This window comes from Thalassospira sp. CH_XMU1420-2 (assembly GCF_037029325.1).
GTDB lineage: Bacteria > Pseudomonadota > Alphaproteobacteria > Rhodospirillales > Thalassospiraceae > Thalassospira > Thalassospira povalilytica.
This window is the reverse complement of record NZ_JAYMEG010000007.1, coordinates 1-57671: the sequence shown is the minus strand read 5'-3', so window position 1 is coordinate 57671 and position 57671 is coordinate 1. Positions and strand designations below refer to the sequence as shown.

At 53.2% G+C, this 57671-nt stretch carries 51 protein-coding genes, 1 tRNA gene, 1 pseudogene and 1 riboswitch (1 of these 54 running past the window's edge); of the genes and pseudogenes, 21 read left to right on the top strand and 32 right to left on the bottom strand.

Features of this window, described 5'->3' with window-relative positions:
• A protein-coding gene (locus WA429_RS18560; protein ID WP_287466648.1) for a sigma-54-dependent Fis family transcriptional regulator crosses the window boundary here: on the bottom strand, positions 1-1085 show its 5' portion. The gene continues 817 nt to the left of window position 1, outside the view; 1085 of the gene's 1902 nt are visible here — the first part of the coding sequence; its start codon is at positions 1083-1085; the stop codon falls past the left edge of the window.
• A 364-nt stretch (positions 1086-1449) separates the two neighbouring features.
• On the opposite strand from WA429_RS18560, the gene adh reads away from it, so the two are divergent.
• Entirely contained in the window at positions 1450-2970 is a 1521-nt protein-coding gene (gene adh, locus WA429_RS18555; RefSeq protein WP_101247754.1) for an aldehyde dehydrogenase, read from the top strand.
• A 74-nt stretch (positions 2971-3044) separates the two neighbouring features.
• Complete coding sequence (locus WA429_RS18550) at positions 3045-3452, top strand: DUF779 domain-containing protein (protein ID WP_068518686.1); 408 nt, start codon at positions 3045-3047, stop codon at positions 3450-3452.
• Between the two features lie 181 nt (positions 3453-3633).
• On the opposite strand, the gene WA429_RS18545 is transcribed toward WA429_RS18550, so the two are convergent.
• Complete coding sequence (locus WA429_RS18545) at positions 3634-4644, bottom strand: YeiH family protein (RefSeq protein WP_287466647.1); 1011 nt, start codon at positions 4642-4644, stop codon at positions 3634-3636.
• Positions 4645-4857: 213 nt separating this feature from the next.
• On the opposite strand from WA429_RS18545, the gene WA429_RS18540 reads away from it, so the two are divergent.
• The 4 genes from WA429_RS18540 to WA429_RS18525 all read left to right on the top strand — a co-directional run bounded on the left by WA429_RS18540 (position 4858) and on the right by WA429_RS18525 (position 8480).
• Entirely contained in the window at positions 4858-5769 is a 912-nt protein-coding gene (locus WA429_RS18540; protein WP_336107733.1) for a LysR substrate-binding domain-containing protein, read from the top strand.
• Between the two features lie 208 nt (positions 5770-5977).
• Positions 5978-7363, top strand: a complete 1386-nt coding sequence (locus WA429_RS18535; protein ID WP_287466646.1) for a cytochrome ubiquinol oxidase subunit I — start codon at positions 5978-5980, stop codon at positions 7361-7363.
• A gap of 2 nt (positions 7364-7365) precedes the next feature.
• Positions 7366-8358, top strand: a complete 993-nt coding sequence (gene cydB / locus WA429_RS18530; protein ID WP_443082687.1) for a cytochrome d ubiquinol oxidase subunit II — start codon at positions 7366-7368, stop codon at positions 8356-8358.
• Positions 8358-8480, top strand: coding sequence for a DUF2474 domain-containing protein (locus WA429_RS18525; RefSeq protein WP_287466644.1), 123 nt, complete (start codon positions 8358-8360; stop codon positions 8478-8480). The genes cydB and WA429_RS18525 overlap by 1 nt, the downstream gene beginning before the upstream one ends.
• A gap of 97 nt (positions 8481-8577) precedes the next feature.
• Here the strand turns inward: WA429_RS18525 and WA429_RS18520 are convergent, their stop codons facing one another.
• The 5 genes from WA429_RS18520 to WA429_RS18500 form a co-directional block, all read right to left on the bottom strand.
• Positions 8578-9795: an aminotransferase-like domain-containing protein gene (locus WA429_RS18520; RefSeq protein ID WP_287466643.1), complete on the bottom strand. Its 1218-nt coding sequence runs from the start codon at positions 9793-9795 to the stop codon at positions 8578-8580.
• Positions 9796-9951: 156 nt separating this feature from the next.
• A complete protein-coding gene (locus WA429_RS18515; RefSeq protein ID WP_287466642.1) occupies positions 9952-10770 on the bottom strand; it encodes a hypothetical protein in 819 nt (272 codons plus the stop codon).
• A gap of 116 nt (positions 10771-10886) precedes the next feature.
• Positions 10887-11720 (bottom strand): hypothetical protein, encoded by an 834-nt coding sequence (locus WA429_RS18510; protein WP_287466641.1) that lies wholly within the window; start codon positions 11718-11720, stop codon positions 10887-10889.
• A gap of 23 nt (positions 11721-11743) precedes the next feature.
• Positions 11744-12583, bottom strand: coding sequence for a hypothetical protein (locus WA429_RS18505; protein ID WP_287466640.1), 840 nt, complete (start codon positions 12581-12583; stop codon positions 11744-11746).
• Between the two features lies 1 nt (position 12584).
• The gene (locus WA429_RS18500) at positions 12585-13394 is read right to left on the bottom strand and encodes a hypothetical protein (protein WP_287466639.1); all 810 of its coding nucleotides are present in this window, start codon (positions 13392-13394) and stop codon (positions 12585-12587) included.
• Between the two features lie 376 nt (positions 13395-13770).
• On the opposite strand from WA429_RS18500, the gene cysD reads away from it, so the two are divergent.
• From cysD to WA429_RS18470, 6 genes are all read left to right on the top strand, one after another.
• Positions 13771-14664 carry a sulfate adenylyltransferase subunit CysD gene (gene cysD, locus WA429_RS18495; RefSeq protein WP_242513048.1) on the top strand — a complete coding sequence of 298 codons (894 nt, stop codon included), beginning with the start codon at positions 13771-13773 and terminating at the stop codon, positions 14662-14664.
• Positions 14664-16583, top strand: coding sequence for a sulfate adenylyltransferase subunit CysN (gene cysN, locus WA429_RS18490; RefSeq protein WP_287466638.1), 1920 nt, complete (start codon positions 14664-14666; stop codon positions 16581-16583). Before cysD ends, cysN begins: the two co-directional genes overlap by 1 nt.
• A gap of 187 nt (positions 16584-16770) precedes the next feature.
• Positions 16771-17457 carry a hypothetical protein gene (locus tag WA429_RS18485; RefSeq protein ID WP_287466637.1) on the top strand — a complete coding sequence of 229 codons (687 nt, stop codon included), beginning with the start codon at positions 16771-16773 and terminating at the stop codon, positions 17455-17457.
• Positions 17458-17561: 104 nt separating this feature from the next.
• Positions 17562-18272: a GNAT family N-acetyltransferase gene (locus WA429_RS18480; RefSeq protein WP_287466636.1), complete on the top strand. Its 711-nt coding sequence runs from the start codon at positions 17562-17564 to the stop codon at positions 18270-18272.
• Between the two features lie 105 nt (positions 18273-18377).
• The gene (locus WA429_RS18475) at positions 18378-19037 is read left to right on the top strand and encodes a CDP-alcohol phosphatidyltransferase family protein (protein WP_287466635.1); all 660 of its coding nucleotides are present in this window, start codon (positions 18378-18380) and stop codon (positions 19035-19037) included.
• 221 nt (positions 19038-19258) lie between these two features.
• Entirely contained in the window at positions 19259-20335 is a 1077-nt protein-coding gene (locus WA429_RS18470) for an ABC transporter substrate-binding protein (RefSeq protein ID WP_242513032.1), read from the top strand.
• Between the two features lie 84 nt (positions 20336-20419).
• On the opposite strand, the gene WA429_RS18465 is transcribed toward WA429_RS18470, so the two are convergent.
• From WA429_RS18465 to WA429_RS18440, 6 genes are all read right to left on the bottom strand, one after another.
• A complete protein-coding gene (locus WA429_RS18465; protein WP_068518701.1) occupies positions 20420-20767 on the bottom strand; it encodes a hypothetical protein in 348 nt (115 codons plus the stop codon).
• Positions 20768-20947: 180 nt separating this feature from the next.
• Entirely contained in the window at positions 20948-21223 is a 276-nt protein-coding gene (locus WA429_RS18460; protein ID WP_068518702.1) for a GIY-YIG nuclease family protein, read from the bottom strand.
• Between the two features lie 158 nt (positions 21224-21381).
• The gene (locus WA429_RS18455; protein ID WP_068518703.1) at positions 21382-22161 is read right to left on the bottom strand and encodes an SDR family oxidoreductase; all 780 of its coding nucleotides are present in this window, start codon (positions 22159-22161) and stop codon (positions 21382-21384) included.
• Between the two features lie 129 nt (positions 22162-22290).
• Positions 22291-22947, bottom strand: a complete 657-nt coding sequence (locus tag WA429_RS18450) for a 2-dehydro-3-deoxy-6-phosphogalactonate aldolase (RefSeq protein WP_287466634.1) — start codon at positions 22945-22947, stop codon at positions 22291-22293.
• Between the two features lie 4 nt (positions 22948-22951).
• The gene (locus WA429_RS18445) at positions 22952-23947 is read right to left on the bottom strand and encodes a 2-dehydro-3-deoxygalactonokinase (RefSeq protein ID WP_287466633.1); all 996 of its coding nucleotides are present in this window, start codon (positions 23945-23947) and stop codon (positions 22952-22954) included.
• Positions 23948-24107: 160 nt separating this feature from the next.
• Positions 24108-25097, bottom strand: coding sequence for a cation diffusion facilitator family transporter (locus WA429_RS18440; protein ID WP_287466632.1), 990 nt, complete (start codon positions 25095-25097; stop codon positions 24108-24110).
• Between the two features lie 502 nt (positions 25098-25599).
• Between WA429_RS18440 and katG the strand changes: the two genes are divergently transcribed.
• Entirely contained in the window at positions 25600-27783 is a 2184-nt protein-coding gene (katG, locus tag WA429_RS18435; RefSeq protein ID WP_101247773.1) for a catalase/peroxidase HPI, read from the top strand.
• A 238-nt stretch (positions 27784-28021) separates the two neighbouring features.
• On the opposite strand, the gene WA429_RS18430 is transcribed toward katG, so the two are convergent.
• Positions 28022-28318, bottom strand: a complete 297-nt coding sequence (locus WA429_RS18430; protein ID WP_336107727.1) for a hypothetical protein — start codon at positions 28316-28318, stop codon at positions 28022-28024.
• Between WA429_RS18430 and WA429_RS18425 the strand changes: the two genes are divergently transcribed.
• The 4 genes from WA429_RS18425 to traI all read left to right on the top strand — a co-directional run bounded on the left by WA429_RS18425 (position 28289) and on the right by traI (position 32241).
• On the top strand, positions 28289-30211 hold the full coding sequence (locus tag WA429_RS18425; RefSeq protein WP_336107726.1) for a zincin-like metallopeptidase domain-containing protein: 1923 nt from the start codon (positions 28289-28291) through the stop codon (positions 30209-30211). The two genes, WA429_RS18430 and WA429_RS18425, sit on opposite strands and share 30 nt — an antisense overlap.
• 21 nt (positions 30212-30232) lie before the next feature.
• A complete protein-coding gene (locus tag WA429_RS18420; RefSeq protein ID WP_287466629.1) occupies positions 30233-30676 on the top strand; it encodes a toprim domain-containing protein in 444 nt (147 codons plus the stop codon).
• Between the two features lie 75 nt (positions 30677-30751).
• On the top strand, positions 30752-31126 hold the full coding sequence (locus tag WA429_RS18415; RefSeq protein WP_287466628.1) for a plasmid mobilization protein: 375 nt from the start codon (positions 30752-30754) through the stop codon (positions 31124-31126).
• Positions 31123-32241: a TraI/MobA(P) family conjugative relaxase gene (gene traI, locus WA429_RS18410; RefSeq protein ID WP_287466627.1), complete on the top strand. Its 1119-nt coding sequence runs from the start codon at positions 31123-31125 to the stop codon at positions 32239-32241. Before WA429_RS18415 ends, traI begins: the two co-directional genes overlap by 4 nt.
• A 98-nt stretch (positions 32242-32339) precedes the next feature.
• Here traI and WA429_RS18405 read toward each other — a convergent pair whose 3' ends face one another.
• Genes WA429_RS18405 through WA429_RS18395 form a run of 3 tightly spaced genes read right to left on the bottom strand, consistent with a single transcriptional unit; the run spans position 32340 to position 36177 of the window.
• A complete protein-coding gene (locus WA429_RS18405; protein WP_287466626.1) occupies positions 32340-32912 on the bottom strand; it encodes an RES family NAD+ phosphorylase in 573 nt (190 codons plus the stop codon).
• An 8-nt stretch (positions 32913-32920) separates the two neighbouring features.
• The gene (locus WA429_RS18400) at positions 32921-35728 is read right to left on the bottom strand and encodes an N-6 DNA methylase (RefSeq protein ID WP_287466625.1); all 2808 of its coding nucleotides are present in this window, start codon (positions 35726-35728) and stop codon (positions 32921-32923) included.
• Positions 35725-36177: a hypothetical protein gene (locus WA429_RS18395; protein ID WP_287466624.1), complete on the bottom strand. Its 453-nt coding sequence runs from the start codon at positions 36175-36177 to the stop codon at positions 35725-35727. Before WA429_RS18395 ends, WA429_RS18400 begins: the two co-directional genes overlap by 4 nt.
• Positions 36178-36709: 532 nt before the next feature.
• Here WA429_RS18395 and WA429_RS18390 point away from each other — a divergent pair.
• Positions 36710-38329, top strand: coding sequence for a recombinase family protein (locus tag WA429_RS18390; RefSeq protein WP_287466623.1), 1620 nt, complete (start codon positions 36710-36712; stop codon positions 38327-38329).
• Here the strand turns inward: WA429_RS18390 and WA429_RS18385 are convergent.
• Positions 38307-39305, bottom strand: coding sequence for a sensor histidine kinase KdpD (locus WA429_RS18385; RefSeq protein ID WP_336107724.1), 999 nt, complete (start codon positions 39303-39305; stop codon positions 38307-38309). The genes WA429_RS18390 and WA429_RS18385 overlap by 23 nt on opposite strands.
• A gap of 707 nt (positions 39306-40012) precedes the next feature.
• Positions 40013-40128, top strand: a riboswitch (TPP riboswitch).
• A 127-nt stretch (positions 40129-40255) separates the two neighbouring features.
• Between WA429_RS18385 and thiC the strand changes: the two genes are divergently transcribed.
• Positions 40256-42067 (top strand): phosphomethylpyrimidine synthase ThiC, encoded by a 1812-nt coding sequence (gene thiC / locus WA429_RS18380; RefSeq protein ID WP_287466622.1) that lies wholly within the window; start codon positions 40256-40258, stop codon positions 42065-42067.
• A 72-nt stretch (positions 42068-42139) separates the two neighbouring features.
• On the opposite strand, the pseudogene WA429_RS18375 reads toward thiC, so the two are convergent.
• The 8 genes and pseudogenes from WA429_RS18375 to WA429_RS18340 form a co-directional block, all read right to left on the bottom strand.
• Positions 42140-42489, bottom strand: a pseudogene (locus WA429_RS18375) (PhoH family protein); the annotation flags it as partial.
• 3 nt (positions 42490-42492) lie between these two features.
• Complete coding sequence (locus WA429_RS18370; RefSeq protein WP_287466621.1) at positions 42493-42867, bottom strand: hypothetical protein; 375 nt, start codon at positions 42865-42867, stop codon at positions 42493-42495.
• 268 nt (positions 42868-43135) lie between these two features.
• Complete coding sequence (locus WA429_RS18365; protein ID WP_287466620.1) at positions 43136-44209, bottom strand: AbrB family transcriptional regulator; 1074 nt, start codon at positions 44207-44209, stop codon at positions 43136-43138.
• 90 nt (positions 44210-44299) lie between these two features.
• Positions 44300-45250, bottom strand: a complete 951-nt coding sequence (locus WA429_RS18360; protein WP_287466619.1) for a PDR/VanB family oxidoreductase — start codon at positions 45248-45250, stop codon at positions 44300-44302.
• 29 nt (positions 45251-45279) lie between these two features.
• Positions 45280-45981, bottom strand: a complete 702-nt coding sequence (locus tag WA429_RS18355) for a class II aldolase/adducin family protein (RefSeq protein WP_062959144.1) — start codon at positions 45979-45981, stop codon at positions 45280-45282.
• Between the two features lie 59 nt (positions 45982-46040).
• Entirely contained in the window at positions 46041-46463 is a 423-nt protein-coding gene (locus WA429_RS18350; protein ID WP_114095214.1) for a hypothetical protein, read from the bottom strand.
• A gap of 33 nt (positions 46464-46496) precedes the next feature.
• Positions 46497-47627, bottom strand: coding sequence for a Gfo/Idh/MocA family protein (locus WA429_RS18345; protein WP_114095213.1), 1131 nt, complete (start codon positions 47625-47627; stop codon positions 46497-46499).
• Positions 47628-47704: 77 nt separating this feature from the next.
• The gene (locus tag WA429_RS18340) at positions 47705-48979 is read right to left on the bottom strand and encodes an aromatic ring-hydroxylating dioxygenase subunit alpha (protein WP_287466618.1); all 1275 of its coding nucleotides are present in this window, start codon (positions 48977-48979) and stop codon (positions 47705-47707) included.
• A 277-nt stretch (positions 48980-49256) separates the two neighbouring features.
• On the opposite strand from WA429_RS18340, the gene WA429_RS18335 reads away from it, so the two are divergent.
• Positions 49257-49661, top strand: a complete 405-nt coding sequence (locus WA429_RS18335; protein ID WP_287466617.1) for a MarR family winged helix-turn-helix transcriptional regulator — start codon at positions 49257-49259, stop codon at positions 49659-49661.
• A gap of 69 nt (positions 49662-49730) precedes the next feature.
• Here the strand turns inward: WA429_RS18335 and WA429_RS18330 are convergent, their stop codons facing one another.
• From WA429_RS18330 to WA429_RS18315, 4 genes are all read right to left on the bottom strand, one after another.
• Positions 49731-51773 (bottom strand): tripartite tricarboxylate transporter permease, encoded by a 2043-nt coding sequence (locus WA429_RS18330; protein ID WP_287466616.1) that lies wholly within the window; start codon positions 51771-51773, stop codon positions 49731-49733.
• Between the two features lie 100 nt (positions 51774-51873).
• Positions 51874-52713 (bottom strand): universal stress protein, encoded by an 840-nt coding sequence (locus tag WA429_RS18325; RefSeq protein WP_287466615.1) that lies wholly within the window; start codon positions 52711-52713, stop codon positions 51874-51876.
• 79 nt (positions 52714-52792) lie between these two features.
• Positions 52793-53884 carry a Bug family tripartite tricarboxylate transporter substrate binding protein gene (locus tag WA429_RS18320; RefSeq protein WP_287466614.1) on the bottom strand — a complete coding sequence of 364 codons (1092 nt, stop codon included), beginning with the start codon at positions 53882-53884 and terminating at the stop codon, positions 52793-52795.
• A 12-nt stretch (positions 53885-53896) separates the two neighbouring features.
• Positions 53897-54844, bottom strand: a complete 948-nt coding sequence (locus WA429_RS18315) for an ABC transporter substrate-binding protein (RefSeq protein WP_287466613.1) — start codon at positions 54842-54844, stop codon at positions 53897-53899.
• 206 nt (positions 54845-55050) lie between these two features.
• Between WA429_RS18315 and WA429_RS18310 the strand changes: the two genes are divergently transcribed.
• Entirely contained in the window at positions 55051-55968 is a 918-nt protein-coding gene (locus WA429_RS18310; RefSeq protein ID WP_287466612.1) for a LysR family transcriptional regulator, read from the top strand.
• 344 nt (positions 55969-56312) lie between these two features.
• On the opposite strand, the gene WA429_RS18305 is transcribed toward WA429_RS18310, so the two are convergent.
• Positions 56313-57317: a helix-turn-helix domain-containing protein gene (locus WA429_RS18305; RefSeq protein ID WP_287466611.1), complete on the bottom strand. Its 1005-nt coding sequence runs from the start codon at positions 57315-57317 to the stop codon at positions 56313-56315.
• A gap of 277 nt (positions 57318-57594) precedes the next feature.
• Positions 57595-57671, bottom strand: a tRNA-Met gene (locus WA429_RS18300).

Here is a 57671-nt window from a genome sequence, read left to right as displayed (position 1 = left end):
CCGGTTTCGCCCGACATCAGGATATTGATATCGCGCGCATGAAGGCGCACACCGATATCGTAAATCCGGCGCAGGGCAGGATCGCGATCGGCAATTTGTGCGGCCGGTTTTGCTGCCTTTGGCGCCCTTGTCGTGATCGGGGTCGATCGCCCGACATAGCGACGGCGCATCCGTTCGGGCATGGTGACAGACCCGAACAAAACCCCGCCCCCGGAAATATTCAACGCGGTCGCCGGGGCCGCCCCCTGATCCTGATTGGCAAATTTCGACAACAGGTCATCCACATCCATTTCAAACATCTGCGCAATGTCTGTGGAATTGTTTGCTGCCGCCAGAATACGGCGTGCGGTTGATGTCGCACCGCTGATCGTGCCATCGGGTGCGATCGATATCATCGCGTCACGGGTTGATCCGACATGGCGTGCTTCTGGATGAAGATGCAGGATCACGTCACCTGCCCGTTCATCAAAAAACAGGATACGTTCAAGCGCATCGGCATAATCGGCCACCATGCCGCGCACGCGCAGGCAATCGGTGCGTTTGATATCATCGCGTACTGCCGACACATCAAGAACCGAACAGACCTTGCCATCCGGGTCAAAAACCGGGGCAGCCGTGCAGGTCAGCACCGAATGCTGGGACAGGAAATGCTCGTCCTTGTGGATGGTGATCGGGCGGCCTTCGACGATACAGGTGCCGATACCGTTCGTGCCTTCGCGTTCCTCGCTCCAGACTGCACCGGGCAAAAGCCCGTTGGTCCGAAAGGACGGCAACAGCGAATGGGCGGCAACACTGTCAAGGATCACGCCGCTATTATCGGTCAAAAATACCGCATAGCCCGACGCATCGATCTTGCGATACAGCGTGCGCACCAGATCATGGGCATGATGATAAAGCCGCCCGTTGCGATCACGCAGTTGCCGGGTCTGGCTTTCGGATATGACTTCGGGACGGCGCAAGGTGTCATGAGCCAGCCCGAACCGTTGTTCACACCGTTGCCAGCTTTCAAGCACCGCACGATTTTGCGCACCACCGCTGAGTTGCAGTGCCGCTTCTATCCGTCCGCCGGGAATGTTTCCTGACATAGACGCTATCTCCCTTGTGTCGGTGTTTTGTCCGGAATTTTCCGGTCGCGCAGCTTTTGCTGCATCCGATCACAGGGGCAATCCTACCATATGGCGGGGCCCCTACGCCAAACAGTTTCGCTGGAAAAATCCCCCGCAATCAGCAGTGTTCCATTTTTGGAACACTTTGCGCCACCTGTTCACGACTGTTCCGCGATCCCGCAGCCGTGCATCCCGCCCCCGGATACAGACAACCAACTGAAATAAAGCACTTTCCACAAAGTCCTGGCTGTTCGGATCAAAGTGGCACGACCTTTGCGGATAAGGCGGCGTCACAATCAAAAAGCGGGCGAAAAAATCGCCTGTCGATCTCGGAGGAACCAAAATGATCTACAAGAATCCAAATGACGCCGGCAGTCCGGTCAGCTTCAAGGGCCGTTATGAGAACTTCATTGGCGGCGAATGGGTCGCCCCGGCCAAGGGCCAGTATTTTGAAAATGTGTCGCCGGTGAATGGCAAACCGTTCTGCGAGGTCGCCCGTTCCAGCGCCGACGATATCGAAAAGGCGCTTGATGCCGCCCATGCCGCTTTCCCGGCCTGGGGCAAAACATCGGTGACCGAACGCGCCAACATGCTCAACAAAATCGCCGACCGCATGGAAGCCAATCTGGAAATGCTGGCAGTCGCCGAAACCTGGGACAATGGCAAGGCCGTGCGTGAAACGCTGGCTGCTGACATCCCGCTTGCGATTGACCATTTCCGCTATTTCGCCGGTGCCATCCGCGCACAGGAAGGATCGCTGGGCGAGATTGACGACAATACGGTCGCCTATCACTTCCACGAACCCCTTGGTGTGGTTGGTCAGATCATTCCATGGAACTTCCCGATCCTGATGGCGGTCTGGAAACTGGCCCCGGCATTGGCGGCTGGCAACTGCGTTGTCCTGAAACCCGCAGAACAGACCCCGGCATCAATCTGCGTTCTTTTGGAACTGATTTCCGATCTGATCCCGGCGGGCGTGGTCAACGTCGTTCAGGGCTTTGGTGTTGAAGCCGGCAAGCCGCTTGCGCAAAGCAACCGCGTTGCCAAGGTCGCCTTTACCGGTGAAACCACCACGGGCCGCCTGATCATGCAATATGCATCGGAAAACATCATTCCGGTGACCCTGGAGCTGGGTGGCAAATCGCCAAACATCTTCTTTGAAGACGTCATGGCCGCCGATGATGATTTCCGTCAGAAAGCCGCCGAAGGCATGGCGATGTTTGCCCTGAACCAGGGGGAAGTTTGCACCTGTCCGTCGCGCGCCATCATTCAGGAAAGCATCTATGACAAGTTCATGGATAACGTGCTTTCGCGCGTTGCCAGTATCAAACAGGGCAACCCGCTTGATACCGATACCATGATCGGTGCGCAGGCCTCGACCGAGCAGATGGAAAAGATCATGTCCTATCTCGACATCGGCAAGCAGGAAGGCGCACAGGTTCTGTGTGGTGGCGACAAGGCCGATCTTGGCGGCGATCTTGCCGGTGGTTTCTATATCCAGCCGACCATCTTCAAAGGTCATAACCGCATGCGGATTTTCCAGGAGGAAATCTTTGGCCCGGTTGTATCCGCCACCACGTTCAAGGACGAAGCCGAAGCCCTTCACATCGCCAATGACACGCTTTATGGCCTGGGTGCCGGTGTCTGGACGCGCGATGCAAACCGTTCCTACCGCTTTGGCCGGGAAATCAAGGCCGGTCGTGTCTGGACCAACTGCTATCACCTGTATCCGGCCCATGCGGCCTTTGGCGGTTACAAGCAGTCGGGCATCGGCCGTGAAAACCACAAGATGATGCTGAACCATTATCAGCAGACCAAGAACCTGCTGGTTTCGTATGATCCGAAACCGATGGGCTTCTTCTGATCGCGCAATGATCGCGGCCGGGCGCATGGCCTCCCCTGTGCGTCCGGTCATTTTTCGCGACCAAGGAGATCCCCATGACCGGATCAGAAACCATCCCCGACCGGGTTACCGCAACCGATGCGGCGATTGAACTGATCAGGAAGCTTAAATCCATCCATGGCCCGGTGATGTTTCATCAGTCGGGCGGTTGTTGTGACGGCAGTGCCCCGATGTGCTTCCCGGACGGGGAATTCAAAACCGGCGATCAGGATGTGCTTTTGGGCAAGATCGAAGACAGCCCGTTCTATATCGGACGTGCCCAGTTCGAATATTGGCAACATACCCAACTGATCATTGATGTGGTGGACGGGCGTGGCGGGATGTTTTCGCTTGAGGGGCCCGAAGGCAAACGCTTCCTGACCCGATCCAGAATATTCAGCGACGACGAATGGAAGGCCCTTAAAAAGGCCGAGGAGCAAAACCCGCTGATCTCTGAAACCTGATTTCTGTGTGTTACCCGTGGCGTTTCGCATCCGGTGTCATCCCCCATGATGCCCACTCCCCGAAACGCCGGAAGATGCTGACGGTTTTCCTACCCTTTCCGTGGCTTCTTCTTCCTTGCCCGCTGCCTTTACCCATTCAGGCAGCGGGTATTTTTTTATCCGGACGGTGGGTGGGTAAATTCTACGCCGTGCCAAGCAGCACGATCACAAAACCGCTTAGCATGCAAAGCACTGCAAGCGACATCAGGGCCGCCACCACAACCCGCCCGCCGACATGCATGACATTGCGGATATCAACACTTAATCCCAATGCCGCCATGGCAAGAATGGTCAGGAACGAAGACACGGTTTTCATGCCGCCCAGGGCAAATTCCGGTAACAGCCCGAACGAACGGGCCGTCATCATGACGATAAAGCCGATAATGAACCATGGCACGACCTGCGCAATCGGAAGACGGGTTTCACGTGCCCGCCCGCCAATCAGCGCCAGGCTGAAAATCACCGGCCCCAGCATCAAAACCCGGATCAGCTTGACCAATGTGCCGACCTGCACCGCCAAGGCCCCAGCCGGTGCGGTTGCGGCCAGAACCTGTGGCACTGCATAAACCGTCAGGCCCGAAAAAACACCATATTGGGTGGCGGATAATCCAAGCCCGGCATGCAGCATCGGCAGGATGAAAACAAACAGAACGCCAAGTATCGCGGTAAAGGAAATCGATGCCGCCACATCGTCCGACCGTGCATCAATCACCGGTGCGGTTGCGGCAATCGCCGAATTACCGCAAATCGAATTGCCACATGCCACCAGCATCGCAAGATGCCGGGTCAGTCCAAGTGCACGCCCGATATGATAGCTGACAAACAGGCTGATACAGACAACGGCAATGATTGCCGCCACCAGCCCGCCCCCGGCCGATCCGATGGCCTGCGCACTGATTGACCCGCCCAGCAATACGATGGCAATTTCAAGCACCGTCTTGCCACAAAACCGCACCCCGGCGAAATAACGCGGCGCCAGACCAAACACGGATCGCACCACCACCCCGATCAGAATGGCAAAGACCAGACTTTCCACCCAGCCCCGCCCCAGCAAAACACGTTCGGCATGCTCGACAAGCTTGGCGGCAAGCGCGACCATAAGGGTCACGGCAAGTCCGGGCAGGATCGGTTTGATGCGGGTGTTAAAAAACATGATTTTCCTGTGTTTTGATCACAGTCGGAAAATCTCACGCCAAACCATTTACTTCCATCGAATAAAAATTCATATTTTATTCGATTAAATCGAATGATTAAGGCGAGCCCCCCATCACGCGGCCCCGCCATTGCAAACAGCCCAGTGCGCGGCGCCGGACTCTGCCCCGCGTTTAAAGTCCCCCGGCATGGGCGGGAAAGACGCCAGACCACAGTGGAAGATACCAACGCCATGATGACGCTTGAACAATTGCAGATCTTTGTTGCCGTCGCCGAACGCGAACATCTGACCCGCGCGGCCGAGGCCATTGGCCTAACCCCGTCTGCGGTCAGTTCGGCAATCAAGAACCTGGAAGGTTTTTATGGCGTGGCGCTGTTTAACCGGGTTGGTCGGCGGATTGAACTGACCCAGACCGGGCGACTGTTTTTGGATGAAGCCAAATCAACACTGGCCCGTGCGCGTGCCGCCGAACTGACACTGGCCGAACTGGGTGGCATGCAACGTGGTGATTTGAACGTTTATGCCAGCCAAACCATTGCCAGTTACTGGTTGCCGCCGTTCCTGATGAAGTTTCATGACCAGTATCCCGGCATTGAAATTCACCTGACAATCGGCAACACCAAAACCGTATCGGATGCCGTGCGTGGCGGGGCCGCCGATATCGGCTTTATCGAAGGCGACATTGATGAACCCGCCCTGGCCAAGCGCGAAGTTGCCGAAGATGCGCTGGTGATTGTGGTTGGCCCCAAGCATCCCTGGGCCGATGGCAGGCCGCTGACCGCACAGGCCCTGATCACCCAGACCAACTGGATCCTGCGCGAAACCGGATCAGGTACCAGATCGGAATTCGAAAGCGCGTTGCGTGATCTTGATATTGATCCGGCGCGCCTTAAAACCGCGCTGGTCCTGCCCAGTAACGAAGCAGTCATTACCGCGGTTGAAACCGGCACGGCTGCCACCGCTGTTTCACAATTCGCGGTCAGTTCCCTGATCGCGCAGGGTCGCCTGGCGCGCGCAAGCTTCCCCATCCCGCCACGCAAATTCATGGTCCTGCGTCACAAGGAACGCAAACAGACGCAAAGTTCACTGGCGCTGGAAAAGCTGTGTCTGGATCAGGGCGGTTGATCTTCCTGGCCCAGGAATTGGAAATTTTCCAAATGTAAATTGCGAATGCGCAATGCAGCATTTCTCGCAAACTTCTATCGATTTCCTTATACAGACCGGCTCCTGATTGATGGTTTAAGCTCGTCAGGTCAATCAATGAACGGTTTCGCATTGCAGTGAAATACGGGGTCGGACAGGAAGGCTTTGCCTGATAGAAGGACCAACGCCAATGCTTGATGCAGAAATATTGGCACGCATACAGTTTGCTTTTACCGTTTCATTCCACATCATTTTCCCGTCATTCACCATCGGGCTTGCGAGCTTTTTGTTCGTGCTTGAAGCGATGTGGTTGCGCACCCGTGATGACACCTATCTGGCACTTTACAAATTCTGGCTGAAAATCTTTGCGCTGGCCTTTGGTATGGGGGTCGTGTCCGGGATTGTGATGTCCTATCAGTTTGGTACGAACTGGGGACCGTTTTCGGAATTTACCGGCGGCGTGATCGGCCCGTTGATGGCGTATGAAGTTCTAAGCGCCTTCTTCCTTGAGGCCGGCTTCCTTGGCATCATGCTGTTTGGCTTAAACCGGGTCGGGCCAAAGCTTCATTTTCTTGCCACCACCATGGTTGCGGTTGGCACCCTGTTTTCGGCCTTCTGGATTTTGTCGGCCAATAGCTGGATGCAAACACCTGATGGCTATGTGATTGAAAATGGTCGTGCGGTTGTCACAAGCTGGATCGATGCGATTTTCAATCCAAGTTTCCCCTATCGTCTGGTTCATATGGTGCTGGCCGCCTATCTGACCACCGCCTTTGTCGTGGGTGCCGTCGGGGCGCTGCATTTGTTGCGCGATCGGGAAAACCGCGCGGCCCGCATCATGTTTTCCATGGCCATGTGGATGGCAGCCATTGTCGCCCCGATCCAGATCGTCGCAGGTGACATGCACGGGCTTAATACGCTTGAACATCAACCGGCCAAGGTTGCCGCGATGGAAGGCCATTTTGAAACCCGCGACGGCGCACCGCTGATCCTGTTTGGCCTGCCCGACATGAAGGCCGAGGAAACAAAATACGCGATAGAAATCCCCAAGCTGGGCTCGATGATCCTGACCCATGACTGGGATGGAAAGATCACGGGGCTTAAGGATTTCGCACCGGAAGACCGCCCCAATGCCCCGATCGTTTTCTGGACATTCCGGATCATGGTCGGCATCGGGGTCTTGATGGCCTTGCTTGGCATCGCAAGCCTGATCGCCCGGTTCCGGCACAAGCTTTATGACTGCAAGCATTTGCATCGCTTTGCACTGGTCATGGGACCAAGCGGCTTTGTCGCCATTCTGGCAGGCTGGTTCACCACCGAAGTCGGGCGGCAGCCATGGGTGGTTTATGGATTGATGCGCACATCCGAAGCCGGATCACCCGTAACCGCCACGGCAATTGCCGGATCACTAATCGCCTTTGTTGTCGTTTATTCCATCGTGTTCGGGGTTGGCACGGCCTATATCCTGCGCGCCATGAACCATGATCCGCGGAACTCCCATGTGCCGACTGGTGAATTCCTTCGTGCCGGGGGCCGTCAATTGGCCGCGCATAACAATCCGCAGGCAGGAGAATGATCATGGATTATCAACTGATCTGGGTTCTTTTGATCGCGGTTGCGGTTTTCGCCTATGTCACGCTCGACGGTTTTGATCTTGGGATCGGCATTCTGTTTCCGTTCATCAAGGACCCGGTCAAACGCGGTCGCATGATGAATACGGTCGCCCCGATCTGGGATGGCAATGAGACCTGGCTGGTGCTGGGGGGCGGCGGGCTTTATGCCGCCTTCCCCAAGGCCTATTCACTGCTGATGACGGCCTTTTACATTCCGGTGTTTGTCATGCTGCTTGCCCTTGTTTTTCGGGGTGTGGCGTTTGAATTCCGGTTCAAAAGCAAGAACCATCAGAAACATTGGGATATCGCCTTTTCGGCCGGGTCAATCATTGCAAGCGCCATGCAGGGTGCGATGCTGGGCGGCTTTATCGAGGGCATTGCCGTTGAAAATGGCCGCTTTGTCGGCGGGGCGTTTGACTGGCTCAGTCCGTTTTCGATCTTTTGCGCCACGGCGGTTGTTGTCGGCTATGCCCTGCTTGGTACCGGCTGGCTGATCATGAAGATGGAAGGCGATTTTCAGGGCAATCTGCGCCGTCTTGCCAAACCGGCCGTGATCTGGATGGCGGCAAACCTTGCTGTAGTGTCGCTGATGACCACTTACGTCAACCCGGCCTATGCCGAACGCTGGTTTGCAATGCCCAATCTGGCCTTTCTGGCCCCGATCCCATTGATCACGGCCGGGCTTTTAGTCTGGTTGTGGCGGGCGGTTTCGCATCGGGAAAAGACGGTCTTTGGCATTACGCTTGGCATCTTTTTCCTGTGCTATCTGGGTTTTGGCATCACGCTTTATCCCAATATCGTCCCGCCAATGATCACATTCCGAGACGCGGCGGCACCGCAAAACAGCCTTGCCTTCATGCTGGTCGGGGCCGTGATCCTGCTGCCGGTGATCTTTGCCTATACCGCTTATGCCTATTGGGTGTTCCGCGGAAAGGTCAGTGACGAGGGGTATCATTAATGCCGCACATCACTTCGGAAAGAACCAGACGTCTGCTTTGGTTTATCGGGCTTTATATCGGCGGGATCGTCGGGGTCGGGCTTGCGGCCTTGGTGCTTAAGGCCATGCTGGGTCAGGCATAAACATCCCCGAGTACATATGAAATTGCCTGTCATAATCCCCCGGACAGGCAGTCGCCCGGCAGCAAAATCCCCCACCCTGCTGCCGGGTTCTTTTTTTCTACTGGTTGTCCTTGCGCCGGATCAGATCGGCAAGGCGTTCGATCCCGGCGCGAATGCGTTCGGGCTTTTCGGTGGCGAAGCTGAACCGGGCAGTATTGCGCCCCGACTGGTCACAGAAAAAGGCCTGACCGGGGACAAAGGCGACCTTGGCGCCTTCCATTGCCTCGACCAGAAGGGCGCGGGCGTCAATATTGTCAGGCAATGTTAACCATACAAACATGCCGCCCTTGGGCCGGGAATAGCTGACATCATCTGGCATGAATTCATCCATCGCACCCAGCATCGCATCGCGCTTGGCGCGGTATGCATCACGCAGGGTTTCAATATGGGCCGGGAACAGCTTGCTTGAGGCACGAAGCGCAATTTCCTGATTGATGGTTGAAACATGCAGATCGCCCGCCTGCTTCATCAGAACCAGTTGGCGGATCACCGGGCGCGGTGCGGTTACCCAACCAATGCGCAAGGCCGGGGCCAGCGTTTTGGAAAACGTGCCCAGCTGAATGACGCAACCGGCATCCGGATTGCTGCCCGCTTCATCAAGTGCCAGAAGCGATGGCAGAGTTTCGCCTTCATAGGACAGCTTGCAATAGGCGGCATCCTCGATAATCACCGCGCCATATTTGCGCGCCGTTTCCAGAACCGCCATCCGGCGATCCAGGCTATAGGACCGACCGGTCGGGTTCTGGAAATCGGGTGCCAGATAGGCAATGCGTGCACCATTGGCAAAGGCCGCATCAAGTTCGGCAATGACCGGACCATCTTCATCCATATTGATGCCGACATAGCTTGGCCGACGCATCGAAAAGGCCTGCATGGCGCCAAGGTAACTTGGCTTTTCCAGTACAATCTCGCGGCCGGGCTCCAGCAATAGGCGCGCAATCATATCAAGTGCCTGCTGCGCCCCGCAGGTGATCAGGATATTGTCGATATTGCGGGTCGCCCCCGACTGGGCCAGATCATCGGCAATCCATTGGCGCAATCCCGGCAGACCTTCGCTGATCGAATATTGCAGACTGCGACGGCCGGCCGTCTCATCGCGGGTCAGGCCATCAAACATGTCATGAAAATCAGACAACGGGAAAAGATCCGGGTCCGGCACCCCACCGGCGAACGAGGTAATTTCCGGGCGCTCGGCAACCTTCAGCAAATCACGAATTTCCGACGCCCGCAAAGCACGGGCATCGGGCACAATCATCTCGTTCCATTGGATCGTCATGGCATCCTCATTAGGTCAGTCTTCTTGACGTTATTTGGCAAGCAACACTGACCTAAATCAAGTTTATTTTTATATGGGCGACAATTTTGAAATAAAATTACCTATTGAGCCGATAACACACCGATAGTTTGCAAATCCCGCATTAAAGGGATTCCGTCATGATTTCAAAGAGATGATAAAAGCGCGGGAAAAAATCACCGAAAGCAGCACAATGACAAAGCATGTCATTGCTCCGTTGAAAATTGCTGAAATCACCAGCAATCCGGTATCGGCGGGAATTCCGATTGCCTGCACAATCGCGACCACCTGCCCCGTCACAGGTACGAACAGAGCCGCGATTACCGGCAGAACAAGGAAGATGCCAACCATCCGCCAAAGAACGAACCGGAATGTTGTTTTTCCGCGGGACCATGTCGCGACTAATGATGGGTCAGCGCCACAAATCACGGCTCCACCCCATGTGGCTGCCATCGCAACCAGACACAGAAAAGCCATCACGACGACAGCACCAATCCCGAGCCCCTCGGTATTGGCTTCCACGTCATCATTACCCACTAACAACCGCAGAATATCGGGGACAAGAAACAGCTGATAGATCAGAATCATCACCGCCATCAGCAGTGCCAGTAAGATCATACCGGCAAAGAACATTCCGGTAGCCCTGCGGTCGACGATGCTAAACGCGGACCATCCGGCCGATCTGGTCAGCACGGAAACATGCGCACAGAATGCAACACTGACCACGGCCACCGCATTGATCAGAAAGCGGGCAACAAACCAGATCCCACCCCAAACAGAAATTGCCCCGTCCGGGCCAAGCACCCCCGAACGCGGCAATATCGCATCGAAAGCCGTAAACAGAACCATCCACAGCAACGCCGCAGCAATGACAGACCGGCATTGCCAGAACACGTCCCATGCGTCCTGAAGTATCCAGGCCTTAAAGTCGTTGTGCGCTACAATCTTGGCCCCCATCTCTCACCAGTCTTTTCCGTAAACAGACCGGTATATGGCGATTGCCGGTTTGACCTGGAAGCGCGGTCACGACATCACGCTGACCCGGCATTCTGGGTTCTGGCGAAGGTCTTGCGTTATCGGGCCGACAAACCTAGCCCGTCCTCGCCCGGTATGTGATCCTTGCGCAGCCGCTCTTCTCCGAGAATGAGGGTCCGGGATGCAACGGTGCCAAGCAGAACATTTACAATCAGCAACTTGCCTGCACCAAACAATGCCCCCAACACGAAAAGAAGAGGAAGCCGAGTAAGCCCACCACCCGTTTCAGCCAATAATCCGATCGAAAGGTCGCCCAGCAAGAGATACGTCACATCCACAATCAGTGAAAACAGAAACGGACCAATCAAAAGTCCCGTAAGACCAAAGGCCAGTGTTCTCCATCCTCGTTTGACAGCCCGCAACAACCCCTTGTCAAATTTCAATATGACAGCAGGCACCCAGGTCGCCACGAACAGAAACAAAATCAGGGCGAAGATCGTCCTGATCAGACCTCCGACAAGTATCATTGAATGTTCCAGAGACGTGCTGTCGCCTGCCAGATCCCTGATATCGCTTGTGGTTAAAATCAACGTCCCGTCAACAGTCAGAAAGTAAAGAATGGACGGCACAGAAACCAGCAGGCTTAAAAATAAGTAGCGCGGAACAAACCGCAGCAGGCTGCGCATTCCTAGCTTGGTGGTTCCAGTTATCAACCAGAAGCACGTGACATATAGAACGGCACATTCGAATGCGAATTCCAACCCGGCATTGATCAAATCGACCATACCCCCGCCGACATAGAGCAAAGAGTATCGGATCAAAGCGAATGCGCCACAAAGAAATGCCAAAGCACGCCAGTTTGCGCATATCACATCAAAGCTTTTTGCCCAGATGCCTGTAACATACGCCCTTGGCTTGGTTGGCTTAACCATTCCCGCCACCATGATGCACAATGTCATTCATGAGCAAGTGATGGATCTGAAGCGATATTTGCTTGCTCCGCCGTCAAACGCTTTTCGCCCAGTTGATAGGCACGCGATACGATCACAACAATCATGGCACCGATGACAATATATTGAAGGCTGCTTACCACCATTGTTATGACTGAGGTTGCGTTAAAGGCCAGCGCGCCATCGCTTGATATCAGCGGTTGCCCACCTGCTGTCTGAACCAGATTTACAATCATCGAGCCCAGAAAAAGCATCAACACAGGACCCAGCAAAACCCGTCCTGTAACGTACCATACAGTCTTCCGTCCTCTCGCAACCGCACGTCCCACGCCACTTCCATCGCCGATAAGGGCCGCGGGCAACAATGTTGCAAAGAAGACCAAAACGATCCAAAGAACCACGAAGGTTAAGATGCTGGAAATGCCTATGGCAGACAGGTTCTCGATCTTGGCCATGTCTTCCGGAGACAACATGAAATGGCCGGTCAGGACAAACAGCCCCAATGATGCGGGCAAGGTATCAAGAAGTTGCAGGACAATATAACGCCCTGAAAAAAGCCGGACACGCGACGCATCAAATTCCTTGAATGCCGCAATGCCTGCGTACCCATTTTGCAACCAAGCAAACAGCGACAGCGCAAAATATCCCCAGATGACAAGCCCAAGCACATAGATGACATAGACCTGGCCGGAAAAAGGTGCTGCGAACTGCCAGAAAGCCATTGCCAGCATCAGGATGGCCACAATTAGAGTGCTGGCCCAGCAGCGCAAAATCGCAACAAAACTGGTCTTACAGATACCTGGCTGTTTGGGGCTGGTTTGGACAGTCTCTTTATCTTGCGCCATTTCAGATCGCCTCTGCCTGTTTGAGTTCGGTTGCCGGTTGGCTTGCATCAGCCAGACGCGCCTCGCCAAGCTGATAGGCGCGTGACAGGACCACGGCGACAAGAACAACGCCGGTTGCCCATACCAGATAGGCCAGACCGCTCATGGCTATATCAAATGGCACAAATTGCAGTTCGCTTGCGTGAATGGTGTATGTGCGAACGGCTTCGGAAAACCGCCCGGGCAACAGGAACACGGTTATAAGGAACAATACGATATTGGCGCCCGGTCCGACGATCAGGCGTGACGTCACATAGCCGATTGTTTTGCGACCGCGTGCAAATGCCCGCCGGATCGACGAACCATCGGCCATGATTGCTGCTGGCAGCCAGGTCCCCACCAAACCAAGTGCGACCAGCATCGCTACCCCGTAAAAGGCAAGCACCGCAACCATCACCAGGAAAAACCGAACGTCTTCCGGCGCCGCCTTGATTTCGGGGATCGCCAAAATTGGAACCATCACGAAAAGTGCCGGAATAAGCGTCACCATGGCCACGGCAAAGCCGCGCATGAAGAACTTGAAGAAAGCGCGTTTTTCAAGCGCCCCCACCGCGGAAAACCCGCTGACATTGCGCAAAACCGTCATGTGACAGGCAATGGCAAGATACGCGCCGACAAAATAGGTCGGCAAATCCGGTGATTCCATATCAGGCCGCAAGGCATAAATCACGATATCCATGATCCACAATGCCGCAACCGCCGCAGTAAAAATCACGATGTTTTTGCGAATGACGTCTGTGGCCTCGCCCCAGATCGTGATGTCGAATTTCATGCCTGTCCCCCAAGCGCGTTTAACGTGAATTCCCTTCTGGCAATGCTACTTTTCCCGCATGGCGTTTCCTGTGACTTCTGTCACACCTATCCGCCTGTGACAGGCCCCCTCCTTATGAACAGTGCCTGCTGAGATTGCTTTGGCGTGCCTGACTTTTAGCTATTGGCAATTGCGGCAGCGGCCGATAAATTAAACACATGGGGAATGTTAAATATAATTGGACCACAAAAATTTGTGTAAAAATAGAAATCACACTTGCGTTGCGGCGCATTCCATATTACCCATCAAAGCCAAGTGAAATACAATTATAAACACAAAAAATTGTGTTGATTGCCACAGTTTTGATTGATCGGCAGGAAAGAGAATGCAGCCCAATCTGACCCATCTCCGCCAGCTTGAGGCAGAGAGTATCCATATCATCCGCGAGGTTGCGGCATCGTTTGAACGGCCGGTGATGCTTTATTCCATCGGCAAGGATTCATCGGTTCTGCTGCATCTGGCGCGCAAGGCGTTCTATCCCGCACCGCCGCCCTTCCCGCTGATGCATGTTGATACCACCTGGAAATTCCGCGAAATGATCGAATTTCGCGACCGGATGGCGGCCGAATATGGTTTTGATCTGATTGTTCACATCAATCAGGACGGTGTCGAACGCGGCATTGGTCCGTTCACCCATGGGTCAAGCCTGCATACCGATGTCATGAAAACGGAATCGCTTAAACAGGCGCTGAACAAATACAAGTTCGATGCGGCCTTTGGCGGGGCGCGGCGTGACGAGGAAAAGGCACGCGCCAAGGAACGTGTATTTTCCTTCCGGACCGAAACCCATCGCTGGGACCCGAAAAACCAGCGCCCGGAATTGTGGGATATCTATAACGCCCGGATCAACAAAGGCGAAAGCATCCGTGCTTTCCCGATCTCGAACTGGACCGAGCTTGATATCTGGCAATACATCTATCTCGAACAGATCCCGATCGTGCCACTGTATTATTCGGCAAAACGTCCGGTGGTCGAACGCGATGGCATGCTGATAATGGTTGATGACGACCGCATGCCGCTTAAACCGGGCGAAAAGCCGGAAATGAAGTCGGTACGTTTCAGAACGCTTGGTTGCTATCCGCTGACCGGTGCCGTTGAGTCCGAGGCAGCGACCCTGCCCGAAATTATCCAGGAAATGCTTCTGACCCGTTCAAGCGAACGTCAGGGCCGCATGATTGACCATGACCAGGCCGGGTCGATGGAGAAGAAGAAGCAGGAAGGTTACTTCTGATGGCGCATAAATCTGACCTTATTGCTGATGATATCCTTGGCTACCTCAAAGCCCAGGAAGAAAAAAGCCTTCTGCGTTTCATCACCTGCGGCAGTGTCGATGACGGAAAATCGACCCTGATCGGTCGTCTGCTTTGGGATTCCAAACTGATTTTCGAAGACCAGCTGGCGGCGCTGGAATCTGACAGCCGCAAGGTTGGCACCCAGGGCGGCGAGATTGATTTCGCCCTGCTGCTTGATGGTCTTCAGGCCGAACGCGAACAGGGCATCACCATTGATGTCGCCTATCGCTTCTTCTCGACCGACAAGCGCAAATTTATTGTCGCCGATACGCCGGGCCACGAACAATATACGCGGAACATGGCAACCGGTGCCTCGACTGCCGATGTTGCCGTGATCCTGATTGATGCGCGTAAAGGCATCCTGACCCAGACCCGTCGCCACAGCTTCATCACGTCCCTTCTGGGCATCAAGCACGTGGTTCTGGCCGTCAACAAGATGGACCTGATCGATTATGATCAGTCCAAATTTGACGAAATCGTCGCTGCCTATAACGAATTCGCAGCACAGCTGAATTACAGCTCGATCACCGCGATCCCGCTATCTGCCCTTCGTGGCGATAACATGATCGAAGCCAGCACCAATACACCCTGGTATTCCGGTCCGCCGCTTCTGGCTCATCTTGAGGACATTCAGGTCGAACAGGACGCGATCAACAAGCCGTTCCGTCTTCCGGTGCAGTGGGTCAACCGCCCGAACCTTGATTTCCGCGGCTTTTCCGGCACTGTTTCTTCGGGTCGGGTCAAACCGGGTGATGAAATTGTTGTCACCGCATCGGGGCAGACCAGCAAGGTCAAGGAAATCGTCACCTTTGACGGCAACCTTGATGAAGCCATCGCCGGTCAGGCCATCACCCTGACCCTTGAAGACGAGATTGATATTTCGCGCGGTGATGTTCTGGCGGCATCCGATGCCAAACCGGAATTCGCTGATCAGTTCGAAGCCCGCATCATCTGGATGCATGAAGATCATCTTCTGCCCGGTCGCCCCTATCTGATCAAGATGGGCGCACAGGTAACAAGCGCACAGATCAGCGACCTTAAATACAAGGTCAATGTCAATACGCTCGAACATGTGGCGGGCAAGACGCTTGAACTGAACGAAGTCGGGATTGCCAATATCTCCGCGGACAAGGCACTGGCCTTTGATCCCTATGACGAAAACCGTCATTCGGGCCGTTTCATCATCATTGACCGCTTCACCAATGCGACTGTTGGTGCGGGCATGGTCAACCATTCCCTTCGCCGTGCGACCAACATCAAATGGCAGGAAATGGACATCAACAAACAGGCACGTGCCTATCAGAAAGGCCAGAAATCGGTCGTTCTGTGGTTCACCGGCCTGTCGGGTGCGGGCAAATCAACCGTCGCCAACCTGGTGGAGAAAAAGCTCCATGCGCTTGGCAAGCACACCTACACCCTTGATGGTGACAATGTGCGTCATGGCCTGAACAAGGATCTTGGCTTTACCGATGCGGACCGTGTCGAAAACATCCGCCGCGTTGGTGAAACCGCCAAGCTGTTCGTTGATGCCGGTGTGATTACGCTGGTCTCCTTTATCTCGCCATTCAAAAGCGAACGCCAGCTTGCCCGCAGCCTTGTTGAAAAAGACGAATTTATCGAAGTCTTTATCGACACCCCGCTGGAAGTCTGTGAACAGCGCGATGTCAAAGGCCTTTATAAAAAGGCGCGCGCCGGCGAGATCGCCAATTTCACCGGGATTTCAAGCCCCTATGAGCGGCCCGAAAATGCCGAGATCGTGGTCAACACCGCCGATCAAAGCGCAGAAGAAGCCGCCGAACAGATTGTCGCCAAACTCGAAGAATTTGGCGTTCTCGGGGCCTGGTATCCCGACATCTGATGACCTGCCCGATTTGATCAACACAAAACCCGACAGTTCCGACTGTCGGGTTTTGTTTTATTCCGGGCTCCGAAATCTGGCATCGCCCCAATCATCACAAGACCAGCCCGATTACAGCCCCACCTGCGACCTTGTAAAATACCAGCCCGAAGGTAACATCAAAACAGGACCCGGAACGGAGGTGCCAATGCGGTTTTGCCCGCGTCTGGATGTCGATACATGGCTTTTGTCATTTGTGGCCATTGCACTGTACCTGTTTGTGCCAGATCCCCTTTTGGCAGAGGAAACAGGTTTTCGCATTGGCGCGCATGTATCGCTTAACAACCAGTGGGCCCGATATACCACACCGGCCAACCGCAATCTTGCCGCCGCCCTTCAGGCCAGAACGTCGTCGGGTTCGATCGAAACCCTTCCAAATGATCGGCTTTTCCATCTGTATCGTTCCGGTGAACTTGATTGCATTCTGACCGGTGGCTGGCCCCATGATGATCCGCAACTCGTTTCAAAACATGCACTAAGCTTCGAAGTCCGTCTGTTCACCCGCAAAGATGTTGACCTTGGCAGCAAGGATCAGGTTCTGGTTGGTCGCCTGAAACAATTTCCCCCGCCGCCATTACCCCTGCCCGATACGATGATTGACTGGGTGGCCCTGCAAAACCTTAAACAGGGCTTTGATCTTTTGCGGGCCGGGCGCATTGATGCGCTGCTTGCCGATCCGTCCCATGTGCAAAATGCCCCTGGCGCCCCGCATGACGGCATCGTTGCCGCCGACCTTCCGCCTGTTAGACGCTTTGACGTGCCGCTGCTCTGTCATGACAATGAACGCAATCGGCATTTCCTTGATATCCTTGATCAAACATCCCTGACCCAGTGACACGAGCCCGCCGATTGGCCCTACCGGTTTGATAAAACTGGCCCTTGTCGACGGGACCGATTTCAGCAAATCTGGCTTTCCACTGTTCGTTGTCAGGAAGAAACATGACCTCGCCCCACAAAGATGTTTTTGGAAAACCGGTTGGCCATCCCGTTGAAAACTGGACCGGATGCGCCATGCCGCCACGCAGCGACATGGTCGGCCAGCATGTGATCGTCAGCCCGCTTGACCTTGCCCGCGATGCCAGGCACCTGTTTGATGCCAACACCATGGCACAGGACGGGTCACGCTTTACCTATCTTTCGACCAATGCGTTCAACGATTTTGCCAGCTACAAGGCGTGGCTGGAAACCATGGCGGGTCAAAGTGACCCGATGCTTCATGCCATCATCGACAAAACCCGCAATTCGGCGGTTGGCGTTGCGGCCTTTATGCGCATTGATGCCGCGAATGGGTCGGTTGAAATCGGCAATATCAATTATTCCCCGGCATTGTCGCAAACCATTGGCGGGACCGAGGCGATGTATCTGATGATGCGGCGCGCCTTTGACGAACTTGGCTATCGCCGCTACGAATGGAAATGCGACGATCAGAACGCCCCGTCCCGCGCCGCCGCCGCCCGGTATGGCTTCACCTATGAAGGCACGTTCCGCAACCATATGGTCTATAAGGACCGCAATCGTGATACCGCGTGGTTTTCCATCACCGCCGAAGAATGGCCCGCTATTCGCAGCGGGTTCGAAGCATGGCTGTCACCGGACAATTTTGACGCCAATGGCAAACAGCGCCAGCGACTGGAAGACCTGCGCCCCTGACTTGCCGCGCGGCGGGCATATCCGGGGGACCGGGCATCAATATCTTACTGCTTACGAACTGGTGATTTTGATTTGTTCAACCTTGCCCCTATAGTCGGGCCAGGCTTGACCAACCAAAACGAGTTCCCGATGTTTGATGCCCGCCTGCGCCCGCTGATCGACATACCGCTTAATGCGGCTGCCCGTACCCTGTCGGGCACGGGGATCACCCCGAATGCCATCACCGGCATCGGCTTTTTGTTCGGGGTCCTTGGTGCCGTGTTTCTTGCCGTCCAGCTTGATTACGCGGCCCTTGTGATGATCTTGTTGTCGCGGATCATGGACGGGCTTGACGGTGCCGTTGCCCGTCATGCAGCCCCAAGATCACGCCATCCAGGCTCCAAAACACAGGAAAGCGACCTTGGCGGTTATTACGACATTGTTGCCGATTTCCTGTTTTATTCCGGCATCATTCTGGGATTTGCCATCGGGCGTCCGGAACATGCGCTTATGGCGGCATTTCTGATTTTCTGTTTTGTCGGCACTGGGTCGAGTTTTCTGGCCTATGCGATCATCGCAGCCAAGCAGAACCGCAACCATGACAAACAGGGCAAAAAAAGCTTCTATTTCCTGACCGGCATTACCGAAGGCAGCGAAACCATCCTTGTTTTGTGCCTGATTTGCGTCTTTCCCGGCTGGTTCCCCCAGATTGCTGCAATCTTCGGGGCCTTGTGCCTGATAACGACATTTGGCCGTGTCTTGCAAGCGCGTCGCGATTTCGGCTAACGGCCGGAAAAGACGCTGTAACTTCTTGAAGTCCCCGACCGTCACAACCATATCGGCAGTAGCACACAAGGTCGTCATACTACCGGTCGCCCCCAACGATGACCTGCAAAGAAACCTGTGTCAGCATCTGTTGACCTGATGGTCCAGCACCGTCAGATCAATACCGCCTGACCTTAAAAACCGACAGGAACATTATGCGGCCAGTCTCGAATGTTTTTGCTTTGATTTTCGCGTGCTTTCTCGTTGTTGCCTGTGACCAGTCAGGCCCGATCAAGATCGGTTTCATTGCCGGATTGTCCGGACCGGGTTCGGATACCGGAACCGATGCACTCAATGCGCTGAAGCTTGCCGCCCAGCAAGTCAATAACGATGGCGGCATCAATGGCCGGATGATTGAAATCCTGCCGCGGGATGATGAAAAATCACCCGAAGTCGCCCAACAGCATGTCCGCGAACTTTCCCAACTTGGTGTCGATGCCATTGTCGGTCCCATCATCAGTTCGATCGGCATGGCGATCCTGCCGGTTATCAACGAACTGGGCATCGTGACTGTATCACCAACAGTATCGGCCGCCGAATTTGCCGGTTTTCGCGACTATCTTTTCCGTATGAACACCACCACACGTGAAAATGCGCGCGCCTATGCAAAACGCAGCATCGAGCTTGACCGAAAACGCGTATCCTTCGCCCTTGATGGTCAAAACGAAGCATTCGCCGACAGCTGGTATCGTGAATTTCTTCTGGAATTCGAAGAACTTGACGGCCGGGTGATTTCCAAAAACTGGATCAACACCAGTCAGGCCAGCAATGCCGACATCGCCAGACAACTGGTTGATGATGCCCCCGATGCGATCATGTTGGTCGCCAACAGTTCCGACAGTGCCAATCTTGCCCTTGAAATCCGCAAACTGTCCAAGGACATCCCGATTTCTGCTGCGGAATGGGCCGGAACCGATTTGCTGATTGAAATCGGCGGAACTGCGGTCGAGGGCATGGAACTTGTCCAGGCCTATGACCGCTATGACACCAATCCGCGCTTCCAGCAATTCGTTGCCGATTACGAAGCCATGTTTGATCGCCATCCGGGGTACAGTGCGGTTCTGGCCTATGATGCGGCAACGGTTCTGTTTACCGCGCTCAAGACCAAACACCCCGATCAGAAGCTGGCCAATGCGATGACCGATCTGCCCCCGCAGATGGGTCTGCATCAGGAACTGAAATTCGATCAGTATGGGGATGGCAATCGCGACGTCTATTTCGTGACAATTCAGAACGGCAAATTCATCCGCGTGAAATAGCCCCGTATCGCCGCACTAAAAAAACAAAAGCCCTGCTTGTGCAGGGCTTTTTCTTGTCGGCATCGGGGATGAATTCCCGAAATCCTAGTGATCGCTTTCTTCAAGGAAATGGTCGCCAAGACCGGTATCGTATTCCATACCTTCCTTGGTCAGAACGATGCTGCCCGGATAACCTTCCTTGACCAGTCCCTTGCGGGTCAGTGCAACCCAGACTGCCGGGTTTTCAAAGCCGCTGGCGTCACGGGCCGCAACGGTGAATTTGCCGACATGCACATGGTCACCATGGGCATGGGGCACACGCAGAAGGGTTGCCTCACCGCTGGCTTCGTCGATCTTGCCCGAATTCGGGTCTTTGGCGATGACCTGTGCCAGGACAAGGGTGCGAAGCTGCAACTTGTTGAGTTTCAGCGGGTTTTTGCGAACGAATGCCATATCTGGTGTTACCCCGGTTTCAATGGATTGATTGCAAGAACATATCTGTTACTTGGCGCAATGATGCAAGCCCTGTTTTGGCCGGGCGCCTTGCAGCAATTGCATTGCTTGGCATCCGTTCCCTTGCCCGACATCAAAGTTTCCGCCGCACAACAGCCGGGTCAAGCCCGATAGACCGCGCTAGCCACCCGCCAGCATCTTGCGCAATTTGCGGTCCCGCTTAAGGTGCCATTCCCGGCTCATGGCCTGACCGAAGGTGCGGAACCGTTCAACATAAACCAGCTCCCACTGCCGCCCGCGCGTGGTCTTGGCCCCTTTGCCGCTATTATGCGTCACCAACCGCGCCTCAACATCGGTTGACCAGCCGACATAAGTCCTGGGCAGCTTGACCCGGACATTTGCCGCCGGATCAAACCCCAATTCACGCAGCACATAGACAAAGGTGAATGACGCCATTTCCGAAGCTGTTTCAATACGGTGTTAAATCAGGTGCGTTGTGGTTCGCGGCCTCGCATGACGAAAATGGCCGCTTTCGAGAACCGGCGCGCAGCGTACCAAAGTACATGAGCACGGGAAGCACAGAAAGCGACCATTTGCAGCCCATATGGGGCAAATTAAAGGGTGGAGTTAAACGCGCCACCGTCCAGCAGAATATTCTGCCCAACCATGAATTTCGCATGCTCGCTGCACATGAAGGCACAGGTCGCACCGAAATCAAGCGGATCACCAAAACGACCGGTCGGAAGGCCAGCCTGGGTTTTGGTGCGCGCTTCATCAAGGCTGATGCCTTCGGCCTTTGACTTGTTGGTCATCAGGGCGTTGATGCGGTCGGTGTCATGCTGCCCCGGAAGCAGGTTGTTCATGATCACGCCATCCTTGGCGACCTGGCGCGACGTTCCGGCAACAAAACCGGTCAGACCGGCGCGCGCCCCGTTCGAAAGACCAAGATGGGGGATCGGCGATTTGACCGAACCCGACGTGATATTGACGATACGGCCCCATTTGCGCGAAATCATGCCCGGCAGAACCGCGGTCGCAAGCAGGATCGGCGTCAGCATGTTTGACTGAACCGCGGCTTCCCATTCGGCCTGTCCCCAATCGGACCAGATGCCCGGGGGCGGACCACCGGCATTATTGACCAGAATGTCGGGCGCACCCTGGGCGGCAAGGACCTTGTTGCGGCCTTCCTCGGTCGTGATGTCACAGGCAACCGTCGTGACATTCACGCCATATGTATCACGGATATATTCCGCCGTTTCATTCAGCGGCCCTTCGGAACGTGCATTAAGCGTCAGATCAACACCGGCTTCTGCCAGTTTGATGGCGCAACCACGGCCAAGCCCCTTGGACGAGGCACATACAATAGCCTTGCGGCCTTTAATTCCCAGATCCAATGGATCCTCCCATCTTGGAGTTCGTCTAATGGCAGGAATTTAGACCGGGCATGGCCGTCGGGTCAAACACCGTTCCACGATCTGGAACGATTAATCCAGATCACCGGCATCTGCAAAATCACCGGTTGATCACGCCTCGAACACCGCATCATGTGCCGCGACATAGGCAAGGGCCGCCTTTGAAACATCGGCCACCGACATGCCGGGTTTGTAAATCCCCGACCCCAGACCAAACCCGTCACACCCGGCCTTGGCATAGGTTGCAAAATCATCCGGCCCGACACCCCCGACCGCATAAACCGGCATCTGTGCCGGAAGAACCGCGCGCATGGCCTTGATGCCATCAGCACCAATGATGCTGGCCGGAAAGATTTTAAGCCCGTCTGCCCCGGCCTTGATGGCGGCAAAGCATTCACTTGGCGTCAGCACACCGGGCCAGGACCCCATGCCAAGTTCCTTGGTTTTGGCGATCACCTCGATATCGCAATTGGGCGAAACGATAAACTCACCCGAAGCCTTTTTGACATTGGCCACGTCATCGGGCGTCAAAACGGTCCCTGCCCCGATCATCGCCGCATCCCCGACCGCTTCCTTCATCGCGCTGATGCTTTTAAGGGGTTCTGGCGAATTAAGCGGCACTTCAATCATGCTGATGCCGGCATCGACCAGCGCGCGCGCCATATCGGCCGCCTCATGGGGTTGAACCCCGCGCAGGATCGCAATCAGCCGGCGGTGTTTTTTGCCGCTGCGCGCATCGGTAATCTGTTCTGCAACATATGGTGCCATGGTCTTAAATCCTTTGTGATGCGTGCGATAAGGTCTGATAGGCTTGGCTTAATCCGGCAAGGGTGATGGCACCGCCATCCATCGCCAGCGTAGTTTGGCCATGCACGGCCAGTGCTGCCTGATAAAGGGATGCAAGCTTGCCTGCACCGACCAGTGCAATGGTTTCACCATCTTGCAACCGGTCCAGAATATCGGCAATTTCCAGACCGATCACACTGCCCGACAAAACCGCCGCCCCGGACGGGACGTCTGCGCTGTTCAAGGCAACAAGACCCGCGGCACGCACGGTAAACAGCTGATGCAAAAAGCTGCCGGGTTGCGTTTTTGCTGCCCGAACCGCCCCGGCAAAGGCCGCATCATCCCAATCATCGCCAACCGAATGGCGCAGGATTGATTGGCGGGACAAAAGCGCAAAGACCTCCCCACTCATATAGGTCCGAAAGGCGGTGATTTTCCCGTCCGCAACCCGCGCCCATTTCGAATGGGTTCCGGGCAGGCATACCCAACCGGCAAAATCCGGGTTTTGGTTCATAAAGCCGACAAGCTGGGTTTCCTCGCCGCGCATGACGTCGGCATCGCCCGATATTTCGCCAACGCCTTTGGGACGCTGACACAATCCGGGCAGGATCGAAACCGCCACCCTTGGGTCGGCCACCGTCGGGCTGACCGCCCCGGATGCCAGATCGCACGGTGCAACCGGCACCTCGCAATACGGGGCTTCAAGCCATCCCTGCCTCGCCCCGGCCATGCCGCAAATCACCACCGGCACATTGCGTATCGCCGGGTCAAGCCAACGGTCAATCAGCCCGATCAGAACCCCTTCGAAGCTCAGTTTATCGTCCCCGGCAATCGCATTCATGCCAAGCGGACTTTCCGCCATCGCCAGGATGTTAGCGCTATCATCCATTGCCCAGACGCGCAAATTCGATGTGCCCCAGTCAACCGCGATCCAGCTTGGTGCCTGGGCCGGGATGCCCGAATGATGTGATGAAGCCGTCAACGCCCTGCCCTCCAATGCTTGTCGGCACAGGTCCCGAACCGGGATCAATGCCGCCCGTTTGCATTCCTCATACTATTGGGCGGATGAATGGTCAATCCATCGCGCAGGAAATCGCCGCGCACGCTCTCAAATGCATAACGCCGCGGCGACCATCCCGATCTCAGACCTGCGGGGCCGGTACATCGGGATCAAGCAGGCTTTGATGCGATTTCCAGTTTTGGGCTTCGATAAATACCTTGGATACTTCGGGGATGGCAGCACGGATATCGATCTCAAGCCGCGACACGGCGGCTTCGACCTGTGGTGATCCGATCTTGTCATCAAAATCGACACTGACACAGACAATCACGCTTTGCGGTCCGTGATGCAGTGTGATGATTTCATTCACCCCCAAAATGCCCGGAATGCCCGCAACCATCCGCGCGATCTTTTCGCGGCTTTGCGCATTGGCACTTTCCCCGATCAGAAGCCCCTTGCACTCAACCGCCAGGAAAAACGCCGTGACTGCCAGAATAAGACCGATCATCACCGATGCCAGCCCGTCAAGCACCGGCATATCAAGCAAATAGGCCGCCGCAATCCCGACAAACGCCACCAGCAAACCAAGCAAGGCCGCTGAATCCTCAAACAGGATGACAAACACCGTCGGGTCCTTGCTGCTATGCACGGCCTTGATGATCGTCTTGTCGGGGTTCTGGGCCCGAAACGCCCGATAGGCCGTGCGAAACGCTGCCCCTTCCAGCACCATGGCAATGATCAGGATCGTAAACACGACGTGATATGTCCGGATATCAAACCCGCCAAACGATGCCACCACATGGATATCAAGCGCATGGGGATGAAGGATCTTGTCCACCCCTTCCCAGATCGAAACACCGGCCCCCAATCCGAAAATCATCACCGCAACCAGAAACGACCAGAAATAGGTCTCCTTGCCATAGCCCATCGGATGACGTTCATCAGGCTCCTGGGTCGAAAGCTTCAACCCCAAAAGCAAAAGCCCCTGATTGCCCGTATCGACCAGCGAATGGATGCCTTCGGACATCATCGCCGCAGAACCGGTAATCGCCGCCCCGGCAAACTTGGCCACAGCAATCAACAGATTGGCCGTCGCGGCCATGTAAATGGCCCCTTTTGAGGAATGAGACATATACGCGCTATCCATTCTGAATGATCGGTGATGTGTGCCTGAACCGGGCATCTGAAAAAAGCCCTTCAGGCAAATGACTTAGCCCAGTCTAACTGCTTTTGGCCGAATGTCACGGTCTGTCACGGCCTGTGCCACCGGTTTGGCCCCGCCGCCCAAAGAAATCGAAAAAAGCTATCAAAGATACATAAAATAACTATTTCACCTATTACGCATCAAATTGTTAGGCTCTTCAAAGCGATGGGGAAACCCATGGTTTCGGAATTTGTGACCACGTTCGTTGCGATCTCTGAGTTGAACATTATCTGCAACATGAAAGCTTCACGTAGAAATACTGGCGCACTCATACTGGTTTTGTTTAAATCACATCTCAGGGAACCCAACCATAAGGCGACATGAAACAGCAGATCAGGACTTGCTGTTTTGCCCCGGTCGCCTTTGGCGCAAAACGAAACGGGTCAAGGAGCTGTTTTAAAAACATCTCAGCCACTACGGAGAGAGAAAAATGGACGGAAAACATACCGCAGGGAAATGTCCGGTAATGCACGGCAGCATGACCGAGACCGGCACCACCAACACCGACTGGTGGCCCAAAACCCTTAATCTTGACATCCTGCATCAGCACGACACCAAATCCACGCCCTATGGCAAGGACTTCAACTATGCAGAAGAGTTCAAGAAACTTGATCTCAACGCCGTCAAAACCGACCTGAAAAACCTCATGACCGACAGCCAGGACTGGTGGCCGGCGGACTGGGGTCATTATGGTGGTCTGATGATCCGTCTGGCCTGGCACTCTGCCGGTTCCTACCGTCTGGCCGATGGCCGTGGCGGCGGCGGCACGGGCAATATCCGCTTTGCCCCGCTGAACTCCTGGCCTGATAACGCCAACCTTGACAAGGCACGCCGTCTTCTGTGGCCGATCAAAAAGAAATATGGCAACAAGATTTCCTGGGCTGACCTGATCATTCTGGCCGGCACCATGGCTTATGAATCGATGGGCCTCAAAGTCTTTGGCTTTGCCGGTGGTCGTGAAGATATCTGGCATCCGGAAAAAGACGTGTACTGGGGTGCGGAAAAGGAATGGCTGGCACCGTCTGATTCCCGTTATGACGATGTTACCAAACCCGAAACCATGGAAAACCCGCTTGCCGCCGTGCAGATGGGCCTGATCTATGTGAACCCGGAAGGTGTCAACGGGCAGCCTGACCCGATCAAGACCGCCGCCCAGGTGCGCGAAACCTTTGCCCGTATGGCAATGAATGACGAAGAAACCGCCGCTCTGACGGTTGGGGGGCATACCGTCGGTAAAACGCATGGCAATGGCGATGCCGCCCTTCTGGGCGAAGCTCCCGAAGGGGCTGACATCACCGAACAGGGTCTTGGCTGGAACAACCACACCACGCGCGGCATCGGCCGTGACAGCGTGACCTCGGGCATCGAAGGTGCCTGGACCACCCATCCGACCAAATGGGATAACGGTTATTGCAAGCTTCTTCTGGGCTATGAGTGGGAACTCAAGAAAAGCCCGGCCGGTGCCCATCAGTGGGAACCGATCAATATCAAGGAAGAAGACATGCCTGTTGACGTCGAAGATCCGTCAATCCGTTGCATGCCGATCATGACCGATGCCGATATGGCCATGAAAATGGACCCGACCTATCGTGCAATCATCGAGAAATTCGACAATGACTTCGAATATTTCTCCGATTGCTTTGCCCGTGCATGGTTCAAGCTGACCCACCGTGATCTCGGCCCGAAAGCCTGCTACCTCGGCCCGGACGTTCCGGCCGAAGACCTGATCTGGCAGGACCCGATCCCGTCGGTTGACTACACCCTCTCAGACGCCGAAATCGCCGATCTCAAGGCCAAGCTGCTGGCGTCCGGCCTGACCTCGGCCGAGCTGATCAACACCGCCTGGGATTCTGCCCGTACCTTCCGTGGTTCGGACAAGCGTGGTGGTGCCAATGGTGCCCGCATCCGTCTCGCCCCGCAGAAGGATTGGGAAGGCAACGAACCGGCCCGCCTTGCCAAGGTTCTTAGCACCCTCGAAGGCATCCAGGCCGGCCTTGCCAAGAAAGTCTCGATTGCCGATCTCATCGTTCTGGGTGGTACGGCTGCGGTTGAAAAGGCCGTCAAGGATGCCGGCTTCAACATCACCGTTCCGTTCGCACCGGGTCGTGGTGACGCCACCGACGAGATGACCGATGCCGAAAGCTTCGAGCCGCTCGAACCGCTGGCGGACGGTTTCCGCAACTGGGCGAAAAAGGACTATGTTGTTCAGCCCGAAGAAATGCTGCTTGACCGCGCACAGCTTCTTGGCCTGACCGCCCATGAAATGACGGTTCTGCTCGGTGGCATGCGTGTTCTTGGCACCAACTATGGTGGCACCAAACACGGCGTGTTTACCGACCGCGAAGGTGTTCTGACCAACGACTTCTTCGTCAATCTGACGGATATGGGCAACAGCTGGAAGCCGGCGGGCAAGAACCTCTATAACATCGTCGATCGCAAAACCGGCGACACCAAATTCACCGCCACCCGCGTTGATCTGGTGTTTGGTTCAAACTCGATCCTGCGGGCCTATGCAGAGCTCTATGCCCAGGACGACAACCAGGAGAAGTTCGTTAAAGACTTCGTGGCGGCCTGGACCAAGGTGATGAATGCTGATCGGTTTGATCTCGCTTGAGACGCTAAGACGCTAGTTTGATTTTGATTGGAGCTTTTGGGCTCTGAGAGAGGAACACCCCCGGCTTTGTGGCTGGGGGTGTTTTTTTTAACTCAACTATGTCAGCTCAGGAACCTCACTCTGTGCACAACCCTAACATCTTCCAACCGAGTTCCCGAACCAACTAGCGCCTTCCGCATCTAATTATAAAGCGATGCCACGCCATCCAAGTCCAAGGTGTTCACAGACAATAAAGCCCCTACAGCTGACGCGGTGAGCTCGAACCATAGATGATAAGAAAAGCTGTCTCGATCAGTTCATCTAAAAACTGCTTGGCCATATAGAAGAGGGCGATCCGATCACCGATGGATGAGATATCATCATAGTCGCGCCCCAAAACGCACAACTTCGAGAGGGCGAAAAAGGCACCATAATCGAATATTGGAAATAGTCCGAGCGCCAGAATGCGCTCGATGACGATGGCAAGCCGGTCCTCAACGGAAAGGGTGTTGCGAAAACCCGCGATGTGCGGTTGGACCGGCCACGGGTGTTTCATGCTGTCGTGTTTAATGCTGAACAGATCGACGGTCTTGCCCCCTACATCGCGCCCGAACCGACCTTCAGCCCGGTCGAACGAGCCGAACAAATTCTCAAGCAACGCAATGTGCCGATCTTTCATGATCAGAATGACCGGGCGTTTTATCGGTCCTCGACAGATGAGATCCACATACCCCATCAGGCGGCCTTCAAAGGCCAGTATGAATATTACGCCACCGCCCTGCATGAGCTGGGCCACGCCACGGGTCATGGATCGCGGATGGCCCGCGCGTTCGGGCCGTTTGGCTCGGAAGTTTACGCCAAGGAAGAACTGCGGGCCGAGATCGCAAGCTACATGCTGACCACCGAGCTTGGCCTTGGCCACTATCCGGAACGCCACGCCGCCTATGTCGGCTCCTGGATGAAAGCCATCAAGGAAGATCGCAATGTGCTGTTCACCGCTGCGCGGGATGCAGAAAACATTCGCACCTGGATCATGGAGCCCGAGATGCGCCAGTCCCTTACCCCGATCAAACAACAAAGTGCAGAGAAATCTCAGTCTGTGTCAAAGCAGCAATCCTTTATCGATAGCATGGCCGAAAAGCGTCAACGCGCCATCGAGAAGATGTTTGAGAACCATCCTGTCGCAAATCCAACACTTTGGGTCATGCGAATACAGGATTCATTGGTGCTGACCGGTTCGCGGCAAGACACCGAATTGTTGCCCGCCGATCAGTTCAAGGAGCGGTTGTTGTCCTCGGATCTGTCTACCGATCATTTGGTTCGTTTCCTTCGGCAATCTGCCGAGATGGCCAACTGGAACAATATGGCCTATTCGATTTTGGGACCGGACGGGGATCATAAAAACGTCGCCTCTTTGGCGGAGCGTTTTGGCAAAATTGATTGGTCCTTGGACATTAACAGTCCTTCCAATCCGCAGCAGACGGGTCTGCCTGGCAAGCACGCCGTTCTGACAGATCTCGCAACAAAGGCCGCGCGATCTCCGAAACATCAAGAACTGCTATCCGCCCTTTGGGATATTGATGGTCCACAAACGCAAGGATCAGGGCAAAAGCCTGATTGGTATATTCCTGCCCAGCAAAGAGCCTACGGACTGCTCAGACGCCTGACAGCGCCATTCGATCCGCATGCAAATCTCAAACTGGCGCAAGATCAACACTTGGCTCCCGATCAGAAGGAATCAACGCCAGTCCTTTCTCAAGGGACCGCCGCAAAACGCATCTATCTCAATGTGCCCTTCAGTGAAAAGGATGAGGCCAAGGCGCTCGGGGCAAAATGGGATCGTCGTGCCAAGGCATGGTATGCGCGGGACGATATGGAGCTTGAACCCTTCAAACGCTGGCAGGAAACCAAAGCCAAAACCCCAGAGCCCAAGATCAGCCCGGAACAGGAATTTGCCCAAGCGTTGAAGGAAAACGGCCTGATCCTCGATGGGCCACCGACCATGGATGGCAAATGGCATCGGGTTGCTGTAGAAGGAGACCACAAGGGCCAGAAAAGCGGTTCCTATCGCGGGTTCCTCGCAGGGCTTCCTGCAGGCAACATCACCAATTACAAATCCGGGCAAGATCCGGTCAAATGGGTGGCAACCGGAACCAAGGTCGATCCCAAGGAGCTGGAACAGGCGAGAGCCGAAACAGCGGCGCGCAAGGCGGCCCAAGAGCAGGAACTCCGTGCGCAATATCGCGCCGTGGCCAAACGCGCCTATGGGATTTTCCAGAATGCCGAACCAGCACCCGCCAATCACCCCTATTTGCAGAACAAACAGGTGCCTGCCGGGGATCTGCGCATTGATCAGTCGGGCAACCTTCTGATGCCGATGGCCAATGACAAAGGCTTCATTGAAAACATCCAAACCATCCATCCCGAAGGCACCAAGATGTATCTCTAGGACGGAAAAAAACGTGGCCTGATGCATATGATCGAGGGCGATCCCAAAGGCCCGATGATCGTCACCGAGGGTTATTCCACCGGACAAAGCCTGCATATGGCCAGCGGGCTGACGGTCGTCGTAGCCCTTGATTCCGGCAATCTGGCACCGGTGGCTGAGGCACTTCACAAAAAGCATCCGGATTGCGCCCTGGTAATTGCCGCCGATGACGATCACGCCAAACAGATCAATGCCGGGATCAAGGGTTCTGAACGCGCATCTGAACTGACCGGTGCGAGTATCCTGCGTCCGGATCTCAGTGATGAGGAAAAAGCCAAAGGTCTGACCGATTTTAACGACATCCATCGGGAACGCGGGATTGAGGCGTTGAAACGCTTTGTCACCGAACAGCTCGGCCTGACCAAACCGAAGTCCAGAACCATAACACGGGGGCGCGAGCAGCAGGCTGCCAGCTTGGCCATCTGATCCCGCTTCTCTACCCTTGGGCCGGTGGCGCTATGAACGCCACCGGCACCTTTTTATCGATACTGGAAACATGCCATGGCCACCGAACGCCACGTTATCAAAACCTATCTAAACGATGACGAGAAAGAGCGCATTGATCAGCTTGCCCGTCAGATGCGTCTGTCGCGCTCGGAACTGCTCAAACGGTTATTGATGAACACCAAGCTGCCCAGTGCAAGCGACTTTGCCGCATGGCAAGGCATTCGGGATTTGCTCAAGGTAAACGCTGACCAGGCAAGGCTCGGGAACCTTTTCAAGCTCGCACTTGATGAGCCCCTGTCAGCAGATCTCCTCAAAAAGTTCGATGATCTTATCCGCGAAATTGAAACAACCCAATCAGAGCTGAAGACCGTCATTGGAGAGATCCACGATCAGCTTCAGCCGGGCAAACGAAAACAGGCCAAGGCATGATCGCGACTAAGATTGGCAAAAAGTCAGGGGTGCCAGATAACTACACGCGACTGGGAGAATACATCGCCGCAGCCGAGGAAAAAGGCGAGAAACTCCATCAGTTCTGGATCCGCAATTGCGATGCCGGCACAAATATCGAGGATCTCGATCTGGCCCTTCTGGAGATTGAAGCAGTTCGTCGTCAAAAGCCCGATATTGCCGATAAGACCTATCACCTTGTTGTTTCGTTCCGGCCTGGTGATCAGGATAAACTAACCAAAGATGATCTGATGGCCATCGAGGCGGAATATGCCAAGGCACTTGGCTACGCAGATCATCAGCGGGTAGCCGGAACACACATCAACACCGAAAATTTCCACATGCATATAGCCTTTAACAAGGTGCATCCGGAAACGCTCAAGGTCATTACACCGCATCGGGATTTTATGATCCTCGCCAAGGTCTCGCGCGAGATGGAGAAGAAGTATGGCCTCACGATTGATCCCGGCATTACCGATGGCAAGCAGCGCGATCAGAACAAGCTCTCACCAGCAGCAAGGAACTACGAGGCCCACACATGGCAGGAATCATTCCAGCGGCATGTACTGAAACATCGCGAAGAGATATTGGAAGGTTTAAGCGCCGCTAAGAACTGGCAGGAAGCGCACGAGGTTCTCGCTGGGTACGACATAAGCATCAAGCTACGTGGAAACGGTATGGTCTTTATGAGCTCTGATGGTCAAGCGATGAAGGTTAGCCAGTTGGACCGAACGTGTAGTAAGAATAAGCTTGAAGAGCGATTTGGGCGATTTGAGGAACGACAAAGTAAACAAAACTACAAAGCGCCACAACACTACAAACCCCGACCGCTTGTCCGACATCGACATACCCCCGCCCTATGGCGACGTTATCTTGGCACTCGGAAAATTCTACCCCATCACCGTAGCCTAATGACTCGCGCCTTGCGGAGCTGGAAGATGTTTTTGTTGATGGAAGCTCATCAAGATCCCCTCGCCACTGTATTAATCATGGCACATATTGAGATGTTGGGAGCCGCAAAAATAGACCCGAGTAAGAACAAAAAACTAAATTACAATCCGACAGCAGATGACTTTCGCCGTCCTTATAGCTTTTAGAACCACATGTATTCGTTCGTTTAGGCTGGACTGAAACACGCTATCGCTCTCCTCGCAGACAGAGATCAATGTCTATAAAGGCAGGCCAATTAGGTTAACTAAGCAATTAATTTAATGTTGAGATTTTTAAGCGCGTCACCGATGTTTACGAGCGTGGTCAGTGGCGCGACCTTATTACTCGCGAGATGAGTGACGATTGCGCGATCAAAAACCGCGACACAGTTTTCATTCGTCAACCGAGATGCATACAGAATACCATCGATGGACTTTTCTGTGTAAACAATATCCGAGAATTGTTGTGCTTCATTGAAGCATTTTGCTCCTGCAATATCAGTCGATATACCAAGCCTTAGACACCCCCCGCTGCGCAGGTCTACAAGCCTCAACGGCTTTATCGTGCGCAGCTGCACCGCAGACCGGCCAGCAAGTTCGGTAGTAAAGAGGTGACGATCCTCTACACCTTCAAATCGATCACGCACAACTGTTTCCGCGAGAGCAGTGGCAAGGTTGCGAGCAGCATAGAGGGTCGAAAATTTTTTGCTCACTCCACCGAAACGTGAAACTCCTGCTGCGCATCCAAGTGGGCTCTTGTCATAAAGTGACGGAATAATTCGAACATAGTTCGAAAACTCAAAGAGCTTAATCTGACTTGCGAGCAGTTCTCCCCCCACTATCATTATCAGCCAAAATCACGCTTGACTAACTCAAGGACCTGATCAAGAGCTCCCGCCTTTAACAGCTCTAGTGGTTTTTTTTCATTGATCGCCGAACAAGGTGACCGCAACCAAAGCCATGCCACATTTGGCTTGCCCACACTCCTAACAACTAACCCCAAACCCGGCGTTGGTTTACCTTTCGTAAATTGCTCTTCGGGATAGACCGGCTGACCCGAGTTATCACTAAGTGCGATAACTTTACCATCAACCTCCAAGCGCTTTAGTTCTTCACTCGAAAGAACAAACCTATTTTCGATAGTCGAAGCGTCAAGTACCTGTCCCGCCCAATCACTGACAGGAATTGGTACGGTAACTTCTGCCAACACTCTCTCTCCCAAAGAATGAGAGACAATTGGCCCAAGACCATCCCCTTGGTCGTGTTCTACGGCATCGGATGTGAACAAGCTTGGCATATGATCTCTATCATCTCGCTTATGCTTGACCCATCGCCTACTCAATGCTCGATCTATCACCGGGCGGTCGTCACCCATTTTAGACAACAGTCCCTTCCGTTCTTCTTCCGTAAGCCCATATGCATCTAAAACCAGCGCGTCGATTGTCGAGAGTTTGCTCGCCAGTTTCTCTGGATCAGCACCACTTTTGGCTTCAACAGCATATGCGCGACTAAGATCCCCGAGTTCAGTAGGAAACTTTTCCGGTATCGGCGCCTCTGCCAACTTGTTGATCCGGAACCGCTTATCGAACGAATGCTCAGTCATGAACGCATTAATAACCGGACTGTTGATGACCGCTGCCAAAGCATCGAGATCGATTTCGACACCATGCTTAGGCCATAAGCCCATGAACTGTTGCGTCGCCCGGCGGCCCAAGCGATCTACTGCAGCCGCTAGTCGCCAATAACCTCGGCTTAGGCGCGTAGCGTTACACAAAATTTTGGGCTCGTCCCAAGCTAGGTTAGCTCCAGCAAAAATTTGGTTAGGTCGGACATCCATCCATCGCGCGTTTTCCAGTAAGTACTGATGAATACTTGAACTGTCCTGATAGCCGAGTTCTCTATCCGGACCAGGTTCGTCGCTGGTTCGCCCTCTTTGTCCTGAATGCCATCTAAGCCCCCAACTTCCTTTAATAAAAGCCCCAAGCTTTGGCAACTCTTGGAAGCGGTCCCATAAATCCTGAGAGGGATATATCCAAAGTTCGCCAGAAGGAGAGTCAGGCAGAGACCTGGAACGCTCTCGCTCCAAAGAAGGGAGGCCTGTCGCAGCGAATTCCTTCTTATCGCCGTCTAAGACAACCGTGGAACGGATTACTTGATCTCTTCTATTCGACGCCTTTCGCGCAATAACCAATGCGCTGTTTGCCTGCGACACGTTAAAGATGCCATCAGGCAACGAAACTAGTTCAATTTCGCGATATAAGCTTTCGAGCGCTATGCGCTGCTTATGGTACTTCTTATCGACCAGAACCGTGTTAGGTAGCACGAATCCCAACATATCGGGTTCTGCACGCAATGCCATCTCAAGAGCATAAACCGCCTTTGACCGGCTCACTTCAACGGCTTCGGGATAGGCTTCCGTCTCATCACTATTAAACGCTTCAAAAGGCGGATTGCAAAGCACCACACTTGCCCCATCTAGGCAATTTTGGAGCTTATCAGCTTTGAACAAATCGGCCTCGTCAATCACCCATCCGTTCGCATTAGGATAGTCAGCAAGAATAAGGGATAGCTTTGCCACCTCACACGCGAAGGGCTCAATCTCAGCCCCTCCAATATGCTTAACTAAAAGATCATGTCGCTTCTTGTCATCCCAATCGGCGGGAAGCGCATCGCGCATAAATCGAAGCGCCGAGCCGAGGAAGACACCCGCACCAGTAAACGGTTCAATGACTAGCGGGGGAGTTGTACAGAACTCCCATAATTTGAGGCGCCCAACAATGTAATCCGCGACGTGCCGAGGAGTACTGTGCGTTCCAAACTCCGCGCGAGCTCTGTCCGTTACAAGCGTGGATTCATAGACGTAGGCAAGGTCATCAGCAGAAATATTGGCAACGTTGAAGCCCGTGCAGAAGGTTCTCCATACGGGTTCGAGAGCAGCTATAGCCGACACTGACCAAGCTTGCGACACATTGCCTAGCTTGTAGAACTTGTCCATTGCATTGAGAACGGACCGCACGTCTCCAGCATTCCAGCTTTGAGCGCGATCATGTTCCCGATCCATCAAAATTTTTGCAGCAAGTAATCGGAATACACCACGGAATAGGATGCGGATGGCATCATCGCCGTTGAATTCGCGCGCGTCGGCCACTGCTTCACGGATCAATCGGTCAAGCTTTAGATGAATTTCTCCAGCGATTGCTGGCATCAGCCCCAAGTCAACAAAGTCTAGTTGCGCTTTGGGCTCGATACGCCCAATCGACTTGGCTCGATGTATGCGATCAGGTGCCCAGCTTTCACGTCTTTCAGCAAAGAAATTGGGAATCGCGTCAAGTCCGAATTCAGCGAATTTCTGCGGCGACTTATCAGCATATACTTGCCACGCGGAAATCTGCTTAGGCTCGATTGCCAAGAACACTGGAGCTCCGAGGGCCCGGTATCTCAGAATAGTCTCACCTGCAGGCTCCTCCAATGCCTCGATCACAGCAAAAGCTGCGGAACGGTAGGAAGGCGGTGTTTGCGTGAATGCGGCGAGCGGCACGGTGCAGGTCGTATTACCCTCACCCCAAACGTTACCAAACGAGTAATTACGTCTTAAAGTTTGGTCGTGATAACCAAGTTTGGCCGACTCATGTTCGATGATATCGAGTAAACTCATTGGCGCGACCTAGCAATCATTGGAGGAAAGGCGAGATCGCGCTGTGGATTAGGAATACCAGGAATCAGGCGTTCACGGAGTTCAAGGATATGTGGCTTCAACTCGATTAGCAAAGCAACAGAAGTTGTAGTTATACAGGTCTCCCGATCCACAAGCTCGACACTAGGACACTCAAAGTCAATCGCCAAATGAGACCGCTCAAGTTGTGGCCACGGGTGTTCAGCACATAGCTCAAACAGTGGCTCTGCGATAGGTGTGAAAACAGGCAATGGCACAGACAAAGATGCACTAACCTTGCGCACAACACTGGTGGCCAGTAAATCAGCTGCCGTGAAACAACCTGTTCGACCGTAGTCTTTTGCCAACGGCGATAACGCTTCACGATAACTACGCCATTGCTGCTTACTGAGACTGAATGTCGAACGGAGTTGCCCGGTCGTAAAAAGCATGATTACTAACACTCCATGATGTTGATTAGCAACATCATGGAGTGTTTAGCACAACTGCATCGCAAGAACAAATCAAGATTATTTCAGCATATTTAAGGTTACTTGATCAATACACCGAGGCAACTTTCAGCCTGACTTCGCAAACACCAAAGCCGTAGGTACTCGCATACCATGCCACGCAAGGCGGCAGAATACGTTCGAACCAAGGCTTCCAACAAATATTGGGCAGTAATTCGCTTTGACCACGTTGAGCACAGCGAATAAGCAGGAAGCCCGTTTGGGCTGTTTGGTGGGCCCACCAAACCTATCCTGCCCCCGTCACGACAGGTGAAAGTTGTGCCATCTCGTGCACCATCATGCAATCTTTTGCGTTTTCGTGCAATCTTCTGCACTCTTATGCAATCACATGCAGTGCATTGTATTTACAGTATTTTCTTAAATACCTACCCTTAAGAAAAATCGCTGTTTTACCCTTGCGCACCAGCAATCCCGAAAGGTAATCAATCTGATCCAACCTTCGAGGATACAATCAGTGCATGTAGCAATCTACGCCCGCCACTCAACGGACAAACAGGAAACCAGCACACAGGATCAGATCCGTCGCTGCCGAGAATATTGTAGCGTCAAAGGCTATCAAGTTGCCGACGTGTTTTTTGATGAGGGCATTTCAGGTTCTCACATTGCAAACCGCCCAGGCATCGGCGCCCTTCTTGTAGCGGCGCTAGACGGACGATTTGAAGGTGTCGTTTCCGAGGACTTGAGCCGCATTAGTCGAGACCAGGCTGACACTGCCAATTTCTTCAAAAAGATGATGTTCTTGGGTGTTCCTGTTGAGACCGTCACAGATGGAGTAATCAACGAGTTGCATATCGGTCTGAAAAGCACCATGAATGCGCTTTATCTCAAGGATCTATCTGACAAGACCCACCGTGGCGTGATCGCTGCTGTTCTGCGTGGCGGTGTGCCGGGCGGTCAACTCTACGGCTACGACCTTGTGCATGCCCTTGACGAATTTGGCGAACCGATCAGAGGGAAGCGCAAGATTAATGACGAGCAAGCTGCAATCATTCACGAGATATTTGAATATTACGCCGAAGGCAGGAAGTTAAAGCACATCTGTGACGACCTGAACCGGCGCGGGATTGACTCTCCCAAAGGCGGGAAATGGGCACCATCAAGCCTTGTTGGCTCGTTTGTTAGACAAACAGGAATGCTTCGCCAGACGCTCTACAACGGCATCGTTACCTTCAACAAAATGCAATACCGTAAACATCCAGAAAACGGCAAACGCCTATCAATCATGCGCCCGGAAAAGGAATGGATCACAGTCCCTATCCCCGAACTGACCATCATTGACGATCAGACTTTTGCAAAGGTCCAGAAGGCTCTTGATGAACGATCCAGCAAGCACCTTCAGCGCAAAATGATACCCACTGTGATGACAGAGGAGGAGAAGCGCGAGACATCCATTCGCCGTTCAAAGGAATGGCGTCGCAATCAAGCTGCCACGAAAAAGCGTGCCAATGCAGTGTTTGGCGGCAAACTCTATTGCGGGGAGCACAATCAGAAAATCACAGCGACCTATGCGAAGCATTATTCTTGCCCTGTCAAAGGCTGCGCGAACAGGAACCTTCACTATGACGAGATCATCAAGCTAGTATTGGATGCCGTGGCTGAACTGGATGAGGCAAAGATCATCGAGCATTTTGAGAGCGAGGAGATACAGCAAGTACGCGCTCATCACGCACGCGAGATTGAACGCCTGACTCAGCATCTCGAAGATCTTCGCGCCAGCATCAACAAGGTTATCGATGCCCTAGGCCCAGATGCACGTTCAACTGAAATACGCGCATTCTTCGACGACAAAGCAGAACAAATTCAACGTACTAAGCTCGACCTCACCAACCATAAACGAGCCCTCGCAAACAACGCGCCTCCCAAAAAACTACATGCCATTGTGGAGCGTCATCAAAACCTCTTGGCGAAACTTACCGTATGGTCTCGAGATCCTAGCGCAGTAAACCTGCTACGTCAGATCATTCTCAAACTTACAATCGCTACCAACAAAGCAGGAAACAATTCGGATCTCCGACGCACATGCAGTGCGGACTTTGACTTCCCTGCGATAGTTACCTCCCAAAAGAATGCATAGATAAACCGGCAAAATTCTGCCTATCAAAATGAATAGTCATTTTGGCGACAACACAGAATCCCATGCGTAAAAAGCCATCCTTTTCGGCATTCGACATCCGGTCGTCACGTGGTGTTTCCACATGCAAGGCGATCCAGGGAACGCGCTGGCGCTCTGCCATCCGCTTGGCCGTGCGGACCAGCTTTTTGGCAACCGGACTTTCATTCAGGCACACCATCAGGCGTTCTTGCGTCGGCCATGGGCCGCTGACCGCGTGGGTGCGCATATATTCCAGCATCTGCGCATCAATGCGTTCAGCAGCAATACGCATCGCCAGTTCGCGAAGGGCGGTCAGATTACCCTTGCTGAAGAAATGCCGGAGCGCGCGCCCCACCTGATCGATGACATAAACCTTGCCATCGCGCAGTCTTTGCAAAAGATCATCAGGCGGCAGATCGATCAGTTCAATTTCATTGGCTTTTTCAAGGAAACTGTCGGGCAAGGTTTCGCGTACGCGAACACGTGAAATCCGGGCGACAATATCGTTCAGGCTTTCAAGATGCTGGATGTTCAGCGTCGTATAGACATCAATCCCGGCATCAAGCAACTCATCGATATCCTGATAGCGCTTTTCATGACGACTGCCCGGCACATTGGTATGTGCCAGTTCGTCCACAAGGGCGATTTCCGGTTTGCGCCAGATGATCGCATCAATATCCATTTCCCCAAAGACACGGCCCCGATGCAAAAGCCTCTTGCGCGGCAATGCTTCAAGACCGCGCAAGAGGTTTTCGGTTTCCACGCGCCCGTGGGTTTCGACAATGCCGACAATAACGTCCCGCCCTTCCTTCTGCCGTTCCTGCGCGGCTTGAAGCATGGCATAGGTCTTTCCGACGCCCGGATAGGCGCCTAGAAAGATCTTGAGCTTGCCCCTCTCATCCTTGTGGGTCTGTTCCAGCAGAGCTTCGGGTGATGGACGGTCCTCTTCGTCGGTCATCTTGTGTCGATCAAAGTTTTTCGTATTTATGCTGTCATATCAGAACCATCGGCGGATCGCGCGGATAATTAGGCGGTAGACTGACAGCGCCCTGTTACGGAGCCAGACAGCACGCATCTCCTACGCCTGACGCATGATTGCTCTTTGCCGTGCACTGGACTGCCATCGGACAAACCAGTGCTCAATTTCATCCTGTTTCGTCATTGCCTCAAGACGATATTTCGTCCAAAGTCAGGGGTTATTCAGATAGCATTTCTCTACATGTCTGCAATGGAACTGCGCTTTGGATCGGGTTTGCACGTTGGCTTAGTGCGCCTTCGGAGCTGTCTCTCATTACCTTGACATGAACCAAACTGCCAAGAGCTTAAGTTCAGAACGATAAAAATTCCCGCAGGCTGGTAACGCAAAAAAAGCTTTTGGACCAATCGCCCGGGATGAAAGCGAGAAATGCTAGTTTTTGTCGATCGGGCAGATCTTTTCGCACAAACGAAGAAAGACAATCATAGAACGAAGAGCTTTGGAAAAAGATCTGGAGCTATAGCCTAGCGTTGACAGTACTGGCACTACAGATGCGGGACAAATCCGGATTTCTCGAGCCGTTCGGAGCCCTCCCCTTCTCTCTCTAAGTCCGCTCTTTCGGTACAATTCGCAAGGTAGCCGGGACGCTTACCGATTGACACCCCCCCTGCATAACTTGTAACCCTTCAATCAATCACCTGGGGAGCCCCGACAAGGGGCTGAGATACTGCTGGCGATGCAGCGCAGTGACCCATTGAACCTGATCCAGTTCATACTGGCGTAGGGATGGTGCAGAGGCTGGCATATTCACGTGTTCCTGATGGGCCTGATCCGTCTGGTACGGGTGAATTTTCACCATAATGTCAGCCCCCCTCATCACATGCCTTTCGCAGAACTGGGTCTCCATTGCTTTGACTGCAAAGGGACCTTTTATGTCTGTCAAAATTTCTACATCTGATGTCACCACCGGGCCATTGCCCGCATCGCGCAAGATCCATATTCCCGGCGATCTGCACCCCGAAATTCGCGTGCCGATGCGTGAAATCTCGGTCCATCCCACAGCCGGCGAGCCACCGTTAAAGGTGTATGACTCATCGGGTCCCTATACCGATCCAGATATTGAGATCGACATTGCCAAAGGCCTGCCGAGAATTCGGCGCAACTGGATTGCCGGACGCGGTGATACCGAACGATATGCCGGGCGCGCGATCAAACCCGAAGATAATGGCTTTGTCGAAAGCGGGAACCATGCTGTTCCGGTGTTCCCAAATCATCACGCGCCCTTACGCGCGACCGATGGTCAAGCGGTCACACAGCTTGCCTATGCCAGGGCGGGCATCATTACCGCAGAAATGGAATATGTCGCGATCCGCGAAAATATGGGACGTGCCGAATTGCGGGCTAATGCAAAGCGTGATGGCGAGGCTTTCGGGGCAGTCATCCCCGATAATGTCACACCGGAGTTCGTTCGTGATGAAGTAGCGCGTGGGCGTGCGGTGATCCCGGCCAATATCAACCATCCCGAAGCCGAACCCATGATCATTGGCCGTAATTTCCTGGTCAAGATCAACGCCAATATTGGTAATTCGGCAGTGACATCATCGATGGGGGAAGAGGTTGAAAAGATGGTCTGGGCAACCCGGTGGGGGGCCGATACCGTCATGGACCTATCGACCGGGCGCAATATCCACAATATCCGTGACTGGATCATTCGCAATTCCCCGGTGCCAATCGGGACCGTGCCGATCTATCAGGCGCTGGAAAAAGTTGGTGGCATTGCCGAAGACCTGACATGGGAGGTTTTCCGCGACACCCTGATCGAGCAGGCCGAACAGGGCGTTGATTACTTCACCATTCATGCCGGGTTGCGTTTGCACCACATCCCGTTGACCGTGGATCGGGTCACCGGGATTGTATCGCGCGGCGGATCGATCATGGCCAAGTGGTGCTTGCATCATCACCGTGAAAGTTTCCTCTATGAGCATTTCGCCGAGATTTGTGACATCTGTCGGATGTATGACGTGTCGTTCTCGCTGGGCGATGGATTGCGGCCCGGGTCAATTGCCGATGCCAATGATGCCGCCCAGTTTGCCGAACTTGAAACCCTTGGCGAACTGACCCAGATCGCCTGGGCCAAGGATTGTCAGGTCATGATCGAAGGGCCCGGTCATGTGCCGATGCACAAAATCCGCGAAAATATGGACAAGCAATTGGCGGTCTGCGGCGAAGCACCATTCTATACGCTTGGCCCTCTAACGACGGATATCGCACCGGGTTACGATCACATCACATCAGGTATTGGCGCTGCGATGATCGGATGGTTTGGTACCGCGATGCTGTGTTACGTCACCCCCAAAGAGCATCTTGGTCTGCCCGATCGTGATGATGTCAAAACCGGGGTGATTACCTATAAGATCGCCGCACACGCAGCCGATCTGGCCAAGGGGCATCCGGCAGCACAGGCGCGCGACGATGCGCTTTCACGTGCCCGGTTTGAATTCCGTTGGGAAGATCAGTTCAACCTGTCACTTGATCCGGAAACCGCGCGATCCTTCCACGATCAGACCTTGCCCAAAGAAGCCCACAAGGTAGCGCATTTCTGTTCGATGTGCGGGCCGAAATTCTGTTCGATGCGGATATCGCATGAAATTCGTGCCGATGTGCAAAAGGAAGGGATGGCTGCGATGGCTGATAAGTATCGCGATGGCGGTGATCTTTATATGCAGGTCGAGGCAAACGACTAAATACGAAAGGCGGGTCCCGAAAGACCCGCCTTTTTCTTCTTTGGTTTGCCGTGTCGGACCTGAAAGGTCGTGTCAGAGAACGGTCAGCATGCTTGCGACCAGCGGGTGACGGACGATGTCCTTGTCACGCAGCTGAACACAGGCGACGTCTTCGACATTTTCAAGGCGTTCGGACATTTCCGACAGTCCGGACATTTCCGGCAGAAGGTCGGTCTGGTCCGGGTCACCGGTCAGGATCATGGTTGAATTCCAGCCAAGACGGGTGACCTGCATCTTGAACTGCCATAGGTGCAGTTCTGCTCCTCGTCGATCACGACGAAGGCGTTGTTGAGCCTACCGCCACGCATATAGCCGATCGGCGCGATTTCCATCGTGCCGTCCGACAGATATTGCCGCAGGTGTTTAGCGCCTAGGCGGTCAGTGCATCATAAAGCGGGTGAAGGGTAGCTCGATATACCAGACAAATGTCCCAAGTAGTTGAGAGCGACCCTTTCACTCGATAACATCTCGATAGCATCGCCACTTACTGTTGCAACGACATCGCCTTTTCGAACCCGTTCACCATCGGTGAATATCTTTTCCCAACGAACGTTGCCCCCTGACAGCCGGAAAGCTGCTTCGGCATAGTCAACACCACACAAAAGACCATCCTCGCGCGCGACAATGCAGGCTTCAGCCGTCTGCCCGGTCGACAATGTATAGGATGAGGTTATGTCCCCGGAACGACCATAGTCTTCCAAAAGGGCCGCCATCACGGTTCGTTCGGTTATCAGTCTGGGTATTGCAGGAAGCTTCATCATTTTTGATAGCCTTCGGAGAAAAATTAACACTTTTGGACACAGCTTATATTGTTAATTGATTAACCATAAACAAATATCCCGTCAACCAAAGCGGCGCACAAAAAAACGGACTACTCTTTGAGTAGCCCGTCAAGTTTGCTGCATACTGAATTCTTGAACGCTGTCAAAACAGTGAACAAAGAGGATTGAAAAAACCAGACACCAAAGGAGGTTGCCGATGCCTTTCAGTTGCAGCGATCCATTAAATCAACGATTAGAAACCGAGATCCTATTTTTCGATCAGTTTTATAAAAATCAGCGGTGACAGAAATATCGTGGACATAATCCTGACCAAATGATGCGCAGCAACAAACACCGGATCCGCATCGAGAGAAATTGCCACCAAACTCATTTCTGCCAACCCGCCCGGAGCAAATGACAGGAACAGTATTTCCGTATTGGCCAAACCAGAATGCGCAAGCAGATATGCGATCAACCCAGCACACGGTATCGAGACACATAGCGCCATTATTGCCATAGGCGCCCCGCGAATGATTGCAGAACGATCCCTTGATCTGAAACGCGTTCCCAAAATGGTCCCGACAAAAAGTTGTGCAATGTGCAAAACGGGCTCGGGGACCGGCATCGTGATAATTTCCGTGCTATAAAGTATCACGCCAAGGGTTAAGGGACCGATCATCGCAGCCGCGGGCAACCGCAGTTTGAAGGCGATCAACGCACCGCCCACTGCCGCCGAAATCATCAGAAACACATCAGGAAAATAAACACCCCCCACGCTATTCAGCTCGGGAAGTTCTACCTGCCGGGGATGAACCGACAGGCTCGTCAAAAGCAGTACCATGAAAGGAACGATGCTAATTGCCAGAAATACGCGCGCCGAATGCTGAAAAGCGATGACAGATGCATTTCCGCCCTTCTCAGAGCCAAGCAGGATTGATTCTGTAACTCCACCGGTACAGGAAGAAAAATAGGCCGTTGCCCTGTCGTGCTTTCCCACTGTCAGGAAAATCCGATAAATTATAAATTGCAGGACAATATTGAATGGCACAACCAGCACCATACTTGGCCACCAGCTTGCAAAACTGGCAATAATCGCCGGTGTCACATTGGCACTGATCGCAATACCGATGATCGGGATGAAAAACTTGCTCGTCGATTTCGGCAGATTGCCATTTGCATCAAAATATCCAATCCCGGAGAGCTTGCAGGCCGCTGTAATGAACAATGGCCCGAGCATCCAGGGAAGCGGCATGTTTATCGCACCCGCGATAAGCATGCCAATCAAGGATATCACGATTGTGATTGTATAAGAGAGGAAGAGATTCCCCTGCATGAGAGTCATTGAAATCTCATAGTCAACAAACCGATTAAAATTTCCGAGACAGATTTTGCCCTGCGATTTCTGCCAACGCGGCGCTGCTTGAATCATATTTTAGTCGGGAAAATCGATCGTAATTTCCCCGCTCGCGGCACGCGAGCAACATATGATGATGTTGTCTTCCATCTCGTCATCAAACAGAACCAGATCCCGGTGGTCAGCCTCCCCGGCAATCAGCTTCATCCGGCATGTGCCGCATGTGCCGGCCTCACAGGAACTAGGCATGTCAAGTCCCACCTCCTGCAAGACCTTAAGGATCGATTTGTCACCCGGCACAAGATAGCGTTCATCATGCCCCTTGACCCGAACCCAGAATGCATCCTCGTCCTTTGCTTTTGTCGATGTCCCGAAATCTTCGAACCGCACACTTCCTTTGGGCCAGTGCGACGTTGCGGAACGGACCGCATGCAACAGGCCGGTGGGACCGCAACAGTAAATCACCGATTTGCTGTGATCCCCCGATAGCAGACTGACCAGATCCAGCGATCTGGAAGGGTCGCCATGATCATGATGTATCGTGACATCAGCATGCGATGTATTGCGGATTTCATCACCGTATGCCGTCAGCTTCTCGTCTCGTGTAAGATAAAATACCTTGCAGGGAACCTGTTTGGTTCTTTCAAGAACTTTTGCCATACACAAGATCGGTGTAATTCCGATCCCCCCGGCAATCAGAATAATTTCTTCGGCATCAAACTTCAGTTCGAAGTCATTGCACGGTACCGAAATTCCCACCAGGTCCCCGGCTTTTGTCTGCTCAACGAAACTTACAGAGCCGCCTTGACCGCTGTCTTCCCGTTTAATGGCGATCCTGTAAATGCTTCTGTCTGCCGGGTCATTGCACAACGAATATTGCCGCGTATCACCGGTCGGAACATTGACATGAATATGTGCGCCGGGCACAAATTCCGGCAGGTCCATTTTGTCCGGGTGCTCGAATACATACTCGAAAATATCGGTGGCCACCTCCCGCACAGAGGCAACTTTTACATTGAACGTTTCCATTTTTTTCACGCCTTTTGCAGAGGATATTGTCAAAGCTGTTTTTTATTTATGCGCCGGGCAAGATAGTCGAAATTAATCGTGAACTGCTCTTGCTTGCCAATCGCGTTCTGGAGCTTGACAATATCTTCTTCGGAAAACAGTTCAGAAACCTGCCCTGTCGCACTGGTGATCATCTGGATCATTGCCGCGTTTTCGAGCATAATCGCGCCGATAACTGTTTCCTCGACCGAGGAACCGGTGCAGACAATCCCGTGATGGCGCAACAATACGGCCCGGTTGGTCCCAAGAGCTGCGGCAACACCAGCCCCCATTTCCGGGGTCCGGATCAAGTTGATTGTATCAGTGTAGGTACCTAGCGAATTAAAGAACAATGCTGCCGGCTGGCTAACGGGAAGGAGCGGTTGCCCCGACGCCGACAGCGCCACGCAATAGGTCGGATGTGTATGAAGAACAGCTTGGACATCATCCCTTGAACGATAAATCTCGGTGTGGATGAAGGCCTCGCTATGGCGGCGTCCATCGCCTTCGACAACGTTTCCTTCCAGATCGATCATCAACAAACTTTCCGGGGTCAGTTCATCAAGGCCCACACTGTGCGGCTTCATAAGAAAAAGCCCGGAATTGTCGGGAATTCTTGCTGATACGTGACCGCGTGTTAGATCATCCTGACCATTGGCACAAAGTATTTTTCCGGCATAGACGAGCTTCTCTCTCAGATTCTGATATTTCATTTTTTTCTCCCGGTACGGCATGGTTTCGGAGTTATGGGCGTGGTGGATTGTCTGAAAATCTAGCCGCGGATCGGCACCATATTGTTGGGTTCAATATCTGCCGTAACTGTTGTGTCCCGATTTTGTGCACGCGACAGATCAAGCAAAGAAAACTCGATATTGGTCACCAAATCCTCGATCTGCGCCCGGGACATTCGCATGGTTATCCAGCCCAGCCCCGAATTTTGAAATGCGATAAGCAATCCCCTTTTGCCGGGATCGGGCATGGTGCTCCAAAGCAGATTGTCACACTCATAAGACGCTGTATAACCAGGCACGAACTGGCCTGAATGCACTGGCGTCATCTCGGCTCGCAAACTTGCCAGATTTGCAATAAGCGCCTCCAGCTCGTCAGCATTCAGTTGTCGCTCAACTTTCTGAACGCCGTCCTCAATCTGAATAACCGCTTCGTTGCTACCGTTAGCCTTACTGACTTTGATCATTTGATTTCCTCCTGTTCCCCTGCCAAACATCAATCAGCAATGCGGAATCCGCACAGGCTTGCCGGTTTGCGACGATGTCAATGCCGCGGAACAAATTTCGATAATGGCCGCCCCCCACTGCCCGTCATGCAGTACCGCCTCCTGGCGGATGGCCTGACTGAATTCATCAAGCACCAGATCTCTTGGGGATTTGTCGCGAGACAACAGCACTTCCTCTTGGCCGCCATCAGTGTAAATCAGCAAACCATCAGGGGACTGCCGAATATCACCGCGCTCGCAACTGACAATGGTAAGACCAAAATGCGGCTGATGGGGTGCATCGTTTGCAATCGCATTCTTGCTGCGGATTTGTTTTTTCCTGAGTTCTTCTTCCTCGGGCGCACCAGATAACGGTGAGGGCTTTTCTCGTTTTGCTGCGACAAAGCCCCATTCGCCAACTTCGCCTGTCAATTCCGAGCTCAGGAAATTGCCATAACCATTATAGATGGCCGTTCCTACAGCCCCGTTTTTGAATAACAAACGGACAACATGTGCACCAATCGTCGAACGTTCGGAATCCCAGTCAAAAACATTTGCAGAGACTTCGACAACAGGTTCATGACACAGACTGCAAAGAATATCGAACTGATGCGCCCCCTGCCGATAGGTGATGCCTCCGCCAAGTTCCGGTTTCAGCTCATCCGCACGACGTGGTCTGCGTACCCAGTCGGTGTAGCACATGGTATTGACCATACGGACAACACCCAGCCGACCGGAAAGGATAATTTCGCGCATTTTGCGGATCGGCAGGTCGTGACTGTGGGAATGTCCAACCACCAATGCCAGGCCGTTTTCCTTCGCCTTTCGCGACATGTCCCGGGATTCTTCCACGGTAATCGCCATCGGCTTTTCCACCAGAACATGCAATCCTGCGCAAAGCGCTTCCAGAACCTGGGCATGGTGCAGATCGGTGGGCGTGCCGATATAAACGGCATTGCACACGCCATCAGCGAGCATGTCGGAAAGGCATCCATATCCCGGCACGCCAAATGTCGCGGCAAACTCGTCCCTGACAACCGCATTTGAATCGCAAACTGCCGCTATGACAAAATCGGGATGACGCTTTAACGGCTCCAGAAAAGCATGTGCAGCCGCCCCTAGTCCAACAATCCCTAGCAGGACCATCAGATATCTCCTTGAAATTTTGGTGGTGCTATCCGGCTGCCTGTAAGGCAGCCGGATAGCACCCAGAACCTGATGTCTTAAACAGCCTTGCGCGCGGGCGGCTGCTTGCCAGACGGTTCATAAAGCTCGACCAAATCATCAAGGATTGGCGAAAAACGCATATGAGTGCGCATCAGCCAGCTTTTCATCCCATCACTGTTGTGATGTTTCTTCTTTTCATTGGGCAGGTCGATACGGCCGTGTTTACTCTCATCACGGAACACGCACATCGGGTCTTCGCCCGCCTCGACCTTTTTGATCTCCCGACGCAGCATCCGGCGAAAGGCTGCAATTCCCTGATCGGTGGATCCCAGATTTTCCTGAGTACGATCCGTGATGGCACCTTGGGAAATCCAAGCCATCATGTCTTGGCCATCCACGTTATCAACAATATGGTCCCCGTTCTCGTCATATATTGGGACTTCATAAGTGTGCAGTTTTTCCGTCAAATGCGGCGGCACATCCACGCCCTTAGGAGGAACATAGGCCGTGTACCAGACATGCAAAGTATGGGTATCATCGACTGGCACACGGATCTGGAACGCATAGTAGCGAGAGTTCTCATCTCCGTTTCCTACCGACAGCGTATTTGGAAACATGACTGGATGGCCCACCTTCCAGTCATCCGACTCCTCCGACTGACCGACGAGCAGTCGATGTTTAGTGATCCCGTGTTCAAATTCCTTGAAAGCAATTTTGGCGTGCGGCGCACTGATGGCGACTTTGACGTTTTCCTGCTCCTTAACGAATTCATACAGGTGTCCATGCAACCATTCTGTATGAACTGGATCAAGCGAGTTTTCCATCGCCTGCAACCAGTTAACCGGAATGATCGTTCGGCCCATCATGCGAATCGTACCCGGTTCAATAAAGCCGTCAAGCAATGGGAGTAGCGGTGCCGGATCCGGCCCCATATAGGCCCAAATCATGCCGCCAAGTTCTTGTACCTTATAGGCTGTTGTTTTGATTTTCTGACAAAATGAAGACCCCTCTGGTTCATTCGGCTGCTCAAGGCACTGCCCGTCATGACCGAAGGCCCACCCATGATAAGGGCAACGCAGACCGTCTTCGGTCGGGATGCCATTCACCAGCGATGCCCGGCGATGTGGACACTGGCGCGCCAGCAATCCCATCCGGCCCTGACGATCACGATAGAGGACAAGATCCTCCCCCATCAACCGGACCGGAACCGTCCATTTATCCTGAAGATCTTCCTTCGCCGCGACAGGATGCCAATAACGGCGCAGAAGTTCACCTGCCGGAGTGCCCGAACCAACAAGGCTCAGCATGTCATTCTGTTCTTGAGTAAGCATTTTTCCTCCCTCTGGGTTTTTCTAAAAGCGATCAGGGCGATCACTCATACGGCCATAACCGATAACATTATTGTTAATCACTTAACAATAATGAGCGGGTGAGTCAACTAATCTCATTGCTCTGGGAAGAACTTTTCCTTTAGCTAATTGGAGATTTGTCTCGCCGCTTTACGCGACCAGAATTGTCGTGTAGCTATTGATCCACATTCTCAAAAAGTAATTTACTTGCGGGAGATTCACCATTCCGAGTACTATACATTTTGATCGTACGGCTCACTTGCTGAAGCTTGCCAGTAAAGCAACAGCGCGGGCTTTGCAGAACAGACTTGCCAAGCAGAATGTTGCTTATGGTCACTGGACGTTTCTTAGAATACTCTGGCAAGATGACGGACTGAGCGTCACCGAATTATGCCGCCGTGCAAGTGTTGCAAAACCGGCAGGTGCAACGGCACTGCATGCCATGGAAAAGCTTGGTTATCTTACAAAAGAACAAAAGCCTGGTAATCAGAAGGCCATCTATATCTATTTGACGGAACAGGGGCGGGAGCTGGAAAAAGAACTGGTTCCTCTGGCGCTCGAGGTCAATGAACTTGCTCTGAATGGATTGTGTAAAAGCCAACAAGAAACCCTTCGAACAACCCTGTCTGTCATCATAAAAAATCTTGAAACCGAAAATAGCTAGGGTTAGGACTGTATCCCGTATATTTCGCAAGAACAGGGGCAGGATTTTTCTAAATCCTGCCCCTGTTATCTATATTGATGGAATCATCTGGAATACCGGGAAAAGCTTACCCAATATCGTTTCGGGCCACGGAATTGCCAGGAACAGGTCAAACACGACATAAACAAACACTGTCGCTCCGATTGCAAGAGGCAGCACAAGCTTCCAAGGCTCTCGATTTTCGGCACGCATGTAGACAACAACGAAAAGCAGAACCGTTGGAATAAGTCCGATGATCGCCATTGAGATCATAAACGCAATCATCCAGCCAAAAAACACACCCGCCCGCAGAATGATTTTCCCAACCGGCAGGCCATTATAGTCCTCAACCAGATCAAGATGAACTTCTTTGCGTGACGAGGATTGACCGATTGCCAGAGAGTCTCCCCGGGCAGGGCGCCGAAAAATCTGGTTGGTCAAACTCAAAACCAGACATCCCAATGAGAACCACCCCACAATAAGCGGCCCGAGAGCAGCCATATCGGTATATGTTGTCGCCTCAAAGACCATCCACACCAGCACACAAATCAAGCCCATCGTGAAGATGTCAGTCAGCCGGAAAGAAGGTGCATGGATTTTGACTCCCGCACTCCCGTCTTTTCGCTGCGCGAGCAGCTCTGAAATGAACGGACGAAGTATCATGAGTGCCGCCAACGCCAACAGGACAATGACAATCGGCTTGAAAAGCCATTCATACGAGTAACGGGCGGTCGAGATGAACATATAACGTTCGATGATCCCCCCTAACACAAATCCGAGGATCAACGGCGGCCGGGGCCAGCGAAGGCTTTTCATCACCCAGCCCAAAACACCAAAGAACAGCAGCGCGAACAGATCACCCCAGTCCCTGTTACCCTGAAATGCCCCCAGATAAACGATGCTCAGAATGATCGGCATAATCAGCGTGTAGCGTAATGTCGCGATCTTCGACATCTGACCGCTCAGGGCAAAACACACACCGGCACCAAGTATGTTGGCAATCGCGATGCTCCAGACCATCGAATAGGTAATATCCAGATGAGTCGTCAGCATTGCCGGCCCGGGTTGAAGACCGTGGATCAGAAATGCACCAAGCAGGATGGACATGCTTGCACTGCCTGGAACACCAAAAGCGATGGTCGGAACTAGCGCCCCGCTTGTCGCTGCATTGTTTGCGCTTTCGGGGGCGATAACCCCGCGGACATCGCCGGTACCAAAGGTTTCACGCGCCCCTTTTACACTCCGTGCGGCGAAACCATACGTAAACCAGTCAATGATTGACGAACCAAGCCCGGGCAGAGCCCCAAGACAGGCACCAAGCCCCGAACATCTGAAGATAAGCCATATATTTTTGATTGCGTCACGCGCCCCGGTCAGCATCCCTTCGCGTACATTATACTTTGACTGACTGATGATCGGCATCCGGCGGATGGCAAGATCACAGAGCTCTGGAAGGGCAAACAAACCAAGAGCAATGGGCAAAAGCGGCAAACCATCATAAAGATATGTCGTTCCGAAGGTCCACCGCAGCGAACCGCCCTGAGGGTCACTGCCGATCATCGATAACATGATTCCCAGTCCGGCGACACTCAACCCCCTCAAGGGCGAACTTCCCGACAGGACGGCCACCATCGAGATACCAAGAACCGAACAGGCCAGTAATTCCGGCGACCCGATATAGAGCATGATCGGTCTTAGTGCCGGAACGGTAAGAGCCAGCAATGCCGCACCAAAAAGCCCCCCGATGACAGACGAAACATAGGCTGCACTAAGTGCGCGCCCCGCCTCCCCCTTTCGGGCCATTGCATGGCCGTCTATCACTGTGGCTTGCGACGCCTGCGTGCCGGGCACACCAAACAATATCGCGGGAATAGTATCTGACGTTGCGGCAACGGATGCCAAGCCCAGCATGAACGCAAATGCCGACACAGGGTCCATTGAAAATGTGAAGGGCAAAAGCAATGCCAGTCCGGCAACACCCCCGACACCGGGTAGAATGCCAAGCATCAGCCCCAAAACGACGCCGAATGACAGATACATCAATCGCTCGGGCGCCAGAACAAGAAAGAATGCGTCGATCAGTAATTCAAACATAGTAAACCTGTGATATTAGAGCCTGACAAAACCCGCAAACTGACCTGTCTAAATCCGTACCGGCAAGTTACAGGCCGCCCGCCTTGGGCAGGAGACCGCATTAATGAGCCATAAAACAGGGTATGATGAGCGAAGAGAGAACATCATTCGTTGTTCCGCCAAGAATGTCTTCGCTGAACTTCGAATGTTCATAAGCCCCCATAACCAGTAGGTCGGCTTTGAAATCGGCACAATGATCCAGGATCGTCTGGGCAACAGACCCCTTGGCCATTTTCGAAACGTCTTCTGCCTGGGTTCCGTGGCGCGACAGATTTGTACAAAGCTGCCTCGCCCAGTAATCGGCAGATGCATCCTGCGAACCGACCCTCAGAACAGAAGCATCGGCAAATGGCCCAAACAATTGCATTGCCTCCCCCACGGCGCGTGCTGCGGCCCGTTTGCCATCCCATGCAATAACCACCCTGCGCGCCAGATCGCTTGACGGATCCCGATGTGGAACCACAAGAACCGGCTTACCACTTCTCAACGCAATAACATCCGGGTGGATCATGTTTGATCCGTCAGAGTAACCAGACAGGTTCTGTCCGATAAAGGTTACATCGAAATGGCGGGCTGCCTTGGTCACGGCAATATCGGAGTTACCAATAATTTCAAAACTGTGAATCCTTTCGGGCACTGAAACCCCGGCAACCTGCTCGTCGAATGCCTGCCGGATCGCGGAACGGGCCTCGACCTCCATTCTGTCGACAATCTGGTGAAACTGCTCTTCCAGCCGCTTGCTCATCAATTGTCGGGCAGTGCTTACCACGGCAGGGGGATCATATGGGAAACATGCCGTGACATGCGCGGCATGTTTCTCTGCCAGCAAAATCGCCTGTTTAAGGGCGCAGTTTGCCGTATTTTGCCCATTATATGGTACGAGAATATCCTTAAGCGCCATCAAAACCTCCGACGCGACAATAGCCAGATAGCATCAACAAGACAGGAGATGACCGGCTAAACCGGTCATCTCCTCCCTGCTACTTGCGCAGCTCGATCAGCTTATTGAGAACCGACTCTTCGGTCTGATAGACTGACTGAACAATTGCTTGAAGCTCAGCTCCCGACGAAGGTGAAATTTCAAGACCAGCCGCAGTCGCTGCTTCAAGAAACTCTGGATCGGACATCGTTTCGGCGAAGGCTTCGCGAAGAGCCTCCACCCGATCTTCCGGCACGCCAGGAGGCGCAATATAAGGACGTCCCATTTCCTGCGTTGCAACCACAAAGTTGATAAGACCCTTGGCAGCTTTGTCATCGGTCAGATCTAGGGCAAGTGGAATATCTAACAGTTCCGGATGCGGGCTTGAGGAAAACTGCAGCAGAAGATTGACCTTGCCGTCATTGACCAAATCCATTTTTGTGGCCTTGATCGTCGACCAGGACCATCCGCAACGCCCCTGGACTTCGCCACGCTCCATCGCAAGAACGATGTCATTGCCCCCCGGATAACCATCAACAATCGTCATTTTCGAGCCAATCGCCTCGTTAAGCACATTGGCCTGAATGTTCGGATCAGAAGCCGCCCCCGTGCCGCCGACCAGTAATTCGGTCGACTTGAGGTCCTCGACATTTTTCACCCCGGAATCCGCATTGGCCGCGCACAATGAATATTCCCGGTTGGCATTCCCGATGAAATTGAATTCGGAAGCCTTGAAATTTGCAGCCTGGTTTTTCAGCAATGGCTCGAAAGGAGCCGCACGCGCGATGGCACCAAAGGCTGTACCGTCTGCAGGTGCCGCCTCGTAAAGCCAGTTGGCCAGACGCAGGCTTCCTGCACCCGGCATATTGTTGGGAACAACGGTCGGGTTTCCGGGAATATGCTTGCCGATATGAGCCGCAATCATGCGGGCATAAGTGTCATAGCCGCCGCCAACGCTATAACCGATATAAAGATTGATTGTCTTTCCGCTGTAAAACTCTTCGACAGTCTCGGCAAAGGCCGAATTGGAGACAATAACCCCCAATGCAACGGCGGCTGTCGACAGATATTTTCTCAAAGCCATGGTCTTTCCTCCCAGGTGAATTATATTCTTATTAGGTCGTCGTCGGTCATTGCCAAAACGCAGCCACAATAACCGGCCCCGTCAAATCACAAAGGATTCAAGCGTTTCCGGGGCAAAAATATCTTCCGGCTGCAAAAGATTCGGTGAAAGTCCTTGCTCGTGGGAATAGCGCAGGAACGTTGCGATCGTTTCCCTGTTCTTATCAAAGCCGTATGGCCAGAAATCTTCGCCCATCAGCTCTGTTGCTTCCTCAAAATGTGCAACAGCCCATGGCAGCATCGTTTTAAGTGCTGCAGTTTCGGAAAGACTTTCCATCGTGATTTTCTTGGCCTGCACAAATGCCTTCAACAGAGACTGGCAGACCCAAGGATCCTGCTCATACACAGAGCGTTTCACGGCAACCGTGTGCATGATCGGAAAGATGCCCGTCCGTTGGAAATACTCTTTTTCTACGGAACGGAAATCTTCGAAAAGGCGACGGACTTTTCCGTTTGCCCCCCCATAGGTACTTGGCTTGCGGGCAGTATAAAGGGCATCAATCTCGCCATCATGCAACATTTTGGCAAGTGTCTTGCCCGGCCCGATAGGCTGTACTCGAATATCATCGGGCAAGTTCAGCTTGAGCTTTTCACTACGATTAGGCTCTTCTTCCCCGCCGGTAAAATAGGTGACGGAATTTACCGGAACACCATAATCGTCACTCAGAATACCACGGATCCAGACAGGGGCGGTCATCTGATATTCTGGGCATCCAACCCGCTTGCCAATAAGATCCTCGGGCTTTTCAATACCACTGTCGGCATTCACATAGATTGAGCAATGCCGGAAGAAACGCGACGGGAATACGGGGATCGCAATAAAAGGTCTGTCCGGTTTGTGAAGAGAGACGACATAGGATGACAATGAAAGCTCCGATGCCTCGAATTCCTTATGCCGCAGCATCCGGAAAAATGTCTCCTCGACCGGCATATTCAGAAAGTTGAGATCAACTCCATCGGGCTTAACCCTCCCATCTATGATCGGAAACATACGATCATAATCCCAACATCCAAAGTTTATTGTTTTTCTCACGGTCTCATGCTCCATAAACTCGCAGGCTATCAATTGGATTGAAATTCCATTGGTGATACGGAACCTTCGCGAAATGCCCCTTACTCGTCCAATATAATTTACATGCACCAGATCAATAAAAATTATATATCAATTCTTATGAATTTAATGAAAGGGGAAGCACCGTGAACCTTAAACAACTGCGCTACTTCATAAAAATTGCCGAAACACAGAATATGAGTCGCGCGGCAGAAGGGCTTAATATCGCCCAAACGGCTTTGGGACTTCAGGTAAAAAACCTTGAGGCAGAACTCGGCGTTGCATTGCTGGAACGCCATTCAAGGGGTGTAAGAGTCACCCCGGCAGGCCAAGTTTTCTACAACAGGGCTGTCAAAATCCAGAAGATGATCAGCGAAACAATTTCCGAAATACGTGAAATGAGCGGCAACACTGAAGACCCCATCTTGATGGGCATCACGCCAAGCATGATGCAACTGGTCGGGGCCGAACTGCTCTCACACAGGGAAACCGGGGAAAAGTTCCAGTTTGTCGAGGCCCTCTCGTTCCATTTGCTCGAGGCCCTGCACCGTGATGAGATCAACTGCGCACTGGCCTTCAACATCCCCGAGGAACCCGGAATAAAAAGGCATTCGATACTTGATGAGTCTCTGTTTTTTGTCAGCAGCCCGGAAAGCCCGAACAATGGCGTTCCGATCACGTTTCATGAAGTGACTCAATCCGATCTGGCACTACTGAGCCGCAGGGATATCATATGGAATATTGTACACGACACAGCACACGAACGTTCCGTCGATATCCGGGTTGCCTTCGAGGTCCAATCCCAGTCAGCGATCAAAACCCTTGTAGAACGGGGAGTTGCATGCAGTATAATGCCTTTTGGCACTATAGCTGATGAGGTCAGCAAAGGCACTCTGCATGCCCGCCCCATAGCTGATAGCAAGCTGCACAGAACCCTTTATTTTGCCTATTCAGAAAACACATCGGCAAGACAATCTACAGCACTTCTCGAAAAGCACATTTCGTACATTATCAACATCTATGCTGCAAAACTCGGTCGACACGCACAAATCCTATTGCCTTAATTTCTTTGTTGATAAGGGATCCTGCTCTTTGCAATAGCCCGGTGCGTAGACATTCGCACTGCAATTTCTTGCAGCCCTACGATGTCCAGAATATCCCAGTCTCCTGATAAGCGGGTCCTCTTCCTGTAATAGTTCGACCTCGCAAACAACTTGACCCGACCTCAACGAGATGACTGCTCTCAAGCAAGCGCGTCAGAAACTCATCCTCCGGCAGCCCCATGCGCTTTGATATGCATTCAATCGGTTCCCCTTTTGAAGCCACAGATTACTATTGTCTCATTAGGATCTATGCACCACCGTGACCCCATATGCATTACTAAGTTTTGGCCGTAGCATGTGTTGATTTAATCATGAATTGGCCCTTGAACCATAAGACCACGGTGACCTGCTTGATCCATGATCTCAATTAGTAAATGATTCCGAGCAGTATCACGAACACATCGACTGTTCGCTGATAAGAACAAAGTATTTCCCCTCAAAGAGGCCTTAATTTTGGACAACCAAGCCCCCGGATTTCGACATCCAGAAAGCTCCCTTTTAGAAATTACCCCACATATCTCCCGCCATGCCTCTGGTGCATCTGGGTCACAAACTTTCGGCCATTGAGGACCTTCATCATCTTCGGGTGTACTCGTCTGTAGACCATCAAGAACATCCAGGATCGCCAGACGCGAAGGTCTTTTTCCCTTCTGTCGTAAACCATCAAGCTCCGACCTAACGGCATCAAGCCCGACGCGATCAATCGCTTCGTTCACTCGAAAGCAGGCATTCGCCAAAGTCCAAGGCTCGGAGCACAGCCGCTGCCATGCCCTGGCTAAAATCAAACATTGATCATCGACGGCTGGAAGGACGGTTGCGCCAGTTCCAGAAACAGCATTTGCCTGTTCTCTTTCATCCGTGTTTTCTTCTTTATCCGTGTTCTTCTTATTGGAACCGGCACCACGTGCCGGTTTAACAGCGGTATCAGATGCCGATTTGATGGAACCAGATGCCGGTTTAGAGTCAAGACCGATCAACTGATAAGCATTGCGATTACGAAGCCTGCCAACGGCCCGGCTTAGCTTTGCAACCAATCCAAGTTCGGCCAAGCGCTTCAGCGCCTGACGTACCTTGCGATCAGACAGGCTTGCTTCATGTGCAATTGTATCAATCTTGGGAAAGCATGCCTGAGTGCGATCATTGACGTGCGACGCCAGAACGACGGCAACGCAGATTTCGGCTGTCGACAAATCAGGATGATGAAGGATCTGTGTCTGCACCCAATGCCAGCGGGCAACGGCAGACGTTCCGACCGGTACAGATTGCTCTGCAACCGCGCCGGTTTGCGCTTGGGAATATGAAAAAATCATGCGTGATATCGGCAAGAGTTCAAGTATCGCATTTGTTCTTGACAAAGCGATCCCGTCGCCTAAACTCGACCTCAGATTTCCGATGGGCCAAGTTTAAGCCTTTCCAAGAACCCGCTGCGCCAACAGCGGGTTTTTTATTGCCTAAATTCTTGAAAAGTCGGGGGAAATGAAACTCGGTTGCGCCGCCTCCTCTTGATGAGGGTATGCGCCCGAACTTTTTCTCTTGTTTCGCGAATCCATCGAGTCTATATCTCAAAACTCGACGGATCGGAAAGAGTGGTTGCGGGGGCAGGATTTGAACCTGCGACCTTCAGGTTATGAGCCTGACGAGCTACCGGGCTGCTCCACCCCGCG

Bases quoted from the DNA above. Each gene is read 5' to 3' on its own strand.
- traI (WP_287466627.1), top strand. From the start codon at position 31,123: ATGATCGCGACTAAGATTGGCAAAAAGTCAGGGGTGCCAGATAACTAC.
- WA429_RS18325 (WP_287466615.1), bottom strand. From the start codon at position 52,713: ATGGCGCTTAAGGATATTCTCGTACCATATAATGGGCAAAATACGGCA.
- WA429_RS18330 (WP_287466616.1), bottom strand. From the start codon at position 51,773: ATGTTTGAATTACTGATCGACGCATTCTTTCTTGTTCTGGCGCCCGAG.
- thiC (WP_287466622.1), top strand. From the start codon at position 40,256: ATGTCTGTCAAAATTTCTACATCTGATGTCACCACCGGGCCATTGCCC.
- WA429_RS18385 (WP_336107724.1), bottom strand. From the start codon at position 39,305: ATGACCGACGAAGAGGACCGTCCATCACCCGAAGCTCTGCTGGAACAG.
- WA429_RS18500 (WP_287466639.1), bottom strand. From the start codon at position 13,394: ATGAAATTCGACATCACGATCTGGGGCGAGGCCACAGACGTCATTCGC.
- WA429_RS18430 (WP_336107727.1), bottom strand. From the start codon at position 28,318: ATGAAACACCCGTGGCCGGTCCAACCGCACATCGCGGGTTTTCGCAAC.
- WA429_RS18340 (WP_287466618.1), bottom strand. From the start codon at position 48,979: ATGCTTACTCAAGAACAGAATGACATGCTGAGCCTTGTTGGTTCGGGC.
- adh (WP_101247754.1), top strand. From the start codon at position 1,450: ATGATCTACAAGAATCCAAATGACGCCGGCAGTCCGGTCAGCTTCAAG.
- WA429_RS18350 (WP_114095214.1), bottom strand. From the start codon at position 46,463: ATGATCAAAGTCAGTAAGGCTAACGGTAGCAACGAAGCGGTTATTCAG.
- WA429_RS18515 (WP_287466642.1), bottom strand. From the start codon at position 10,770: ATGGGGGCCAAGATTGTAGCGCACAACGACTTTAAGGCCTGGATACTT.
- WA429_RS18550 (WP_068518686.1), top strand. From the start codon at position 3,045: ATGACCGGATCAGAAACCATCCCCGACCGGGTTACCGCAACCGATGCG.
- WA429_RS18400 (WP_287466625.1), bottom strand. From the start codon at position 35,728: ATGAGTTTACTCGATATCATCGAACATGAGTCGGCCAAACTTGGTTAT.
- WA429_RS18520 (WP_287466643.1), bottom strand. From the start codon at position 9,795: ATGACGATCCAATGGAACGAGATGATTGTGCCCGATGCCCGTGCTTTG.
- WA429_RS18365 (WP_287466620.1), bottom strand. From the start codon at position 44,209: ATGACTCTCATGCAGGGGAATCTCTTCCTCTCTTATACAATCACAATC.
- WA429_RS18440 (WP_287466632.1), bottom strand. From the start codon at position 25,097: ATGTCTCATTCCTCAAAAGGGGCCATTTACATGGCCGCGACGGCCAAT.
- WA429_RS18360 (WP_287466619.1), bottom strand. From the start codon at position 45,250: ATGGAAACGTTCAATGTAAAAGTTGCCTCTGTGCGGGAGGTGGCCACC.
- WA429_RS18305 (WP_287466611.1), bottom strand. From the start codon at position 57,317: ATGATTTTTTCATATTCCCAAGCGCAAACCGGCGCGGTTGCAGAGCAA.
- WA429_RS18355 (WP_062959144.1), bottom strand. From the start codon at position 45,981: ATGAAATATCAGAATCTGAGAGAGAAGCTCGTCTATGCCGGAAAAATA.
- WA429_RS18510 (WP_287466641.1), bottom strand. From the start codon at position 11,720: ATGGTTAAGCCAACCAAGCCAAGGGCGTATGTTACAGGCATCTGGGCA.
- cysN (WP_287466638.1), top strand. From the start codon at position 14,664: ATGGCGCATAAATCTGACCTTATTGCTGATGATATCCTTGGCTACCTC.
- WA429_RS18480 (WP_287466636.1), top strand. From the start codon at position 17,562: ATGACCTCGCCCCACAAAGATGTTTTTGGAAAACCGGTTGGCCATCCC.
- WA429_RS18420 (WP_287466629.1), top strand. From the start codon at position 30,233: ATGCATATGATCGAGGGCGATCCCAAAGGCCCGATGATCGTCACCGAG.
- WA429_RS18395 (WP_287466624.1), bottom strand. From the start codon at position 36,177: ATGCTTTTTACGACCGGGCAACTCCGTTCGACATTCAGTCTCAGTAAG.
- WA429_RS18415 (WP_287466628.1), top strand. From the start codon at position 30,752: ATGGCCACCGAACGCCACGTTATCAAAACCTATCTAAACGATGACGAG.
- WA429_RS18465 (WP_068518701.1), bottom strand. From the start codon at position 20,767: ATGGCATTCGTTCGCAAAAACCCGCTGAAACTCAACAAGTTGCAGCTT.
- WA429_RS18315 (WP_287466613.1), bottom strand. From the start codon at position 54,844: ATGTTTCCGATCATAGATGGGAGGGTTAAGCCCGATGGAGTTGATCTC.
- WA429_RS18505 (WP_287466640.1), bottom strand. From the start codon at position 12,583: ATGGCGCAAGATAAAGAGACTGTCCAAACCAGCCCCAAACAGCCAGGT.
- WA429_RS18370 (WP_287466621.1), bottom strand. From the start codon at position 42,867: ATGATGAAGCTTCCTGCAATACCCAGACTGATAACCGAACGAACCGTG.
- WA429_RS18535 (WP_287466646.1), top strand. From the start codon at position 5,978: ATGCTTGATGCAGAAATATTGGCACGCATACAGTTTGCTTTTACCGTT.
- WA429_RS18485 (WP_287466637.1), top strand. From the start codon at position 16,771: ATGCGGTTTTGCCCGCGTCTGGATGTCGATACATGGCTTTTGTCATTT.
- WA429_RS18460 (WP_068518702.1), bottom strand. From the start codon at position 21,223: ATGGCGTCATTCACCTTTGTCTATGTGCTGCGTGAATTGGGGTTTGAT.
- WA429_RS18545 (WP_287466647.1), bottom strand. From the start codon at position 4,644: ATGTTTTTTAACACCCGCATCAAACCGATCCTGCCCGGACTTGCCGTG.
- WA429_RS18450 (WP_287466634.1), bottom strand. From the start codon at position 22,947: ATGGCACCATATGTTGCAGAACAGATTACCGATGCGCGCAGCGGCAAA.
- katG (WP_101247773.1), top strand. From the start codon at position 25,600: ATGGACGGAAAACATACCGCAGGGAAATGTCCGGTAATGCACGGCAGC.
- WA429_RS18525 (WP_287466644.1), top strand. From the start codon at position 8,358: ATGCCGCACATCACTTCGGAAAGAACCAGACGTCTGCTTTGGTTTATC.
- cydB (WP_443082687.1), top strand. From the start codon at position 7,366: ATGGATTATCAACTGATCTGGGTTCTTTTGATCGCGGTTGCGGTTTTC.
- WA429_RS18345 (WP_114095213.1), bottom strand. From the start codon at position 47,627: ATGGTCCTGCTAGGGATTGTTGGACTAGGGGCGGCTGCACATGCTTTT.